The organism is Flavobacterium helocola (assembly GCF_038289885.1).
Taxonomy (GTDB): domain Bacteria; phylum Bacteroidota; class Bacteroidia; order Flavobacteriales; family Flavobacteriaceae; genus Flavobacterium; species Flavobacterium cheniae.
On sequence record NZ_JBBYHT010000003.1, the window covers coordinates 149,884 to 207,554 of the forward strand.

At 32.2% G+C, this 57,671-nt stretch carries 54 protein-coding genes and 1 tRNA gene (1 of these 55 running past the window's edge); 29 read left to right on the forward strand and 26 right to left on the reverse strand.

Annotated elements, in window-relative coordinates:
* The 5 genes from AAEO58_RS07895 to AAEO58_RS07915 all read left to right on the forward strand — a co-directional run.
* A partial coding sequence (locus tag AAEO58_RS07895) for a glycosyltransferase (protein WP_341682929.1) occupies window positions 1-1,099 on the forward strand: 1,099 nt, incomplete at its 5' end.
* Between the two features lie 273 nt (window positions 1,100-1,372).
* Entirely contained in the window at window positions 1,373-2,467 is a 1,095-nt protein-coding gene (locus AAEO58_RS07900) for a glycosyltransferase family 4 protein (RefSeq protein ID WP_341682930.1), read from the forward strand.
* Window positions 2,457-3,809 (forward strand): O-antigen ligase family protein, encoded by a 1,353-nt coding sequence (locus AAEO58_RS07905; RefSeq protein ID WP_341682931.1) that lies wholly within the window; start codon window positions 2,457-2,459, stop codon window positions 3,807-3,809. Before AAEO58_RS07900 ends, AAEO58_RS07905 begins: the two co-directional genes overlap by 11 nt.
* Window positions 3,775-4,782, forward strand: coding sequence for a glycosyltransferase family 4 protein (locus AAEO58_RS07910; RefSeq protein WP_341682932.1), 1,008 nt, complete (start codon window positions 3,775-3,777; stop codon window positions 4,780-4,782). Before AAEO58_RS07905 ends, AAEO58_RS07910 begins: the two co-directional genes overlap by 35 nt.
* A gap of 1,472 nt (window positions 4,783-6,254) precedes the next feature.
* Window positions 6,255-7,637: a sugar transferase gene (locus tag AAEO58_RS07915; RefSeq protein WP_341682933.1), complete on the forward strand. Its 1,383-nt coding sequence runs from the start codon at window positions 6,255-6,257 to the stop codon at window positions 7,635-7,637.
* A 129-nt stretch (window positions 7,638-7,766) separates the two neighbouring features.
* Here the strand turns inward: AAEO58_RS07915 and AAEO58_RS07920 are convergent, their stop codons facing one another.
* Both AAEO58_RS07920 and AAEO58_RS07925 read right to left on the reverse strand, forming a co-directional pair.
* Window positions 7,767-8,888 (reverse strand): lipoprotein N-acyltransferase Lnb domain-containing protein, encoded by a 1,122-nt coding sequence (locus AAEO58_RS07920; RefSeq protein WP_341682934.1) that lies wholly within the window; start codon window positions 8,886-8,888, stop codon window positions 7,767-7,769.
* 299 nt (window positions 8,889-9,187) lie between these two features.
* Window positions 9,188-10,261 (reverse strand): putative type IX sorting system protein PorV2, encoded by a 1,074-nt coding sequence (locus tag AAEO58_RS07925; RefSeq protein ID WP_481129025.1) that lies wholly within the window; start codon window positions 10,259-10,261, stop codon window positions 9,188-9,190.
* A gap of 131 nt (window positions 10,262-10,392) precedes the next feature.
* Between AAEO58_RS07925 and AAEO58_RS07930 the strand changes: the two genes are divergently transcribed.
* The 4 genes from AAEO58_RS07930 to AAEO58_RS07945 all read left to right on the forward strand — a co-directional run bounded on the left by AAEO58_RS07930 (window position 10,393) and on the right by AAEO58_RS07945 (window position 12,826).
* Window positions 10,393-10,995, forward strand: coding sequence for an ATPase (locus tag AAEO58_RS07930; protein ID WP_341682936.1), 603 nt, complete (start codon window positions 10,393-10,395; stop codon window positions 10,993-10,995).
* A 63-nt stretch (window positions 10,996-11,058) separates the two neighbouring features.
* The gene (locus AAEO58_RS07935; RefSeq protein ID WP_341682937.1) at window positions 11,059-11,211 is read left to right on the forward strand and encodes a hypothetical protein; all 153 of its coding nucleotides are present in this window, start codon (window positions 11,059-11,061) and stop codon (window positions 11,209-11,211) included.
* A 20-nt stretch (window positions 11,212-11,231) separates the two neighbouring features.
* Window positions 11,232-11,975 (forward strand): CDP-alcohol phosphatidyltransferase family protein, encoded by a 744-nt coding sequence (locus AAEO58_RS07940; RefSeq protein ID WP_341682938.1) that lies wholly within the window; start codon window positions 11,232-11,234, stop codon window positions 11,973-11,975.
* Complete coding sequence (locus tag AAEO58_RS07945) at window positions 11,975-12,826, forward strand: glycoside hydrolase family 25 protein (RefSeq protein WP_341682939.1); 852 nt, start codon at window positions 11,975-11,977, stop codon at window positions 12,824-12,826. Before AAEO58_RS07940 ends, AAEO58_RS07945 begins: the two co-directional genes overlap by 1 nt.
* Window positions 12,827-13,316: 490 nt before the next feature.
* Here AAEO58_RS07945 and lptB read toward each other — a convergent pair whose 3' ends face one another.
* From lptB to AAEO58_RS07965, 4 genes are all read right to left on the reverse strand, one after another.
* Window positions 13,317-14,114 (reverse strand): LPS export ABC transporter ATP-binding protein, encoded by a 798-nt coding sequence (gene lptB, locus AAEO58_RS07950; RefSeq protein WP_341682940.1) that lies wholly within the window; start codon window positions 14,112-14,114, stop codon window positions 13,317-13,319.
* Window positions 14,115-14,200: 86 nt separating this feature from the next.
* The gene (locus AAEO58_RS07955) at window positions 14,201-14,551 is read right to left on the reverse strand and encodes a carboxymuconolactone decarboxylase family protein (protein WP_341682941.1); all 351 of its coding nucleotides are present in this window, start codon (window positions 14,549-14,551) and stop codon (window positions 14,201-14,203) included.
* Between the two features lie 3 nt (window positions 14,552-14,554).
* Complete coding sequence (gene tatC, locus AAEO58_RS07960) at window positions 14,555-15,376, reverse strand: twin-arginine translocase subunit TatC (RefSeq protein WP_341682942.1); 822 nt, start codon at window positions 15,374-15,376, stop codon at window positions 14,555-14,557.
* Window positions 15,376-16,341 carry a KpsF/GutQ family sugar-phosphate isomerase gene (locus AAEO58_RS07965; protein WP_133609757.1) on the reverse strand — a complete coding sequence of 322 codons (966 nt, stop codon included), beginning with the start codon at window positions 16,339-16,341 and terminating at the stop codon, window positions 15,376-15,378. The genes tatC and AAEO58_RS07965 overlap by 1 nt, the downstream gene beginning before the upstream one ends.
* 85 nt (window positions 16,342-16,426) lie before the next feature.
* Here AAEO58_RS07965 and recQ point away from each other — a divergent pair, with 85 nt between their 5' ends.
* Entirely contained in the window at window positions 16,427-18,622 is a 2,196-nt protein-coding gene (gene recQ, locus AAEO58_RS07970; RefSeq protein ID WP_341682943.1) for a DNA helicase RecQ, read from the forward strand.
* 60 nt (window positions 18,623-18,682) lie between these two features.
* On the opposite strand, the gene AAEO58_RS07975 is transcribed toward recQ, so the two are convergent.
* Complete coding sequence (locus AAEO58_RS07975; RefSeq protein ID WP_341682944.1) at window positions 18,683-19,045, reverse strand: DUF983 domain-containing protein; 363 nt, start codon at window positions 19,043-19,045, stop codon at window positions 18,683-18,685.
* Window positions 19,046-19,134: 89 nt separating this feature from the next.
* On the opposite strand from AAEO58_RS07975, the gene AAEO58_RS07980 reads away from it, so the two are divergent.
* On the forward strand, window positions 19,135-20,001 hold the full coding sequence (locus AAEO58_RS07980) for an AraC family transcriptional regulator (RefSeq protein ID WP_341682945.1): 867 nt from the start codon (window positions 19,135-19,137) through the stop codon (window positions 19,999-20,001).
* On the opposite strand, the gene AAEO58_RS07985 is transcribed toward AAEO58_RS07980, so the two are convergent.
* Window positions 19,998-20,237 carry a hypothetical protein gene (locus AAEO58_RS07985; RefSeq protein ID WP_341682946.1) on the reverse strand — a complete coding sequence of 80 codons (240 nt, stop codon included), beginning with the start codon at window positions 20,235-20,237 and terminating at the stop codon, window positions 19,998-20,000. The two genes, AAEO58_RS07980 and AAEO58_RS07985, sit on opposite strands and share 4 nt — an antisense overlap.
* Before the next feature lie 57 nt (window positions 20,238-20,294).
* Between AAEO58_RS07985 and AAEO58_RS07990 the strand changes: the two genes are divergently transcribed.
* Window positions 20,295-21,341 carry a DUF2891 domain-containing protein gene (locus AAEO58_RS07990; RefSeq protein ID WP_341682947.1) on the forward strand — a complete coding sequence of 349 codons (1,047 nt, stop codon included), beginning with the start codon at window positions 20,295-20,297 and terminating at the stop codon, window positions 21,339-21,341.
* A gap of 48 nt (window positions 21,342-21,389) precedes the next feature.
* Window positions 21,390-22,952 (forward strand): NAD(P)/FAD-dependent oxidoreductase, encoded by a 1,563-nt coding sequence (locus tag AAEO58_RS07995; protein WP_341682948.1) that lies wholly within the window; start codon window positions 21,390-21,392, stop codon window positions 22,950-22,952.
* 4 nt (window positions 22,953-22,956) lie between these two features.
* On the opposite strand, the gene AAEO58_RS08000 is transcribed toward AAEO58_RS07995, so the two are convergent.
* The 5 genes from AAEO58_RS08000 to AAEO58_RS08020 all read right to left on the reverse strand — a co-directional run bounded on the left by AAEO58_RS08000 (window position 22,957) and on the right by AAEO58_RS08020 (window position 28,229).
* Complete coding sequence (locus tag AAEO58_RS08000) at window positions 22,957-23,835, reverse strand: phospholipase A (protein WP_341682949.1); 879 nt, start codon at window positions 23,833-23,835, stop codon at window positions 22,957-22,959.
* A gap of 103 nt (window positions 23,836-23,938) precedes the next feature.
* Window positions 23,939-24,565, reverse strand: coding sequence for an HmuY family protein (locus tag AAEO58_RS08005; protein WP_341682950.1), 627 nt, complete (start codon window positions 24,563-24,565; stop codon window positions 23,939-23,941).
* 27 nt (window positions 24,566-24,592) lie between these two features.
* Entirely contained in the window at window positions 24,593-26,665 is a 2,073-nt protein-coding gene (locus AAEO58_RS08010; protein ID WP_341682951.1) for a TonB-dependent receptor plug domain-containing protein, read from the reverse strand.
* Window positions 26,665-27,558: a DUF6607 family protein gene (locus AAEO58_RS08015; protein WP_341682952.1), complete on the reverse strand. Its 894-nt coding sequence runs from the start codon at window positions 27,556-27,558 to the stop codon at window positions 26,665-26,667. Before AAEO58_RS08015 ends, AAEO58_RS08010 begins: the two co-directional genes overlap by 1 nt.
* A gap of 224 nt (window positions 27,559-27,782) precedes the next feature.
* The gene (locus AAEO58_RS08020; RefSeq protein WP_133609769.1) at window positions 27,783-28,229 is read right to left on the reverse strand and encodes a cold-shock protein; all 447 of its coding nucleotides are present in this window, start codon (window positions 28,227-28,229) and stop codon (window positions 27,783-27,785) included.
* 299 nt (window positions 28,230-28,528) lie between these two features.
* On the opposite strand from AAEO58_RS08020, the gene idi reads away from it, so the two are divergent.
* The 6 genes from idi to AAEO58_RS08050 all read left to right on the forward strand — a co-directional run bounded on the left by idi (window position 28,529) and on the right by AAEO58_RS08050 (window position 31,471).
* Window positions 28,529-29,056, forward strand: coding sequence for an isopentenyl-diphosphate Delta-isomerase (idi, locus tag AAEO58_RS08025; protein ID WP_341682953.1), 528 nt, complete (start codon window positions 28,529-28,531; stop codon window positions 29,054-29,056).
* A 31-nt stretch (window positions 29,057-29,087) separates the two neighbouring features.
* The gene (locus AAEO58_RS08030; RefSeq protein WP_262318779.1) at window positions 29,088-29,498 is read left to right on the forward strand and encodes a 6-pyruvoyl trahydropterin synthase family protein; all 411 of its coding nucleotides are present in this window, start codon (window positions 29,088-29,090) and stop codon (window positions 29,496-29,498) included.
* A 2-nt stretch (window positions 29,499-29,500) separates the two neighbouring features.
* On the forward strand, window positions 29,501-29,953 hold the full coding sequence (locus tag AAEO58_RS08035; RefSeq protein WP_341682954.1) for a peroxiredoxin: 453 nt from the start codon (window positions 29,501-29,503) through the stop codon (window positions 29,951-29,953).
* A gap of 74 nt (window positions 29,954-30,027) precedes the next feature.
* Window positions 30,028-30,993 (forward strand): type I phosphomannose isomerase catalytic subunit, encoded by a 966-nt coding sequence (locus AAEO58_RS08040; protein WP_423972058.1) that lies wholly within the window; start codon window positions 30,028-30,030, stop codon window positions 30,991-30,993.
* Between the two features lie 57 nt (window positions 30,994-31,050).
* The gene (locus AAEO58_RS08045) at window positions 31,051-31,320 is read left to right on the forward strand and encodes a hypothetical protein (RefSeq protein WP_133609779.1); all 270 of its coding nucleotides are present in this window, start codon (window positions 31,051-31,053) and stop codon (window positions 31,318-31,320) included.
* Between the two features lie 77 nt (window positions 31,321-31,397).
* Window positions 31,398-31,471: transfer RNA gene (locus tag AAEO58_RS08050), tRNA-Thr, on the forward strand.
* 717 nt (window positions 31,472-32,188) lie between these two features.
* On the opposite strand, the gene AAEO58_RS08055 is transcribed toward AAEO58_RS08050, so the two are convergent.
* From AAEO58_RS08055 to AAEO58_RS08080, 6 genes are all read right to left on the reverse strand, one after another.
* A complete protein-coding gene (locus AAEO58_RS08055; RefSeq protein WP_341682956.1) occupies window positions 32,189-32,755 on the reverse strand; it encodes an REP-associated tyrosine transposase in 567 nt (188 codons plus the stop codon).
* 183 nt (window positions 32,756-32,938) lie between these two features.
* Window positions 32,939-33,664, reverse strand: coding sequence for a DUF4369 domain-containing protein (locus AAEO58_RS08060; RefSeq protein ID WP_341682957.1), 726 nt, complete (start codon window positions 33,662-33,664; stop codon window positions 32,939-32,941).
* Window positions 33,665-33,819: 155 nt separating this feature from the next.
* Complete coding sequence (locus AAEO58_RS08065; RefSeq protein WP_341682958.1) at window positions 33,820-35,679, reverse strand: M61 family metallopeptidase; 1,860 nt, start codon at window positions 35,677-35,679, stop codon at window positions 33,820-33,822.
* A gap of 126 nt (window positions 35,680-35,805) precedes the next feature.
* A complete protein-coding gene (locus AAEO58_RS08070) occupies window positions 35,806-36,087 on the reverse strand; it encodes a TIGR03643 family protein (RefSeq protein ID WP_194094952.1) in 282 nt (93 codons plus the stop codon).
* 228 nt (window positions 36,088-36,315) lie between these two features.
* Entirely contained in the window at window positions 36,316-36,918 is a 603-nt protein-coding gene (locus tag AAEO58_RS08075; RefSeq protein WP_341682959.1) for an alpha-ketoglutarate-dependent dioxygenase AlkB family protein, read from the reverse strand.
* Window positions 36,919-36,951: 33 nt separating this feature from the next.
* Window positions 36,952-37,857 carry an EamA family transporter gene (locus AAEO58_RS08080; RefSeq protein ID WP_341682960.1) on the reverse strand — a complete coding sequence of 302 codons (906 nt, stop codon included), beginning with the start codon at window positions 37,855-37,857 and terminating at the stop codon, window positions 36,952-36,954.
* Window positions 37,858-38,015: 158 nt separating this feature from the next.
* On the opposite strand from AAEO58_RS08080, the gene AAEO58_RS08085 reads away from it, so the two are divergent.
* Both AAEO58_RS08085 and AAEO58_RS08090 read left to right on the forward strand, forming a co-directional pair.
* A complete protein-coding gene (locus AAEO58_RS08085) occupies window positions 38,016-38,612 on the forward strand; it encodes a murein L,D-transpeptidase catalytic domain-containing protein (protein ID WP_341682961.1) in 597 nt (198 codons plus the stop codon).
* Between the two features lie 58 nt (window positions 38,613-38,670).
* Complete coding sequence (locus AAEO58_RS08090; protein ID WP_341682962.1) at window positions 38,671-40,770, forward strand: TonB-dependent receptor domain-containing protein; 2,100 nt, start codon at window positions 38,671-38,673, stop codon at window positions 40,768-40,770.
* Here AAEO58_RS08090 and AAEO58_RS08095 read toward each other — a convergent pair whose 3' ends face one another.
* From AAEO58_RS08095 to htpG, 5 genes are all read right to left on the reverse strand, one after another.
* Window positions 40,771-41,169, reverse strand: coding sequence for a DUF2721 domain-containing protein (locus AAEO58_RS08095; protein WP_341682963.1), 399 nt, complete (start codon window positions 41,167-41,169; stop codon window positions 40,771-40,773).
* Between the two features lie 93 nt (window positions 41,170-41,262).
* A complete protein-coding gene (locus AAEO58_RS08100; protein WP_341682964.1) occupies window positions 41,263-42,228 on the reverse strand; it encodes a transglutaminase domain-containing protein in 966 nt (321 codons plus the stop codon).
* Window positions 42,229-42,258: 30 nt separating this feature from the next.
* Entirely contained in the window at window positions 42,259-42,696 is a 438-nt protein-coding gene (locus tag AAEO58_RS08105; protein WP_341682965.1) for an SRPBCC family protein, read from the reverse strand.
* 87 nt (window positions 42,697-42,783) lie between these two features.
* Window positions 42,784-42,984, reverse strand: coding sequence for a hypothetical protein (locus tag AAEO58_RS08110; protein WP_341682966.1), 201 nt, complete (start codon window positions 42,982-42,984; stop codon window positions 42,784-42,786).
* Between the two features lie 81 nt (window positions 42,985-43,065).
* Window positions 43,066-44,949 (reverse strand): molecular chaperone HtpG, encoded by a 1,884-nt coding sequence (htpG, locus tag AAEO58_RS08115; RefSeq protein ID WP_341682967.1) that lies wholly within the window; start codon window positions 44,947-44,949, stop codon window positions 43,066-43,068.
* 167 nt (window positions 44,950-45,116) lie between these two features.
* Between htpG and AAEO58_RS08120 the strand changes: the two genes are divergently transcribed.
* The 3 genes from AAEO58_RS08120 to AAEO58_RS08130 all read left to right on the forward strand — a co-directional run bounded on the left by AAEO58_RS08120 (window position 45,117) and on the right by AAEO58_RS08130 (window position 47,294).
* A complete protein-coding gene (locus AAEO58_RS08120) occupies window positions 45,117-45,584 on the forward strand; it encodes a lipocalin family protein (RefSeq protein WP_133609812.1) in 468 nt (155 codons plus the stop codon).
* 12 nt (window positions 45,585-45,596) lie between these two features.
* Window positions 45,597-46,295: a YiaD family glycine zipper/OmpA-like lipoprotein gene (locus AAEO58_RS08125; protein ID WP_341682968.1), complete on the forward strand. Its 699-nt coding sequence runs from the start codon at window positions 45,597-45,599 to the stop codon at window positions 46,293-46,295.
* A 78-nt stretch (window positions 46,296-46,373) separates the two neighbouring features.
* Entirely contained in the window at window positions 46,374-47,294 is a 921-nt protein-coding gene (locus AAEO58_RS08130) for an ABC transporter ATP-binding protein (RefSeq protein ID WP_341682969.1), read from the forward strand.
* A gap of 51 nt (window positions 47,295-47,345) precedes the next feature.
* Here AAEO58_RS08130 and AAEO58_RS08135 read toward each other — a convergent pair whose 3' ends face one another.
* Complete coding sequence (locus tag AAEO58_RS08135) at window positions 47,346-49,760, reverse strand: S9 family peptidase (protein ID WP_341682970.1); 2,415 nt, start codon at window positions 49,758-49,760, stop codon at window positions 47,346-47,348.
* A gap of 131 nt (window positions 49,761-49,891) precedes the next feature.
* On the opposite strand from AAEO58_RS08135, the gene AAEO58_RS08140 reads away from it, so the two are divergent.
* Together AAEO58_RS08140 and AAEO58_RS08145 are read left to right on the forward strand one after the other, a co-directional pair.
* Entirely contained in the window at window positions 49,892-50,224 is a 333-nt protein-coding gene (locus tag AAEO58_RS08140; RefSeq protein WP_341682971.1) for a YegP family protein, read from the forward strand.
* Between the two features lie 110 nt (window positions 50,225-50,334).
* Window positions 50,335-51,342 (forward strand): 3-oxoacyl-ACP synthase III family protein, encoded by a 1,008-nt coding sequence (locus AAEO58_RS08145; protein ID WP_133609825.1) that lies wholly within the window; start codon window positions 50,335-50,337, stop codon window positions 51,340-51,342.
* A 167-nt stretch (window positions 51,343-51,509) separates the two neighbouring features.
* On the opposite strand, the gene AAEO58_RS08150 is transcribed toward AAEO58_RS08145, so the two are convergent.
* Window positions 51,510-53,924, reverse strand: a complete 2,415-nt coding sequence (locus AAEO58_RS08150; protein ID WP_341682972.1) for a TonB-dependent receptor — start codon at window positions 53,922-53,924, stop codon at window positions 51,510-51,512.
* A 169-nt stretch (window positions 53,925-54,093) separates the two neighbouring features.
* Here AAEO58_RS08150 and argS point away from each other — a divergent pair, with 169 nt between their 5' ends.
* The 3 genes from argS to AAEO58_RS08165 form a co-directional block, all read left to right on the forward strand.
* The gene (gene argS, locus AAEO58_RS08155) at window positions 54,094-55,875 is read left to right on the forward strand and encodes an arginine--tRNA ligase (RefSeq protein ID WP_341682973.1); all 1,782 of its coding nucleotides are present in this window, start codon (window positions 54,094-54,096) and stop codon (window positions 55,873-55,875) included.
* A 113-nt stretch (window positions 55,876-55,988) separates the two neighbouring features.
* Window positions 55,989-57,440, forward strand: coding sequence for an SGNH/GDSL hydrolase family protein (locus AAEO58_RS08160; RefSeq protein WP_341682974.1), 1,452 nt, complete (start codon window positions 55,989-55,991; stop codon window positions 57,438-57,440).
* Window positions 57,430-57,671 carry the 5' end (the start) of a GDSL-type esterase/lipase family protein gene (locus tag AAEO58_RS08165; protein WP_341682975.1) on the forward strand. 1,183 nt of this gene lie beyond the right edge of the window, so the window shows 242 of its 1,425 coding nt (coding positions 1-242); it begins with the start codon at window positions 57,430-57,432; its stop codon lies off the right edge, out of view. The genes AAEO58_RS08160 and AAEO58_RS08165 overlap by 11 nt, the downstream gene beginning before the upstream one ends.

The following is a 57,671-nucleotide window of genomic DNA, read 5'->3' on the forward strand; positions in this document are numbered from 1 at the left end:
AGCAGAGTCTGGAACTAATGAAGACAATTTCGACTTCGCTCAGTCTGACAAAGAAGATAACACCTCATTGTCACTTCGAGCAGAGTCGAGAACTAATGAAAACAACTCAGATTTTTCTCAGTCCGACAAAGAAGAAAACAACTCATTGTCACTTCGAGCGGAGTCGAGAACTAATGAAAATAACTCAGATTTTTCTCAGTCTGACAAAGAAGATAACACCTCATTGTCACTTCGAGCGGAGTCGAGAACTAATGAAAATAACTCAGATTTTTCTCAGTTTGACAAAGAAGATAACACCTCATTGTCACTTCGAGCAGAGTCTGGAACTAATGAAGACAATTTCGACTTCGCTCAGTCTGACAAAGAAGATAACACCTCATTGTCACTTCGAGCAGAGTCGAGAACTAATGAAAACAACTCAGATTTTTCTCAGTCTGACAAAGAAGATAACACCTCATTGTCACTTCGAGCAGATTCTGGTACTAATGAAAACAACTTCGGCTTCGCTCAGTCTGACAAAAAGGATAACAACTCATTGTCACTTCGAGCGGAGTCGAGAACTAATGAAAACCAATTCAAGTTTCTGTTTATAGGGACACTTTCTAAGGGAAAGCAACCTTTATATGTTATTCAACTTGTGGAAGAATTGTATAAAAGAGGCAAAAATGTAATTCTTGAACTTTATGGTGAAGGTTCTTTAAGAAAGGAATTAGAGCTTTATATAACTCAAAATAACTTAGAATCCATAATCTCTTTGAAGGGGAATCATTCCAGAGAAACCGTTCTAAAAGCCTATCAATCGAGTCATTTTTTAATTTTACCATCCAAAAGTGAAGGTTGGCCAAAAGTAGTAGCAGAGGCCATGTTTTGGGGTTGTGTGCCAATAGCTTCTCCAGTTTCTTGTGTTTCCTATATGATGGGAAATGGAAGTAGAGGTGTTATTTTACAGGAAGAATTAAATCAAGATGTAGACCAAATAGAAGCGGTTATAAGTAAACAAGAAGTATATCAAAAAATGGCATCAGAAGGACAAACTTGGTCCAGACAATTCACAACAGATAAGTTTGAAGCAGAGATTAAGAAGTTGTTAAGAGGATGATTTGGAGACGAGTAGACGAGTAGATTTTCTCTTCCTAATTTTTTTTAAAATCTTAGTGGGCTTAGTGTGAAACTTTGTGTCCTTTGTGGTTAAATAATCTATGTTTGCTATGTTAAGTGAAACGTCCTAAGCCTCGTGCTAAAATCAGTGAAAAACTAATCTATTGTATCCATGTGTTTAAAAACAGAACTTACCTTGATTTTGTCTTTGAACTTGTCTTTGTTTGTTTGATTTTTTCTATTTTTACATCCTTAACTAAATAAGTAATTATCCTTGGCTTTTTCAAAAGAAATACGGATCCTACAATTAATTGATAGCCTTGAAGCAGGAGGTGCTGAACGTATGGCGGTAAGTTATGCTAATGCATTGAATCGTAATATTGGGTTTGGGGCTTTAGTAGCCACACGAACAGAAGGAGCTTTGAAAAATCAGTTAGATAAAAATGTAGTGTATGGCTATTTGAATCGGAAATCTACATTTGATTTTAAAGCATTATTTTTACTTAGACGTTTTGTAGTTCAAAATAATATTACTCATATACATGCTCATAGCAGTTCTGTTTTTTTTGGGGTTCTTCTAAAAATGGTTCAACCGAAATTACAGCTTATCTGGCATGATCATTATGGGAATAGTGAGATGCTAACACAACGCCCTACTATTGCATTGCAAATAGCGAGTTTGTTCGTTTCACAGATAATTGCAGTAAATAACAAATTAAAAAATTGGTCACAAGAAAAGCTGTGGTGTGAGAAAGTGACTTATTTGCCTAATTTTACTGGAGTTTCCTCTGGTGGAATTGTTGATGCTACCCTTCTGAAAGGAGAAGAAGGAAAACGAATCATATGCTTAGCTAATTTACGTCCGCAAAAAAATCATAAAATGCTATTAGAAGTAGCAAAAAAAATTAATGAAACAAACCCCACATGGACGTTTCATCTAATTGGAAAAGATTTTAACGATGCCTATTCACAAGGGATCAAGGACGATATTAAAGCGTTTGGATTAACCAATTGCGTTTTTATCTATGGTTCAAAACAAGATATATCAGAAATTTTGGAACAGTCGAGCATAGGTATTTTAACATCTTTATCAGAAGGATTGCCTATTGCAATATTAGAATATGGGTTTCATAAATTACCTATAGTAGCAACAAGTGTAGGAGAAATTCCATTAGTGGTTGATAATGAGAAAGAAGGGCTATTAGTAAAGAGCGATAATGTAAGTGAATTTGTTATTGCATTAAAGAAAATAATAGGGAGTGAAATTTTACAAAATAATTTTGCTAATAGTTTACACCAGAAAATCGTAGAGAATTACAGTGAAGAGGCGGTCATTCAACAGTATTTAAAATGCATTAATGAAAAATAATAAACCTACATATCTCTTGATTTTAGTAATACATGTATTGCTAGCATTTGCAATTTACACCATTCCTTTTATTTCTAAAATTTATGGTTTGTTAATACCTTTTTTTGGAACAATATTAATAATAAACACAAAAAACAGAAATAATGAAGCGCTTTTGGTAGCGGCTTACGTAATCAGTTCAGAAGTTTTGTTGCGCATGACTGAAGGAAATATTGCTCATGAAATCGCCAAGTATGAAGTCATTTATTTTCTAATTTTAGGAATGTTGTATTCTGGAACTTCTAAGAACTCTTTAATATATACACTGTTTATTTTATTGTTAATTCCAGGAATTTACATAGGCGCAAATGTACTTGGGCATGATGTAAATGTGAGGAAGGCAATATTGTTCAATATTTTAGGGGAAGTTACTTTGTTTGTGAGTGCTATTTATTGCTATCAAAGAAGAGTAAATATGCTTCAATTGGAATATATAATTAAAGCTCTAGCATTACCCTTGGTTTCTATTTTAACTTATTTGTTTTTGTATACTCCGTCTATCAAAGATGTTGTAACTGGAACTCAATCAAATTTTGAAACTTCGGGGGGGTTTGGACCTAATCAAGTATCTACTATTTTAGGTTTAGGGATGTTTTGTTTTTTTAGCTTATTAGTTTTATTTTCTAAAACTAGAAAGCTACAACTAATTCATGCGGCTTTATTGATTGTAGTCTCTTTTCGAGCGATTGTCACTTTTTCTAGAGGGGGAGTTTTTACTGGTCTAGCAATGATTGCCGTTTTTATTTTTGTAATGTATTGGTTCGCTAATGCTAAAACAAAAAGTTTTATTCTAGTTTTGTTGTTTAGCTCTGTTCTAGCAGGAGGTATGGTTTGGACATATACTGTTACGCAAACTGGAGGAATGATTGAAAATCGCTATGCAAACAAAGATGGAAGAGGAAGAGTAAAAGAAGACAAACTTGGGGGTAGAGAACAAATCGCTGAAACAGAATTGAAGATGTTTATGGAAAATCCAATTTGGGGAATTGGGGTTGGTAAAAATAAAGAATATAGAGAAGAGATGACCGGTATAGTAGCCGCTTCTCATAATGAAATAACAAGGTTATTAGCGGAACATGGTGCTTTTGGTATAGGAGCTTTAATTATTTTATTATTTACGCCTTTAGTTTTATATTTCAATAACCGAGAACATTTATTTTTATTGTCATTTTTCTTATTCTGGCTACTCACCATCAACCATGCCGCCATGCGTTTGGCTGCACCTGCCTTTATCTATGCCTTAACCCTTTTAAAAGTCCAATTTGTAGATGAAACTGCTGTATCTCGGGAATCGGTTAAGTAAGCATGGTTTTAATAAAACTACAATAGAAACTTTAGGTCTTCATCTAGAGCAAGAAGGCTTTGGCGTTTATTATGCCTCCAATAAAAAGTCTTTTCTATTTCGTATGTTGGATATGATGTGGTCTGTTGTTTTGTATCGCAAACAAGTATCTTATATTTTAATCGATACCTATAGTACTAAAGCGTTTTGGTATGCCTTTTTTTGTAGTCAGTTAGCACGATTATTAAATATAAAATACATTCCCATTTTACATGGTGGTGATTTACCAAATCGGCTTAAAAACAATCCCAAGTCATGCCGAATGGTTTTTGGTAATGCGTATCAAAACGTTGCGCCTTCCGGTTATTTAAAACAGGCGTTTGAAAGTGCTGAATTTACAAATGTAATTCACATTCCCAATTCGATTGAAATAGATAAATACGAGTTCAAAACAAGAGCTGAGTTAACACCAAAATTACTTTGGGTACGCGCTTTTGCATCTATTTATAATCCCGAAATGGCAGTTAAAGTGTTACAACAATTGCAAGAAAAATATCCTTCAGCAACTTTAACTATGGTTGGACCCGACAAAGATGGAAGTTTACAAACCACAAAAGCATTTGCTGAATCTGTTGAGGTTGCAGTAAATTTTACAGGACAATTAGCAAAAGAAGATTGGTGGCAATTAGCCTCAGAACATGATATTTTTATCAATACTACTCATTTTGATAATACACCAATTAGCGTAATGGAAGCGATGGCTTTAGGTTTGCCAGTAGTGAGTACTAATGTAGGTGGTATTCCTTATTTATTGGCCGATAAAGAAAATGCTTTGTTGGTTTCGGATAATGATGTTTCTAAGATGACTGATGCGATTTGTAGTCTGCTGGAAGATCAACAAAAAGCTAGTGATTTAACCTTGAACGCTCGTCATTTTATCGAACAGATGGATTGGAATGTGGTAAAGGAGGAGTGGAAACGGGTTTTGAGTTGAGAGGGAGATGAAGTGGTGATAGGGAGACGAGGTGACGAGGCGACTGGGCGACTGTGAGATCGGGTGATGAAATGAGTCAATTTTTTGGAGCACAGATGTTAACGGATTTGTGTATGAAACACATAGCCACAATAGTAATCCTTTGTCTGTATTTTAGGCGTTACACTTAACATAGCTCACATTAGATTTATGATTCTTATATCCTATTTTTATTTCTTTTATGGACTTTTAAACGTTATCTTTTTTAACTTTAAAAAACTTATATGCCTTATATAGTTTGAAATTTAGTTTCAAGTTTTTTATAATGAGAAACACCGAGTTTTTTTGAAGTGGATGGTGTTGAGAGAGCTGCACAGAAGAAGCTTTGCACTTTTGCGAGTTTCTTGTTTCGAGTTTTTGAATGTTGAATGGGGAATAACGAATGTTGAATGTTGAAATTTTTACACAGAGCTACACCGAGGTTTTTTTTGGAAGTGGATATTTTTGAGAGAGTTGCACAGAGGAAGCGTTGCGCTTTTGCGAGTTTCTTGTTTCGAGTTTTTGAATTTTGAATGGGGAATAACGAATGTTGAATGTTGAAATTTTTACACAGAGCTACACCGAGGTTTTTTTTGGAAGTGGATGGTGTTGAGAGAGCTGCATAGAAGAAGCGTTGCACTTTTGCGAGTTTATTGTTTCTAGTTTTTGAATTTTGAATGGGGAATAACGAATGTTGAATGTTGAAATTTTTACACAGAGCTACACCGAGGTTTTTTTGAAGTGGATGGTGTTGAGAGAGCTGCACAGAGGAGGCCGTTGCACTTTTGCGAGTTTCTTGTTTCGAGTTTTTGAATTTTGAATGGGGAATAACGAATGTTGAATGTTGAAATTTTTACACAGAGCTACACCGAGGTTTTTTTTGGAAGTGGATGGTTTTGAGATAGTTGCACAGAGGAAGCGTTGCACTTTTGCGAGTTTCTTGTTTCTAGTTTTTGAATTTTGAATGGGGAATAACGAATGTTGAATGTTGAAATTTTTACACAGAGCTACACCGAGGTTTTTTTGAAGTGGATGGTGTTGAGAGAGCTGCACAGAGGAGGCGTTGCACTTTTGCGAGTTTATTGTTTCTAGTTTTTGAATTTTGAATGGGGAATAACGAATGTTGAATGTTGAAATTTTTACACAGAGCTACACCGAGGTTTTTTTGGAAGTGGATGGTGTTGAGAGAGTTACACAGAGGCGCTGCGCTTGTTTGATTGAAATGTAGATGTAGTACTATTTCTTAGAAGGAATTGTCTACATGAGGGGACTTTATGGGTGAAGTGGTTGTCTTGAATTTTGAAAATTTTAATTATAGGTTTTTATTTTTTTGGAACACAGATTTTAGTAATTTAAGAAATCTTTAAAAAGCCATATTACTATTTCAATAAATTTTCATTGATGATTTCATGGTTTCCTTTAAATTACTTACTTTGCATTAGAATTATAAAAAAATGAGTGCCTCCCAAAAAATACATTTTGAAATTTCCGAACGCAAAATCTTATTGCGTGTTATGGATGTTGTATTTACTGTGCTTACATTGGCATTAATTGGACATTATACTCAATTCGATTATTTCAGAGTTTCGCAAACAAGTTTTTATTGGACTATTGTACTAGCACTTTATATTGTTTTCTTTGGAACCATATTTGAAATGTACAATTTGCAAACCGCAAGTAATCGTTTTCAAATTTCTAAAAGTATCATATTAACTACTTCGGTTACAGTATTATTTTATTTATTAACCCCTTTTTATACGCCTGTATTGCCTTCTAATCGTTTGCAAATTATCCTGTTTTTCTTTTCAATTTTAATTTCATTGTCGGTTTGGCGCTACTTTTATATAGTTTTCTTAGCTTCGAATCGTTTTATGAAAAAGGTGTTATTCGTTGGAAACAGTAAAGATGTAGATAGTTTGGTTACTGAATTAGCCAAGTTTAATCCGCATTATAAAGTGGTTGGTTATATTGCAATTGATGAAAATCCTAATGGGGCTAACGTGACACGTGTTTCTGCAGAAGAATTAGATGATTTTGTGTACCAAAATTACGTTTCCGAAATCGTGGTTGCTAATGTTAAAAACAAACTTGCATCGGTTGAATTGTATAATAAATTATTACGATTATTAGAGAAAGGAATAGTTATCAGAAAATACAATCAGGTATACGAGAACAGTACTTATCGTTTGCCTATTCAATTTGAAGATAGAGAATTGTACAAGTTTTTCCCATTTAGTAGAAGCAATCAAAACAAGTTGTATATGTATTATACTCGTTTTTTTGATCTTGTTTTTGCTGTTGTTGGATTGTTAGGATTCTTTTTGATTGCGCCTCTTTTATGGATTATTAATCTTTTTGTAAACAAAGGAAGTTTCTTTTATACACAAGAGCGTGTAGGTAAAAACGGAATTCCATTTACCATTTACAAGATGCGAACTATGGTGCAAAATGCCGAACAAAACGGTGCTGTTTTTGCTACAACAAATGATAGTCGAATTACTCCTTTCGGGAAATTTCTACGCAAAACAAGATTAGATGAATTGCCACAATTTATTAATGTGTTAAAAGGCGAAATGGCTATTATCGGTCCAAGACCAGAGCGACCATTTTTTGTGGATCAAATAGCTGCTTCTATTCCGTTATATCAAACGCGACATGTAATTAAACCGGGTCTTACTGGTTGGGCACAAGTGAATTATCCTTACGGTTCTAACCTAGAAGATAGTTTGATGAAACTCCGATACGATTTGTACTACATCAAACACAGAAGTTTGTTTTTAGATGTTAATATCGTCGTGAAAACGTTGAGTACGGTGTTGTTTTTTAGAGGACAGTAATTAGTGTTCAGTATTCAGTTATCAGTGTTCAGTGTTCAGTTGTCTGTTGTTGGAGTTTGAGAGTATGTAAAGAAAAAATTAATTGATAAAAATCTGTGTATTTCAGCGTTTCGCAACAGCGAATCAGTTTTATCCGCGTGCTTTGCTTGATTTCTTAATCTGTAAAACAATTTTCCCAATCCAATAAAAATGTAAGACAATAAAAGGCCAAACAATTCCTAAATGAATTTTTGTAGTCATATAAGCTAAATACACCAATAACATTGCCAAAATTATTTTTCCTAAAAGCAGTATTTTATCTTTAATTCCTTTTTTAATGTACCAAGCAAATACCAATAAAAGAGGATTGAATAATAAAATGTTATAATTCCATAGTATCTCTTCATGTAAAGAGTATAATCCTACCAAAGAGAAGAAAAGACCTAATAATCCAGCAAATATAAAGTAGCTAATTTTTATCCATTTCTTATTTAAAAGTGCTAAAATTAAAAGCACTGTAATTAAAGAATAAATCGAGTTTAACCAATTAAATGGCACTTCTGGTTTAGTAACTTGAAGGATTTTTGAATCACTCTTTTCAATTTTATTTCCATTTAGTTTAGTGGCTGAAATAGCCTCTTTGAATTCATAAGGTAAAAATAGGCGAGTGGCTGGTTCATCAACTTTTGCTCCAAAAATCAATTGAATTCCCAATTTCATGTAAAAGTCGCTCATGTACGGATATAAAATTTCGCGATACGACATCTTTGAACTATCCGATTTTATGTATTCCTTTCCTAAAATTCCATTGATTTTGTCCACTACCATCGTTGTACAATTTCTATCAATGAATTTATAGGTGTAATAACGTTCATCACTATAAACGGAATTATTTAATTGTTGGAACAGCGTATTAATTTGTGCTGGAGTTAGTGCTAATTCTTGTTCAATGATTTCACGATTTTCCGCTTGATAATTGTAATAGAAATCGATAAAACTACCATTGGTAACAAAATATTGTAAATCGCCTTTTATAAATCTGCCAATGAAATTAGGCGTACTAAAGTCAAAAGCTCCGTAATTGTAAACTACATCAATAGCATGAATACTATCTTGAATTCGAATACCAGTGTGACCATACATAGCATACGATTCTGGTCCTAAACCACAAGTTAAAATACTAACTTTTGCTTTTTCAGAAAGAGAGATGTTTTGGGAATAAGCGATTGTACTTAGTAGAGTGAAAATTGTGAAAAGTAGTTTTTTTGTCATGCTGTATTTTGTTTCAAGTTTCAGGTTTCAAGTTTTTGGCACGCGGATGATATAGGTTCTCCTAGGCGCATTGAAGTTTACTGTTTTTTAAACACATAGGCACATTAGAAATACTTTGTCTTTATTATTAGGCGTTTCACTTGACATAGCTCACATTAGATGTGCGATTTGTTTGTTATGCTATTCAATTTCTTTTTTATGTACTTTTTCAACGCTATTCAATTCTATTTTTAAAAACTTTTATGACTTATATGTTTAGTTTCAGCATTCACCATCCATCTTCCATCATCAAACACCCATCATCTAAACAATTCCCAGTCTACTTTTATGGAAAAAATGTTGGAATATAAAGCCGCACTTTGGTCACCTAAATCAGTTAAAGCATAGTCAACTTGAATGCCTTTGTATTTGAATCCTAATCCAATATTCGGTTGAAAACTTAATTTGCTTGAATCATCAATTTGAGTGATTTGCTGAAAATTTCCAACACCAGCTCTCAAATAAACTAAATCGATATAACCAAATTCCAAACCAAGTGCAGGATCAATACTTATAGTGTTGGTTGAAATAATATCATTAGTTCGAGTAAATTGCATGTTTAAATTGGTTGCAGCTAAAAGGCTATAATCATAACGAATAATCCATTTTTTTGACATTCCTAATTGCGCTTTTGGCAGCGTAATCTCACTAGTTTCAGGTAATTCTTGATTTTCACCTGGAATGGCATTTGCAATTTCTTGAAACTTCTCTTCGTCTATGGTCCAAGTATTATAAGTAGTAGTAATGTCACGAATCATTAAACCAAATTTCCAATCTTCGTCATCACTGATATACTGAATTCCTAAATCCAATCCAAATCCCCAAGAATTAGCAAAATCACCAATAACTCTTCGGATTACTTTTGCATTTACTCCGTAATTTAATCCTTCAATAGGTAAACTTCTAGCATAAGAAACAGTTAAGCCATAATCGGCAGTAGAAAAAAGAGAAATTCTGTTGTAGTCGATGTTTCCTTCACTATCAATTAATTGTGTAGTGTTTAAAATATCATCAACTCCAAAACGAATTAACGAAATTCCAACTGCACTTCGATCGTCAATTGGCATTGCAAAACCTGCATAATCGTATTGGGCAATATTGGCAAAATAATTAGCATGCATCAATGAAAACTGTTTGTCTTCTAATTTCAATAATCCAGCAGGATTCCAATAGCCAGAATTTACATCGCCAGTATGAGACACAACAGCATTAGACATTCCTAAAGCAGCAGCGTCAACTCCAATATTCATAAACTCATTTGAATATTTTCGTACGGTTTGCCCATAGGTTGTCCCACAAAAACAAATTAAAAGTAGTAAAATGGTCTTTTTCAATGCCAATTTTTTTACAAAGATGAAATAAATTTCTCAAATAGTAAACTCTAAAAGTATTAACTTATTGTATTACATTTGCTGTAAATTAGGGAAGGGTAGTTTTTATTCCTGAAAATGGTATATTTGTTGTAATGAAAAATAAAAATCTTTACATAATTGCAGGGTGCAATGGAGCAGGTAAGACTACAGCTTCCTTTACAATTTTACCTGAAATATTAGATTGTAAAGAATTTGTAAATGCAGATGAAATTGCTAAAGGATTATCACCATTTCAACCTGAAAAAGTTGCATTGGAGTCTGGAAGAATAATGATTAATCGTATTAATGATTTATTGAAGGAGGATTTAAGTTTTGCATTTGAAACTACTTTAGCCACCAAAAGTTATAAAAGTAAAATTCTATCAGCTAAAAATGAAGGTTTTACGGTAACCTTATTATTTTTTTGGTTGCAAACTATTGAGCTTGCTAAAGAAAGGGTAGCAACAAGAGTTTTGGAGGGAGGGCATAATATTCCATCAGATATTATTGAAAGACGATATCTAAATGGTATTAAAAATTTGTTTTCTATATATATTCCTATTGTTGATGAGTTAATGATTTTTGATAATTCTCAAATGAAATCAGAATTAATAGCATCAAAGTCAGAAGATTCATTACTTGAAATTCGTAATGTTCAGAAATTTAATTATTTAAAAAGTTATTATGAAATCGCCATTAACAACAAGTTTTCCTAAGCAAACACCTATGATTAAAAAGGCGATACTATATGTTACCGCTAAAAAATAAAATTTAAACATATGAAAAAAAATAAAAAAATATCGAAACAACAAGTTAAGATTCTGGAAGGAATGGATTTAGTATATGAGAAATTGATTGCATTTAAAAAGCGCATGAATAGTGATATAGTGGTTATCCAAGATAAAAAAGTAGTACATATTAAACCTGAATAAAAAAACTTTACATTTCTGATATGAATATCAAAAAACACATTCCCAATCTAATCACTTTGCTAAATTTAGCAGCAGGATTGTTAGCCATCATCGCTATTTTTAAAGGCTATTATGATGAAGCGTTTATTTTTGTTTGTCTGGGTATTTTCTTTGATTTTTGGGACGGATTTTTAGCTAGAAAATTCAATGTTGCTGGACCTCTAGGCGTACAATTAGATTCTTTGGCAGATATGGTGACTTGTGGCGTAGTGCCAGGATTAATGATGTTTGTATTGTTTCAAAATATTCAAGAAGATTCTACTTCGGTTTATTATTTAACGGAAGAGTATTTTTATATGGGATTTGTACCTTATTTAGGCTTCTTAATTACGTTAGCTTCTTGTTATCGTTTGGCAAATTTTAATATCGATACACGCCAAACAGATTCTTTTATTGGATTGCCAACGCCTGCAAACGCTTTGGTAATTATGAGTATTCCGATGATTCAATATGCTAATGATTTTGAAGGATTGACTACAGTGTTGTATAATCCTTTTGTATTGTTATTCATCACAATTTTGAGTTCGTATATCTTAAATGCTGAAATTCCGTTGTTTTCATTGAAAATTAAAGAATTTACTTGGGCGAAATATAAAATGCAAATTTTGTTTTTAATTGGTTCGTTATTGTCCTTTTTTATTTTAGGATTTGTGGCTATTCCATTGATTATCATTAGTTATGTGCTGGTTTCTGTAATCAGTAATAAAATGATGGCTAAGGTGTAATGGCGTCCAAAAGTTACAGACGAAAACCTATTGCAAAACGAAAATCCAATGCTAAAAGTAAATGGATTTTCTACTTATTTTCTTTTGTTTTATTGCTATTTGTTGCAATTGGAATTTATAAATTTCGAGATGGCTTCTTGTATTATTTAGGTTTTAAAACCGATAAGAATGTTGAAACCTTATCCAAAGAAGAGCGAAAATTAGCCGATATCCGAATTTACGAAGTATTACACAAACACGATGACAAAGCCATAGGTTTTGATGTGTCGGAATACCAAAGTGAAATCGATTGGGAAAAAACCTATCATATTGATGAATCATTTGAATTGTCTTTTGTTTTTATTCGCGCTACCGCTGGAAAAAATAAAACAGATAAAAGATTCAAAGAGAATTGGAAAGCTTCAAAAGAACGAGAACTTATTAGAGGCGCTTACCATTATTATCGTCCTAATGAAAATTCGATTGCTCAAGCTGAAAATTTCATCAAAAATGTAAAACTAGAAAAAGGCGATTTGCCACCTGTTTTGGATATCGAAAAATTACCAAAATCACAATCAATAGATAGTTTAAAAGTAGGATTACGTCGTTGGTTGAAAAAGGTAGAAAAGCATTATAAAGTCAAGCCAATTATTTATTCAGGTGAAAGTTATTATACCGATTTTTTAAAAGAAGAATTTTCAGATTATCCGCTTTGGATTGCTAATTACAATTTTTGGCGCAACCATTTAGAAGACGATTGGCTATTTTGGCAATTCACTGAAAAAGCTCAAATTCAAGGTATAGAAGGAATGGTGGATGTGAATATTTTTAATGGTAATAAAAATAAGCTGTTGTTAAAGTGTATTCGATGATTTTTAACCACTAAGGTCACAAAGAATGCACAATGCACACTATTTATTTAAACACATAGTCGCAATAGTTTTACTTTGTGTTTATTAAGTCAGAAGGGTCGGACGTTACACTTTGCATAGTTCATATTTGACTATACGTATAGTTTGTCAAGCTGTTAAGCATCTTTTGAACGAATGATATTCTTTTTAGCACACGGATGAAACTGATTTGCTTGAGCAAAACGCTGATGGTGGCGGATTTTTAAACACATAGGGACATGCTTTTTTACACCGAGATGCACCGAGTTTTTTTTGATATTGTTTGCGTTGAAAGAGACACACAGAGACCGAGGTTTCTGGCGTTACACTTTGCATAGTTCACATTATGCTTTACTTATAGTTTGTCATGCTGCCAAGCATCTCTAGAACGACAAAGAATACTATTAATAAAAAAAGAAATCTTAGTGGAACTTCGTGCTAAACATCGTGAAACTTTGTGCTATAAAAAAAACTACTCTTTATTCAAATTTAAGTCTCCTTTACCATGAACGATAGTGGTTTTCGGAGCATCAAAATCAATTTTTGTTTTACGTAATTCGAAATTTTGTCCAAGGTAAACACGTCTTACCATTTCGTCTGCTACTAATTCTTCTGGTTTTCCGGCTTTTAGAATTCCTCCTTCAAACATTAAGTAGGTTTTGTCTGTAATCGCCAAAGTTTCTTGTACGTTATGGTCAGTAATTAGAATTCCGATGTTCTTGTTTTTTAATTGGGCAACAATTCGTTGAATATCTTCTACCGCCACTGGGTCAACTCCAGCAAAAGGTTCATCTAAAAGAATGAATTTTGGATCAGTTGCTAAAGCACGAGCAATTTCTGTACGACGACGTTCTCCACCAGAAAGTAAATCACCTCTATTGGTACGAATATGTTCTAATGCAAATTCTGCAATTAATTCTTCCATTTTAGCTTCTTGTTCCGCTTTTGAAAGTGTGGTTAATTGCAATACACTCAAAATGTTATCTTCGATACTTAATTTTCTAAAAACAGAAGCTTCTTGTGCCAAATAACCAATGCCGTTTTGTGCACGTTTGTACATTGGGAAGTTGGTAATATCCATATCGTCAAGATAGATATTCCCACTATTTGGTTTTACTAAACCTACAATCATGTAGAACGAAGTGGTTTTTCCGGCACCATTTGGACCTAATAAACCTACGATTTCCCCTTGATTTACTTCAACGGAAATTCCTTTTACAACACTTCTTTTTTTATAGGTTTTAACTAAATTTTCTGCTCTTAATTTCATTCTAAGGTTTACATGTTTAGAAGTTTGATTGTTTAATCGATTTACAAATAAACGAATAAACAATTTAACAATTTATCTTTTAACAATTATTTAGTTTGCTCCTCTAAAGCTTCCCAAAATTCGTAAGCCCTTCTTAAGTGAGGAATTACAATGGTTCCACCTACTAAAGTGGCAATCCCCATGCTTTCCATCATTTCTTCTTTAGTAACGCCGTTTTTGTAAGCAGTTTCTAAATGGTATTTGATGCAATCATCGCAACGTAAAACCGCTGACGCTACTAAGCCTAAAAGTTCTTTAGTTTTTACATCTAAAGCACCTTCCATGTAAGCATTAGTGTCTACATTAAATATTCTTTTGATAACTTTATTGTTATCTGCTAATAATTTTTCGTTCATTTTCGAACGATAATCGTTGAATTCTTTTACTAAATCTGTCATTTTTTATGCTTTTAATTTTTCTCTTTCTTGACTTTTTACAACTAAAACACTAATCAAAATACTTGCTTCGTATAAAATCATAATTGGAATTGTAACGATAATTTGGCTCAAAACATCTGGTGGTGTAATAACTGCTGCTACAATTAACACGATGACTAAAGTGTATTTTCGGTATTTTCTTAAAAATTCTGGTGTTACCAATCCAATCTTTGTTAAGAAGAAAATGATAATTGGTAATTCAAATAACAATCCGCTTGCAATGGCGGATGTTTTCATCAAACTCATGTAGGAGTCAATATCAATCGAATTGCTAATTTCTGGACTCACAATATAACTCGCAAAGAATTGTACTGATAACGGCGCAATTAAATAGTAGCCAAACAATACACCAATAAAAAATAGAATTGAAGAAACAATGATGAACGAAGCGGCATATTTTTTCTCTTTTTCATATAAAGCCGGGCTAATAAATTTCCAAATTTCCCATAAAATAAAGGGGAATGCAAAAATAAATCCTACCGTAATCGAAGTCCACATGTGCATCGAAAATTGCCCGCCCATTTCCCTGTTTTGGATAGGGAGATTGATTTCGTTGATACACATTGTGTCTGCCATGTCAAATTGTTTTCCTAAATCGCAAAAGAATTGATAGGTGACAAAGTCGGGACTTTTTGGTCCAAAAATAATTTCATTGAAAATAAAATCGCTAAAAAAGAAAGCAACTATTCCGCAAATTAAAATTGCTGCTGAACTTCTAACTAATAACCAACGTAATTCTTCAAGATGGTCTAAAAACGACATCTCTTTTATGTTTTTTTCTGCCATTATACGATTCCTTCTTTTAAAATATCGTGTAGGTGAAGTATTCCTTTGTATTCGTTGTTGTCAACCACTACTAATTGTGTGATTGAATTGTTTTCCAAAATATCCAACGCTTCTGAAACTAAAATACCAGAATTAATATTTTTTGGATTTTTAGTCATAATATCTTGCGCTGTTAAATCGGTAAAAGTATCACGGTTGTTCAACATACGACGAATATCACCATCAGTTACAATTCCTACCACTTGATTGTTTTCAATAACAGCTGTTACACCCAAACGTTTTTCTGAAATTTCCATGATTACTTTTTTGATAGAAGCATCCGGAGTAACCATTGGTTTGTGAGTAGTATCTAACATGTCTTTCACACGAAGTAATAATTTTTTTCCTAAAGCTCCTCCTGGATGATATACGGCAAAATCTTCACTTTTAAAGTTGCGCATTTCCATTAAGCAAACAGCTAAAGCATCTCCTAATACTAATTGAGCTGTAGTACTATTTGTCGGTGCTAAGTTGTTTGGACAAGCTTCACTTTCAACATAAGCATGTAAAATATAGTGTGATTCTTTTCCTAAGTACGAATTTTTATCTGCTGTCATTCCAATTAAGGTATTGCCAAAACGTTTTAATAACGGAGCCAATACTTTAATTTCAGGACTATTGCCGCTTTTTGAAATACAAATGATAATATCTTCTGGTTGTACCATTCCTAAATCGCCATGAACGGCTTCTGCTGCATGTAAAAACATAGAAGGTGTTCCCGTAGAATTTAAAGTGGCTACAATCTTTTGAGCGATTAAAGCGCTTTTGCCAATTCCAGTTACTACCAATCTTCCTTTGGTGTTATAAATTTCGGTAACACTTTTGGCAAAGTCTTCATCTAAGTAATTTACAAGATCTGCGATGCTTTTACTTTCGGAAAGTAAAGTTCGTTTTGCGGTAGCTAAAATCGTTTCAGTTGTGCTCAAAATAGAAAAATTAAAAAATTTGTATGTGTAAAAGAAAGTCGTATCTTTATGTTTGCAAATTTAGGTAAAATCATATTAATAGAGAATGAATCCACACGAAATTGATTTACATAAAGAATTAAAGAAATATTTTGGTTTTAACCAATTCAAAGGACTTCAAGAACAAGTAGTTAAAAGTATCATTACAGGGAATAATACCTTTGTGATTATGCCTACTGGTGGAGGAAAGTCACTTTGTTATCAGTTGCCAGCATTGGTATTAGATGGAACTGCTATTGTTGTTTCTCCGCTGATTGCCTTAATGAAAAACCAAGTAGATGCCATTCGAAGCTTAAGTTCTGAACAAGGAATAGCGCACGTATTAAACTCTTCTTTAAATAAAACTGAGATTGCTAAAGTAAAAAAAGATATTACTTCGGGCATCACTAAACTATTATATGTAGCACCAGAATCCTTAACTAAGGAAGAATATATCGAATTTTTAAACAGCGTTCCAATTTCTTTCGTAGCGATTGATGAGGCGCATTGTATTTCGGAATGGGGACATGATTTCCGTCCTGAATATCGTAATTTGAGAAATATTGTTCGTCTTTTAGGCGATGTTCCGATGATTGGTTTAACCGCAACAGCAACTCCAAAAGTACAAGAGGATATCTTGAAAAACTTGGATATGCCTGATGCGAATACGTTTAAAGCATCGTTCAACCGACCTAATTTATATTACGAAGTACGTACTAAAACTAAAAATATCGAATCGGATATTATTCGATTCATCAAACAACATAAAGGAAAATCAGGTGTTATTTACTGTTTGAGTCGTAAAAAAGTGGAAGAAATTGCACAAGTTTTACAAGTCAATGGTGTAAGTGCTGTTCCCTATCATGCGGGCTTAGATGCTAAAACTCGTGCCAAACATCAAGACATGTTCTTAATGGAAGATGTGGAAGTCGTAGTAGCAACCATCGCTTTTGGTATGGGAATCGACAAACCAGATGTTCGTTTTGTAATTCACCACGATATTCCAAAGTCATTAGAAAGTTACTATCAAGAAACAGGTCGTGCTGGTCGTGATGGTGGCGAAGGACATTGTTTGGCGTATTATTCGTATAAAGACATTGAAAAATTAGAAAAATTCCTTTCTGGAAAACCAGTTGCCGAACAAGAAATTGGTTTTGCGTTGTTGCAAGAAGTGGTGGCGTATGCCGAAACATCGATGTCACGTCGTAAATTCTTATTGCATTATTTCGGTGAAGAATTCGATGATGTTAATGGAGATGGCGCTGATATGGATGACAATGTTCGTAATCCGAAAAAGAAAGTCGAAGCACAAGACCAAGTGGTTACTTTGTTAAAAGTAGTTCGCGATACCAAACAATTGTTCAAATCAAAAGAAGTGGTTTTAGCGCTTGTAGGTAAAGTCAATGCGATTATTAAAGCACAAAAAATTGATACGCAACCTTATTTTGGAAGTGGTGCTGATTTTGATGAAAAATATTGGATGGCGTTAATTCGTCAGGTTTTAGTGGATGGATTATTGACAAAAGATATTGAAACCTATGGTGTGTTGAAAATGTCAGAAAAAGGAGAAGCGTTTATTAAAAAACCAGTTTCTTTTATGATGTCGGAAGACCATGAATATAATGAAGAAGAAGATGAAGCAATTGTAACGGCAGCAAAATCTACAGGAACAGCTGATGAAGCGTTAATGAGTATGTTGCGCGATTTACGCAAGAAAGAAGCTAAAAAGTTAGGTGTTCCACCATTTGTTATTTTCCAAGATCCTTCTTTGGAAGATATGGCATTAAAATATCCTATTTCAATTGATGAATTGAGTAATGTTCATGGAGTAGGAGAAGGAAAAGCTAAAAAATACGGAAAACCATTCGTTGATTTAATCAATAGATATGTAGAAGATAACGATATTATTCGTCCTGATGATTTGGTGGTAAAATCTACTGGAGCCAATTCAGGTTTGAAGTTGTATATTATTCAAAACGTAGACAGAAAGCTAGCTTTAGACGATATTGCCAAGGCAAAAGGTTTGGATATGGATGGTTTGCTGAAAGAAATGGAGCAAATTGTTTATTCGGGAACCAAATTAAATATCCGCTATTGGATTGACGAAATCTTAGACGAAGACCAACAAGAAGAGATTCACGATTATTTCATGGATTCCGAATCCGATAATATTAAAGACGCTTTAAAAGAATTTGATGGCGATTACGATATTGAAGAACTTCGTTTAATGCGAATTAAGTTTATTAGTGAAGTAGCGAATTAGTATTAGATTCCAAAAATAAAAATCCAAACTCCATTTAAAAAAGAGTTTGGATTTTCTTTTTTACACTGAATAATCCTTGAACATATAAATCCAAATAATTCGCGATAGTTTGATATTGACTAAGGTTAAACTTAAAATCACAACTCCAATTATTGGAATGATTCGTAAATCGAAGGTTTCTTCAAAAAACGGCATGCAGATAAAATAAGTTATTAAGGCTTCTGCCACTCCAAGTCCGTAACTAACAAACATAGCGCCAAAGAAAAAGCCAGGTTCTTTTTCAAATTTCGTACCGCAATTAGAGCAATTTTCATGCATTTTTGGGAAACTAAAACTAAAATGCAACAATCCTTTTTCAAAAATATTTCCTTTGTTGCAATTTGGACATTTGTTTCCAAATGCATTTATAATGGTTTTTAACATTTGTTTTTATTTTCAGCAAATTTAGAAGATTATAATTTAAAATTGGTTTCGTATTTTCGCTTATTATAACACAAAAAGGACATTTGCTTATGGAAAGAGATGAAGTTTACGAAATTAAGAAGTTCAAGCGTAATTTCTTTCATCATAATTTATACGTCAATACGTTTCAAAATCACTTGAAAGAACATCGTTTTATAGAGTCGTTGCACCGACACGATTTTTATGTTTTGGTTTTATTCACAAATGGAACTGGATTGCATAAAATTGATTTCGACACTTTTGATATAACTAAAGGAAGTCTTTTTTTGATGCAACCCGGACAAATTCACTTGTGGGAACTTTCGTCTGATATTGATGGTTATATTGTTTTCTTTTCTAAAGAGATTTATAATTTGCATTTTAGAGATAAGAAAATTGAGGAATATTTGTTTTTTCAATCGTCTAAAAATAAACCAGAATTGGTTTTGAATATTGATGAAATGAAACAAATTCAACCTTATTTTGAATTAATGGTAAATGAAAATCAAGAAGATCAACTTCAAAAGAAAGATAAAATGCTTAATTTATTGGATTGTATCTTAGTTGAAATTTTAAGGATTTACAATATAGAATCCAATCATTTAACTTCAAGATACAATCATAAGTTAAAAGAATTTGAAATACTATTGGAGCAATTTTATAAAACCGAAAAATCACCTTCGTTTTATGCGGATAAAATGGCTATTACATTAAAACATCTCAATAGAATATCAAAAAACATATTGAATATAACTATTACGGAGTTAATTACGAGAAGAGTAATTTTAGAAAGTAAGCGAATCATGGTTGATAAAAACAGAAATATTGCTCAAATTGCTGATGAATTAGGCTATTCCAATTATTCTTATTTTTCAAAATTGTTTAAAAAGAATGTTGGGATGACTCCAACAGAATTCGTTAATCAATTAAAAAATTAATCTTGGTAAACTTCTCCTCGGTGTGGTTTTAAAATGTCTCTAAAGGTAATCATGTTTTTTTCTTCTACCACAATGAAAGCAATTGCGTGCATTTCATTAATGATTTCAAATCCCGTTTTTTCTAACGTTATTTTTTCCTCAACTAAATATTCTTTTAAATGAATATCGTGATGTTCTGCTGTTTTAGCAGCTGCTTCTCCTCTAAAATCCCAAATTAGTTTTATTTTTCTAGACATTGTAATTTACTATTTTTCAAAGGTAAGTTTTTACTAAATTTGAAAAAACTATTTGTTATGAAAAGTGTACTTTTTTTTCTGGTTAGTAGTGTTGCCCTCTCGCAAAATTTGACAATTGAGCAAGCCAATCATTTGGCGAGTTTGCCTGTAAAATGCTTACAACAAGAATATCCCAATAAATTAAATCAACTTTTACTGAATGAAACTGAATTACTTTCTCCAAAAACGTTACATCCTGCTTTTTATGGTTGTTTTGATTGGCATTCTTCGGTACATGGGCATTGGAGTTTAGTGTATTTGTTATCTAATTTCAAAGATATTAAAGATGCAGCACTCATTATAGAGAAGCTTAAAATTAATCTTTCCAAAGAAAATATTGATAAGGAAATTGCCTATTTTGAAAAAACGCATGAAAAATCTTTTGAAAGAACCTATGGATGGAATTGGCTATTAAAATTACAACACGAATTAGAAATTTCAAATGATTCGTATGCAAAAGAATTGGCTGATAATCTGCGTCCTTTGACGGATTTAATTATCAAACGTTATATCGAATTTTTGCCAAAACTTTTATACCCTATTCGTGTTGGAACCCATTCTAATACTGCTTTTGGACTAACAAATGCTTGGGATTATGCTGTTTTTTCTGGTAATATTGCTTTGCAAAACAGTATTAAAGAAAATGCTAAACGTATGTTTTTAAAAGATGAAAATTGTCCTTTTAATTGGGAGCCAAGCGGTACTGATTTTCTTTCTCCATGCATGGAAGAAGTAGCCATAATGCAACGAATTCTTCCTCAAAATGAGTTTATTCCATGGATTAAAAAATTTGCGCCTCAATTATTCTCTAAAAAATGGAAATGGGATGTCGCAAAAGTGTCAGATAGAACCGATGGACATTTAGTACATTTAGATGGACTTAATTTTAGTAGAGCTTGGAATTTGTATGATTTGATTCAACAATATCCAAAACAATTTTCTCACTTGAAACCAATGGCAGATGCTCATTTGTCTTTTTCATTACCTTCAATTGTAGATGGAAATTACGAAGGCGAACATTGGTTGGCTTCATTTGCTTTACGTGCATTTGACGCTAAAAAATAGTTTCAAATGATTACTTTTGCAAAATAATTCATTTTTTAAAACCAATTTATGCCACGCGAATTTCAATTTCAAGTTTCACCCGAAGTAGCGGCAAACGAAAGTTTGTTAGCCCAACATGTTGCTAAGTTATTTCAGGTAAGTCCGAAGGAAATTCAAAAAGTGGATGTTTTAAAACGTTCTATCGATGCGCGTCAGAAAGCCATTAAAATGAATATTAAGGCGAATGTTTTTTTGGTTGGAGAAGAATATAAAGCGCAAAAAATAGAATTACCTGATTACCCAAATGTTGCCAATAAACAAGAAGTAATTGTAGTAGGAGCAGGTCCTGCTGGATTATTTGCTGCTTTGCAATTAATTGAATTAGGTTTAAAACCTATCGTTTTAGAACGAGGAAAAGATGTTCGTGGTCGTCGTCGCGATTTAAAAGCGATTAATGTGGATCATATTGTAAATGAAGATTCCAATTATTGTTTTGGCGAAGGTGGTGCTGGAACATATTCGGATGGAAAATTATATACACGTTCTAAAAAACGTGGCGATATTGATAGAATTTTAGCTCTTTTAGTTGGTTTTGGAGCTACGCCAGATATTATGGTAGAAGCACATCCACACATTGGAACCAATAAATTACCTCAAATTATTCAAGATATTCGAGAGAAAATCATCGAATGTGGTGGGCAAGTATTGTTTGAAACTCGTGTGACTGATTTTGTAATCAAAAACAACGAAATGCAAGGTGTTGTGGTTCAAAATGGTGATGTGATTTCGGCTAATAAAGTCATTTTAGCAACCGGACATTCGGCTCGTGATATTTTTGAATTGTTACATAAAAAAGGTGTTCATATTGAAGCGAAGCCTTTCGCATTAGGTGTTCGAGCAGAACATCCACAGGAATTAATTGACCAAATTCAATATTCATGTGATTTTAGAGGTGATTATTTGCCTCCAGCGCCTTATTCGATTGTTAAACAAGTGAATGGCCGTGGTATGTATTCGTTTTGTATGTGTCCGGGTGGTGTTATTGCGCCTTGTGCTACAGCTCCTGGAGAAGTAGTTACGAATGGTTGGTCGCCTTCAAAACGTGACCAAGCAACAGCAAATTCTGGAATTGTAGTGGAATTAAAATTAGAAGATTTCAAACCTTATGAAAAATTCGGGCCTTTAGCCGGAATGGAATTTCAAAAAGCCATTGAGCAAAAAGCATGGTATTTGGCTGGGCAAACTCAAAAAGTGCCTGCACAAAGAATGGTTGATTTTACTCAAAATAAAGTTTCAAAAGATATTCCAAAAACGTCTTATGTTCCCGGTACAACTTCGGTGGAAATGGGACAAGTTTTTCCTGGATTTTTATCGCAAATCATGCGCGAAGGTTTTGTGCAATTTGGAAAAGCAATGAAAGGTTACATGACTAACGATGCTATTTTACATGCGCCAGAAAGTAGAACATCATCACCGGTACGAATTCCAAGAGATAATTATTCATTGGAACACGTTCAAATCAAAGGGTTGTATCCTTGTGGAGAAGGAGCTGGTTACGCTGGTGGCATTATTTCAGCAGCAATTGATGGTGAAAAATGCGCGTTGAAAATTGCGGAGAGTTTACAAGATTAAATTTCTACCAATCGGCAAAAGAAATTCCTATTCCTAAAGTAGTTTGTCTGTGGTTGTAATCAATCATGGTTTCTCCATATCCGTCAAACAATTGTACTTGACCACGTAAATGTCCTTTTATTGGGAACACATAATTCAATTGAATACTTCCGCCTTCCCAACTAGAAAATGGGTGTGTAATGATGGTGTAAAATTGATGTCTGTTGTAGGTATAGGCCACATTTAGTTCTCCATCTCCAATATATTTGGTAATTTTTGGATTTTCATCTTCATCATCCGATAGTCGAATCCAAGGATTTAATGTAATAATCCAATTGTCTATTTCGTATCCGGTGTGAAAAATAACTCGGTTCCAGCTTCTAGAAGTAGGTAAGTTTTTTCCGTTCGATTGATGATTTAGAGTAACGCCAACCGATTTGAATTGTCCACCTAAAAAATTAAATCGCAAAGGATATTTAAAAATGATTTCGGGTTCGTAATTTAATTCTCTAAATGCTCTCGAAATATCGCTATTGTAAATTTGCCAATGTGCTTTTTGAGTGTATCCTATCCAAATGTCTCCTTTTCCCCACAATAAGTCTTGAACCACTTTTGTTTTAAAACTCAATTGAAATTTTGCTTCAACATTATTATAAGGCGAACTTTCGGTTGCAGAGTAATCCAGATTTTCGCTTTTAGGTTGTTTATTTGGATAACTAGAAATTCTTCCTGCCGTAATGTAAATAGGTTTGTACGACATTAATCGAAAAGTTCCATTTTTGTCAGCCACATCTAATTCCCATCGTTGCGAATATGTTTTGGTAATTATAGCGGTGTCTTTGCTAATATCTTGACTAAATGTTGCTAAAGAAATAAGAAATACAAGCAAAGTTAATTTGTACATAAGTTTTTGTATTAAATTCTAATTTGCAAAGTAAAAGGTTTTTAAATAAAAAAATCACAGCTTTCACTGCGATTTTAATTTTGATACGAAAAGAAATTTATTTTTAGAAATTTGTTCCGTTCGGTTGGTAAACATATTTAAATGTAAAATATCTTGTCAACGAAGTCGCATCTGGATTTGCGGGAGCATCTTTGTAATAGCTAATGATTTCCATTTTGGCATATTTTCCGTCGTGCGTTTTTACAACAAATACTTTTCCTGCAATTGGAGTTACTAAATTTGTTGCTCCATCATAATTGTACCAGCCATTACCACTTCCGGTTGGAATCGCATAAGTGCTTGCACCATCTTGATTAAAAGTTGAAACATTTGGAATTGTAGTAACAGCATCTAAAGTATTTGAAATAATACTTACAGCTCCATTTCCTGTACGAGTAGGCTCATCTGTAATTCCAATTGCAGTTCCACCATTTACAATAATTGTTGTACCACGAAATGCAATATCCCATGAATCGTTTGTTACAATTGCGTTTTGCGAAAAACTAAATTTTGTAAATTCACCACCAACTGGAGCACCCATTCCGCCGGTTTGTGGAGCATATAGATTAGAGAATGTTTTAGTTTCTAAATTTGCTGTTCCAGATGAGTTATCATCGTCATTAGAACAAGAGGTAAAGAAACTAAATACTGAAAGTAGTAAAACTGATTTGAAAAAATTTGATTTGATCATAATTATAAAATTTATTGATTAATTGTTTTAAAATTGATATTGAATTCTTGTAAATAATTGTCTTCCAGATAAATTTGGAATATTGCTTTCATCTTTATAATTAAACAAGTTGTTCACTCCAAATTGAGCTGAAAAGCGATATTTAAAATCTTTATTTATGGTCAGATTTGTTAAAAAATAGCCTTTGACAAATTCATCATATTTATCTAAAATGGCATTGTTGTTTGAGTCGAAAATTCCGTATTTACTTCTATAAAAGACACGTGCATTAATTGATGTTTCAATTGATGGAATAAGATAATTTAGCTTGATATTTGCTGTATGTTTTGAACGATTGTATAGTCCGAAATAGTCACTAGCTTTCAGCCTGAATGAGGATAATGTTATTGGATCTCTTGCGAAAATTTCGCCTCGTTCAATTTTATCTACTATGGTTTGGTCTTTAGCAATTAAATACTGGTAACCTGAACTGATTGAAAAATTGGAATTCATTTTATATGTTCCGTTTAATTCTAAACCATAAGTGAAAATTTTGTCAATATTGAAATAAGAAAAAACATTTTGACCATTTGTCCTTTGTGCAATAGCTCTCGTGTCAATTAAATTTTCGATAGTATTATAGAATAAATTATAATCAAATGATAGTTTATTCTTTTTATAATATCCTCCAAAATTGATGTTTATAGAACTTTCTGGTTTAAGCGGATTTGAAAAATCGTAACCATTGGTAAATAATATTTGCCCTTGACTTTGTAATTCAGCAAGCTTTTCGGCTGCTACATTATAACCTAAAACAGTGTAACCCACAGATGAATTGGTAAAATCAAAATATAGTTGTCTTAAATCGGGTGCTTTGTAACCATATCCAATAGAAGTTTTTAAAGAAAAGTGTTCATTCCATTTATAATTTAACCCAATTTTTGGGCTAAATTGTGATTGATATTGATGATGGTTGTCATAACGAAAACCAACCAATACATTCCATTTTTCTTTTAAGAACCATTCGAATTGACCAAATAAATACTCAGAATTTAAGGTTACTTTCTCTTCAAAATAGGTTCTTTCTAGAGTTTCATAATTCACACCAATTCCGGTTGTTAGTGTATTTTTACCTATTTTATAATGAGAACGAATTTCAGGTCTATAAAACCATTGGTTAAAATTACTTTTATCAAACAATTCATTGTTTTCATCGTTTAAGTACTCATCTGCTTTATAGTTTGTGGCATATAAATCGTAAACTAATTTAAAGTTGTCAGAAACCGCTTGATTTAATAGAACTGAGTTATTCCATTCATTAATTTTACTCTCTCCTTTATATTTTTCAGTCCCAATTTCGGAGTTATAATCTTGATTCTGATTGTAAATCCTTGAATTAAATAAAAGATTTACTTTGTCAGATAAATTAATTTTTATTTTAGGTTGAATGGTAAAATTTGAATAGGGTTCTACTGTTTGAACAAAGTTACTTTCCGAAAGATTATAACCGTCTGTTTTAAAATAATTCCCAAACAATTCGAATCCGATTTTCTTCTTGCCATATTCAAGCGATTTTGAAATATCATGAGTGTTAAATGTAGCCAGTTTGTAATTGATATTGCCTTTAAATTGTTCTGTAGTTGTGGTTTTTTTAGTGATAATATTTACAACTCCAGCTAAAGCTTCAGAACCATATAAACTTGACGAGGCTCCTTTTACAATTTCAATTTTTTCAATATTGTTAACCGAAATTCTGCTTAAATCTAAAGTCCCTGCACTTCTTCCAAAAAGCGGTTGACCATCAATTAAAACCATAACATAGGCAGCATCTAAACCTTGCATTTGAATACCTTCGCCACCACCAAAATCAGGTACAGTAATTAAACCTGTTTGCTCTTGAATAATTTCATTTAAACGGCTTAAACCTGACTTGCGAATACTTTCGCCAGTTATAATTTGTGTTGGCAAAGGTAGTGTTGCAACGTTTCTTTCGGTTCTTGTTCCTGTTATAATAACTTCTTTAAGATGACTCGTTTTAATAGAATCATTCTCAACTTGAGCTATTAAAAATTGACTACAAGAAATGAAAAATAGTATACCTATGTTTTTTTTGAATTGCATTATTTTGAAACTATAAAACTGTCAATTACTGTATTGATTTCCTCTTGGCTTGCGTCTCTTTTTAATTTACTTAAGTGTATGTATAATGGTTTTCCATCAATATCACTTTTTAGTTTTATATCTTTATTTTTCGCGAATTCAGCATTCCATTTTGTGCGAACTTTTTTCCAAAACTCTTGGTTTTCAACCCACCATTTTTGAGCTACTTCACATTTTGAATCATCTACTTTTGTGTAAGTATTATGGCCTTTTTCTTGAGCTAAAACATAGTCATTACCTTTTTCGTCTCTAATAATTTTATCGTTGTCCTGGTCGTGAATCCAACCATTCTTGATAATTTCGTGTACATTAGTTCTTTTTGTAATGTTGTAATCACTTCTTTGCGTATACTCTCTTCTTGGAAGTGGTGCGTTTGTAATGTTTTCCCAATAGTGGCGTCCATCTGCATGAATCCATGAAGCACTTCCTTCATATCTAGGTTTATCGTCAACTTCATATACTTTTTGTGTCCATTGACCTTTTACTTTATCTTTTGGAAGTGTTTTAAATTTCCAATCTTCAAAGCCGTTGTAGTCATACAATTTTGTGTTTTCAAACAACCAATCTTGTCTCCAGTGCTTTACAATGTTACCTTTTCCAACAATTAATAAATGCTGAATTGAAATTTTGTTAGATTCATCTTCAATTAATTGTGCCCATTCTAAAGCAGTTTCATGCTTTACTTTTGACGCTTTGTAATTTGCAGAATCCTTTGGGTAGTTGAAAGTTTCAGCAAAATTGAATTTGATTTCATAACAACCACACATTGCTTTAATCGATTTAACATCTTCAGTTTTTTGAGCATAAGTTGAAACTGATAAAAACAAAATTGCAAGTAATAAATAGTTCTTCATTTTTAGTATTTTAAATTAGACTAATTCTAAACAATGCAAATTTAAAAGATTATTTAGAACAAATCCAAATAATAATCAGATTATTTTTAATAATTCTAAATAGTGCTTGATTAACAAGTTTTTGCTTTTATAAAATGGAAACAGGAAACCCTTTACATTCAATTTGATGCAAAAAAAAATCACAGCTTGCACTGTGATTTTAATTTTTGGGATAAAAAGGGGAATTATATTTTTTTAACGTTTACAGCATTCATGCCTTTAGCGCCTTTTTCTAAATCGTAAGTTACTAAGTTACCTTCTTTTACATCATCAAGTAAACCACTAATGTGTACAAAGTATTTTTCTCCTGTTTCAACAGCTTTAATGAAACCAAAACCTTTAGAATCGTTGAAAAAATCGATTGTTCCTCTGCGTTCCGTTGGTGCTTCATCTTCCTCAGTTCTTCTTGAAGTACCAATTTCAATGCTTTCTACATCAACAATAATCTTTTTAGATGGATCTGGAGGTGTGCTGGTTAAGTGACCATTCTCGTCTACATACACATATAAATCTTCTCCCGATAATTTAGGGTTTGATTTACGTGCTTCTTTTTTCTCTTGTTTCTCTTTTCGTTTTTTAGCACGAAGTTTTTCTTGTTCTTTTTTGTTAAAGGTTTCCTGCGGTCTAGCCATTAAATTTTAAATAATTTAAATTAATATTTGTTTTAAAGTAAAAGGATAAAAACACACAAGCGAAATAAACAAGAAATTTATAAAGTACTTTTATTCAAAGTATTGCGAGAAGAAATTATTATCATTACCAATGTGACAAAGGTAGTGAAAAAAACGTTCACTTCTATAAAACCCGCCAATTTTAAGTTTCGATTGCTCTTTTTACTTTGGAATTCAACACAAGTTAAACTTATCACAAACTCAAAAACTAGTTTCCAATCCCTTCTTTTTTTGTATTTTTGACAAGCATTACAAATCCTATGATAGAAGAACAAGTAATATTAGTCAACGAACAAGATGAGCCTATTGGGCTGATGAACAAAATGGAAGCCCATGAAAAAGCGGTTTTACACAGAGCTTTTTCTGTGTTTATTTTGAATGATAAAAACGAAGTGATGTTGCAACAACGCGCACATCACAAATATCATTCACCACTTTTGTGGACCAATACTTGTTGCAGTCATCAACGCGCTGGCGAAACCAATATTGAAGCTGGAAAACGCCGTTTGTATGAAGAAATGGGTTTTAAAGTGGAGTTGAAAGAACTATTTCATTTCATATACAAAGCACCTTTTGATAACGGTTTAACCGAACACGAATTAGATCATGTGATGATTGGCTATTACAACGGAGAACCTGTAATTAATGATGATGAAGTTGAAAGCTGGAAATGGATGACCATTGAAGCCATAAAAGACGATATGATAGTAAATCCAGATGTTTATACCGTTTGGTTTAAGATTATTTTTGATGAGTTTTATCATTATCTGGAAGATCATAAATTATAAAACCCAAAACCTATTACCTAAAGCCTAGAATATGAGAGTAACTGTTTCAAGAAAAGCCCATTTTAATGCTGCGCATCGTTTGTATCGCAAGGATTGGTCAATGGAAAAAAATCAGGAAGTGTTTGGAAAATGTAATAATCCCAACTTTCATGGTCATAATTACGAGTTGATTGTTTCGGTAACTGGTGAAGTGGATAAGGAAACAGGTTATGTAATTGATACTAAAATTTTATCCGATTTAATCAAAGAACATATCGAAGAAGCATTTGATCATAAAAACTTGAATGAAGATGTTCCTGAGTTCAAGGATTTGAATCCGACAGCCGAGCACATTGCTTATATTATTTGGAACAAACTTCGTGTTTTGATAGCTTCTGATAAAGAATTAGAAATTACCTTGTACGAAACTCCGAGAAACTTTGTAACTTATAAAGGAAACTAATTATGGCAATTCAATTTGGAGATAAATTACCAAGTTTTAAAGCGGCTAAACAAGATGGAACTGCTTTTGAAAGTGCTTGTATTCAACATAAACCAGTTGTAATTTACTTTTACCCAAAAGATTTTACGCCAGGATGTACTACTCAAGCGTGTAGTTTTAGAGATGCGTATCAAGATTTTCAAGATTTGGGTGCCGAAGTTATTGGTGTAAGTGGTGATTCGGCTACTTCACATCAGAACTTTCAACAAAAATATAAGCTTCCGTTTATTTTACTTTCCGATGCTGATAGAAAATTACGTCGTTTATTTGGTGTTCCAAACGCGCTTTTCGGATTGTTACCGGGACGTGTAACTTATGTTTTTGACGCTAAAGGAAATTGTATTTATATTTTTGATAGCATTAGTGCTAAAAATCATATTACAAAGGCTTTAGAAGCTATTAAAAAGTCGAAATAAAATAATTTTTTACAAAGTAAGACTTCCAATTTCTGTAATTCGTTAGATTTTTTTGCATCTTTGTACTTCACTATTTGACTATGAAGTTTTATCCTTTAACCTTTACACCGATACTTAAAGACCGCATTTGGGGCGGTACGAAGTTGAAAACTTATCTCAACAAACCTATAGTTTCAGAAACTACTGGCGAGAGTTGGGAAATTTCAACCGTGCCTGGCGATATTAGTGTGGTTAATAATGGTGTGCTTAAAGGAAAAAACATCAACGAAATTATCGATTTGTTTCCAGAAGAAATTTTAGGAAAATCAGTTATTAGTCGTTTTGGAAAACAATTTCCATTGCTTTTTAAATTCATTGATGCTAAAGAAGATTTATCCATTCAATTGCATCCGAATGACACATTAGCGAAAGAACGTCATAATTCTTACGGGAAAACCGAAATGTGGTATGTGATGCAAGCAGATGAATCGGCACGTTTGGTGGTTGGTTTTAAGAAAGATTCTAATCAGGAAGAATACTTATCACATTTAGAAAATAAAAATCTAGTGGCTTTATTGAATGAATCTTCAGTAAAAAAAGGCGATGTTTTTTTTTTAGAAACCGGAACCATTCATGCCATTGGAGCAGGAGTTGTCGTAGCAGAAATTCAACAAACAAGCGATGTTACTTACCGAATTTACGATTGGGATAGGGTAGATGCTAACGGTCAAGGTAGAGAATTGCATACCGAATTAGCTCTAGATGCGATTAATTATAACGCAACTGATTCTAAAATAACATATAAGGAAGAGGCTAATCAAAGTACTTTGGTGGTAGATTGTCCTTATTTTATCACTAATATTATAGCGTTGCAAGATCGTTTTATTTGGAAACGAAAGAAACAAGCTTTCACCGTTTTTATGTGTACAAACGGACAATTTGAAATGGTAATGAATGGAGAAATCTTGCGATACCGAATGGGAGATACGATTTTGATTCCGGCTTGTATTGAGAATTTAACCATTAAAGGAAAGGCTACATTGTTAGAAATTTCCATATAATGTATTGAGAACAAAATATATTATGTAATTTTGCTTCAAATTTTAAATTTATACAAAATGGCAAGCGTTAAAAACTTGAAAAAAGAAATCAACTACGTTTTAGGTGATATTGTAAACATCGTTTACATTTGGGAAATGTCTACAACAGGAAAACCAACTGAAGCATCTGATAAATTAATTGATGAAGTGTACGAAACTTTCGATGCTTTAATGACAAAAGCTAACGTAAAAGACGTTGAGAATAAAAAAGCACATTTTAAACAAATTCGTAAAGAATACGAAGCGGCTGCTAATCAATTTGTTGCGAAAATAAACGAATTAAAATAAAAAAATCAATAAAAAAAGTGCAAAAAATATTTGGAAATTAAAAATTCACCCTTATATTTGCACTCGAAATTTGAGTTGCCAGCGTAGCTCAGCTGGCTAGAGCAGCTGATTTGTAATCAGCAGGTCGTGGGTTCGAGTCCCTCCGCCGGCTCAAATTAAAAACCATCACAGCAATGTGGTGGTTTTTTTATTTCAAGTCGTTCTGAACTTAATTAACTTCGTTGAATCTTCGATTTCAGAATCTTTTAAAACGCATCCGCAAGCGTCAAGCTGTGTACACAAAGTATAAAAAAAGGTTTTTAATGTTTGAAATATGCAGTTACGAGCAAGATGCTCGCGCTAGCGTGGGGAACTAGTTTCAAAAATTCTATTTTTTTTACATTCCACGCGAAGGGATTCGCGCGGTAGCGGTGTACACAAAGTATAAAAAAGGTTTTTAATGTTTGAAATAAGTAGTCACGAGCAAGATGCTCGCGCTAGCGTGGGGAAGGGATTCGCGCGGTAGCAGTGTGATAAATCTATTTTTAAGAATTTAGATAAAAAATAAACATGATTACCGATAAAATTAGAAATACTATTCCAAAAAAAATCAATCCTAAAGTGCGATTATATGTCATTAACTTTATCGAGTCACTAATATATTCAGAAAAGCTTTCTCTTTTAATGCCAAATTGTGGACTATAGTTCTTTTTCTTATATTGTCTATATAAAACAAAACCTATTAAAAATAAGATTATACCTATAACCAATGAAATTTGGGCTCTTTCTAAAAATCCTTCTTTTGTTATTGTAATTAAAGTCATAATAGTTATTGTTTATTTGATTTTGGTTTAGGCCCCCGCTACCGCGCGAATCCTTTCGCGTGGAATTATAATTTGAAATTCTGAAAAACACAAACACCATCTAGCATTCCTTTTTCTCCTGAATAGTCTGGACCACTACTGTATTTATAATCTTCGGGTCTAAAAACAATTCCTTCTTCAACAGGATTATTGTGTACGTAATCTATTTTTTGTTGAATTACTTCATTACTCCATAATTCGATCGGATTATTATCATGTCTCCAAAACTGGAAATTGGTAGTATTGGAACTTTTTTCTGCTTCTTTTTTAAAATAATCTAATAAAAACTCTTTTCTGCTTTCCTTCGGATTTTCTTGTATGGCTTTTATAATACTTCGGCTTGTAAATCTTTTAAAATCGCCTAATAAAAGTTCAGGCTTTTGATTTTCAATACTTCTAAAAATTAAATGAACATGATTTGTCATTATGCACCAAGCATGAATTTCCATTCCTTTTTTTAGCTGACAAAATTCTAAACTTTCTACAACTAAATCTTTATACTCATTTCTTGTAAAAACATCCAGCCATCCCACAACTGCAAAACTCACAAAGTAAAGTCCCTCTGAATTATGAAATTTATAATTTCTGCTCATTCTTGCTTTTTTTCAAAAATAATAAAATTATTTGTTTTTATGAACCACGCGAAAGGATTCGCGCGGGAGCGGAGGGGGAAAGGATTCGCGCGGAAGCGTTGAGAATGATGATAAAAACAAATTTCCCATCAACAAATAAGTTATAATAATAAAAAAAAGCGGCCAATTACTGACCGCTTTACTTTACTTCTGAACTTCTAAAGTTTTTCTTTCCTTAATATGTTCGTTAAGCATTTTTCCGTATTTTGATTTGGCAACTTCAGGTGTCAAACTTTTTTGAATTGTGTCTAAATACGTTGTGTTGATATCAGCAATTTCTGAAAGCGCTAAATAAGGCGCAATTTCTTTATTTCCGTTTGTAGCGGCAAAATGTGCTGTGTAACGATATTTTCTCGTTAATAAGCTTTTATATGCCTTCTCAATGCTATCTGTAGTGGTTGCATTAGGTTTTAATTCGTTTTTTAAACGTTTTTCCATCAAAGCTAAGTTTTGATCTCTGAATTTACTATTAATGCTATCAAACTTTTTCCATAAATCATGATTTTTAGAACCTGATATTTTCGCATCAGCAAAAAAATGTTTTAAGGTAGTTTCAATTTTAATATTTCCAGGCTCAGCAAAAAACGGTAAGCTGTTATCAATAGAATTGGTTTGTCCTCTATCTAAAAATAAATATAGCATTTCTGGACTATCAAGTTTAATGTGACTTTCAAATTTTGAATCTCCGTTAACTATAATACTATCTAAAATTACTAAAGCCGAATCTTGTATTTTTTGTAAGTACAATTTTCCTTGGCTTAAGCCTTTTACATCTCCAGAGATATGAACGTTAGCATCTGAATTTTCTTCGTTTTTATTACATGAAATTAATGTGAAAACGGCAATAGCAACTAAAAATATCTTCTTCATCCTTTTGTTTTATTTTATGTTCGCAAAGTAAATAAAAAAATCCTCAAAATACTAAGTACTTTGAGGATTTTCAAGTGCGATATCAAATGCAAATTTCAAGTTCAAATTCAAGTTCAAATTCAAAAATCAAGATTTGTTACTCTTTAAACTTAAATTTAACCTCTTAACCAAGCTTCTCTAACTGTTTTTTTAGTGTCATCAGTTGCTTGATATCCGTCTTGTTTTTCTTTTGGCATTACAACTTTTCCTTTTACAGTTTGTTCTTTACCATCTCTTTTGAATTTTACGGTCATAGCATCTCCATCTTTCCAGTTCATACTTGCCATGATTAAATCGTAGATATTATCTAAATTATAGTCTTTACCGTTAAAAGCTAAAAGTGTATCATTGTTTTTTAAACCTAAAGTAGTCATGAATACATTTAATTCTGTATCAGGTAAAATCATGATTTCTTTTGTAGCAGGATTTACCGTGATATAAGGTTGTGTTTGTCCTTTTAAGAATGGATTTCCAGCAATTTCGATAGTTGCTTCTGTAACTCCCATTTTAGCAAAATATTGCTCGTAAGGAATTGGAGTTTCACCAGCTACGTGGTTTTTTAAGAATTCGCCTACAGCTGGATAGGTCAATGCCGTAATTTTATCAAATAACTCTTCGTCTTTAAATGCTTTTGTTGTTCCGTATTCTTTAGATAATTCTTGCATTAGGCTTAAAATTCCTTTTTGACCATTGCTATTTTCTCTAATTAAAATATCCATACACATAGCAATCAAAGCTCCTTTTTGGTATACGTTTAAATATTGTTCTTTGTAAGGAGGATTCAATACGTTTTTACTCATTTTAGTAAAACTCATATTGTCGTTCATTTGGCGCGATTGTGCAATTTTGCCTGCCATTCTTTCAAAGAATTCTTTTTCGTCAATTAAACCTTGATTTACTTGGAATAAGTTAGCGAAATATTCAGTTACTCCTTCATACATCCATAAATGTTCTGACATTTGAGGATTATTGAAATCAAAATATTGAATTTCGTTTGAATGAATAGTCAATGGTGTTACAATGTGGAAGAATTCGTGAGAAACTACGTCTTTTAATTGTTCTTGTAACATTTCTAATCCCATCATTTCTGGCATAACTACTACAGTTGATGTTGGGTGCTCTAATGCTCCAAATCCTTTTGCATCTTTAGCTGCCATATCAGACAAGTACAATAAGATGGCGTATTTTTTTGTAGAGTTAATTGGTCCTAAGAAACGTTTTTGTGCCTTCATCATGTTTTCCATGTGAGGTGTAATTTGTTTAGCTGTATATTTTCCTGTTGGAGAATACACACTGATGATAATTTCCATATCATCTACCATGAAAGAAGTAAAATCAGGTTTTGAATACATGATTGGCATTTCAACCAAACTTGCATATTTAGACATTAAAAACACATCTGAAGTAGCACTTGCATCTGTATCTATCATTGCCGAAACACCTAATAAGCTTTCTGGATGCGTAACGGTTAATTTGTATGGTGTTTCTTCTTTTCCTTTGAAGTATCCAATGAATCCATGCGTATTTAACATGAAGTTTGTTCCAGCATTAATATTTGTTCCTGAAGGTGAGAAAATATCTTCGCTTTCACCAAAACCTGCACCACCTTCTGTATCAAATGAATCATTAACTAAGTATGTGATTTTTGATAGTTTTTTGGCATCGGAAATAGTATATGAATTTTCGTCAATTTTAGCTACTTTAAGTGTATTTCCTTTAGCATCAAATGCTTTTACATTTTCAATAAAGCGACCGTAATCGTCTTCAGAATAAGTACCAGGAACGGTTTTAGGAAAATGAAAAGTTACAGTTTCACTTGTAAAAGTTGGAGGTGTAACGGTAACCATTACTTTATCGTCTTTAACATTAATTAAATCGATTGTTACTGCTACATCATTTTGTTTAGCAGTTGTTTGAGTTGGGCTACAACTCCATAAAAATCCCACTAAAGAAAGGGAAAGAATTATTTTTTTCATTTTATCAAAATTGAATTAGATATAAGTAGAAAAAAAGAGATGTTTGTTACAAATTCTCTTTGGAAATTTTATTAATCAAATTAATGTCAATAAAAAAGCTCTTATTTTATTTAAGAGCTTTAGTTTTTAGTCGAATTTATTTTTGAAGTAATATTTACTATCTAAATCTTCATCTTCTAATTCGTTGTACTTTATGGGTTTTGGTTTAGGCTTACTTGCCGTTACTTTCTTTTTCCAAAGTTCAAAATTGTCTTTGGATAGTCGTTTGCGCATTAATTCGGTGACTTCGTTTTCAGTCACTCCAAATTCCTCTTTTAAAACTTCAAAAGGTTTTTTTTCCTCTTGAGCCATAGCAACAACTCTATCTAGTGTTTCGTTGTCGAATTCTGAAATTTTCTTCTTTTTCATTTGTTTAAACAAAATTTTTCATCGGTAACAAATGGAATCGCATTCTGATTGTTTGTTTTGCTTACGCAACTGTTTTTGTGGCGATTTCATCAGATGAATACTAATTCTAACTTTTTTATTGGTTTGTAATTCAATATTAATAAAAAAATAAATTCAAAAAATATGCCAATTGTTTTTTTAGGATTTTTTAAAATTATTAGAAAGTTGCTATGTGTTTTTAGAGAATATTTACAAAATTGTTCGAAACGTTAAATTTATTCTCGCATTTTTGGATTGAGTAGCTTTTGGGATTTGATGTTTATAATGAATTTGGCTACCTTCTTTCATTACTAATAAACTACCGTGGTTTAAATTAAGCGATAATTTTACGTTGTTATCTGAAATGTGTTTCAATTGAAATTTACGTTCTTCCCCAAAACTTACAGAGGCAATTATGGGATTTCTGCCCAATTCTTTTTCATTATCGGCATGCCAACCGTTGCTATCTTTTTCGTTTCGGTATAAATTAGCTAAAACGGTGGTGAAATTTTGTTCGGAAATTTTGTCTACTTTCTCTTTTATAAACATCATAGTAGGATTCCAAGCATGAGGTTGCATTGTTAAACCCGAATAGGAATACGGTTTGCCTTCGTTTCCAAAAAGACAAGTTAATCTGGGTTGGGCAATTTTCTTTCCAAAAATAGTGATATCGTCTTGTTGCCAAGGGGTTTCATTCATGAGTTTCTCAAATAACATATCCGCTTCTTCCTGATTGAAGAAATTGGGATAAAATTCAAAAACCGCATCTGGTAGTGGTAAAATTATTTTCTCTTTTGGGAATAAATCGAGCATAAAAAAAGCGATGATTAACATCGCTAATTTACTTTATTTTTTCTTGATTTGTATGTTCATGATTACAATTGCAGTAATTATTAACACAATTCCAATCCATTGAATTAATAAAACTTGTTCGTTCAATAAGAAATAAGCCATCATAACCGAAACCGGTAACTCAAGCGAAGAAACAATACTTCCTAATCCAATCCCAGTATGAGGAAATCCTGCGTTTAATAACATAGGAGGAATGATGGTTCCAAATAAAGCCAAAACAATTCCCCATTTGGTGAAAATTTCAAAGTTAAAAGGTGTTACTTGCGTGTATAAGCTGAAACCAAATACGATAACTGCTCCGCCTAACAACATATACAAACTTCTTTGAGCAGACGAAATGCCTAATGCGACTTTGTTTGCTGTAAACATAGTTGTAGTAAAAGAAGCAGCTGCTAATAATCCCCAGAATAATCCGTTTGACCAATCAATTGTTGGGTCGTTGAAATCTATTTTAAAGATGTTTATCGCTAAAGCTGTTCCAATTAAAACAATAATTACAGAAATTATTTTTTGAGCCGATGGTGCTTTTTTATCCAAAAACCATTCTAATAGAACGCCCATCCAAACGGTTTGCATTAATAATACAATTCCAATAGAAACCGGAATGTATTTTACCGCTAAATAATAGAAAACACTGGTCATTCCTAACGAAGTTCCAGCTAACATTAAGTGCATGATATTTTTTGGAGTAGCCTTTACAGCTGTGTTTTTGTTTTTGGTTCTTTGGAATAAATTGATAATTAAAATTCCAATAATTCCTAAAATAAATTGTGAAGACGTTACTTCGGCAGTTGTAAAATTTTCTTTGTATGCTAGTTTTACGAAAGTGGCTAACATTCCGTAACTCGTTGCTCCTAATGCTACAAGAAAAACTCCTTTTATGATATTGTTATTTGACATTTCCTAAATTTTTAAGGGGCGCAAAGATAGGGTAAAAAGAAAAAAGAGAATAGATAAAAGAAAAAAGATTTTTGATGGTTTAATTTTAGTAAGAATTTAACAACATACACTTAAATAAAAATCAAAAAAAAGAGTTATCATAATTTAACCCCATTTCTATGAAACACTTTTTACTATTGATTGCAGTTTGTTTTTTATGTTGTAATAATTCGGAAGTTGAAACTTTACCAGTTAAAGATTACAGTTCATTTCATAAAGAAGCAAATGAATTTTGTGCGGAAAATGAATATAACGAGGACTACTATTTTTTAGTTGATTTGAGTATTCATTCGGGTAAAAACCGATTTTTTATTTATGATTTTAAAACTAAGAAAGTATTGGATAAAAATTTGGCTACTCACGGAAGTTGCGACCAATTTGAAGAAAACCCAGATAAATGGAAAAAGGTAAAATTTGATCATCGAGTAGATAGTCATTGTTCCATGAAAGGAAAATATAAAATTGGCAATCGCGACTATAGTTCGTGGGGAATCAACGTAAAATATTGGCTTCATGGACTAGAATCAACTAATAAAAGCGCTGAAAAAAGGGTTGTGGTTTTACATTCTTGGAGTGCTGTTAAAAATAAAGAAGTATATCCAAAATACTCACCATTGAGTTGGGGTTGTCCTGCAGTTTCTGATGCATTTATGGAAAAATTAGACGTTCGTTTGCAACAATCGGAAAAACCAGTTTTGTTGTGGATTGTGGAATAAATAATTTTATTTGTAACAAAACAGGAAAAAGCCTACTAATTGCAAATAAATTACTACAATGAGAAATTTTTTGATTTTCCTTTCAGTCTTAGCTTTTCAATTTTCAGTTGCTCAAGAAGAAACATTTAAAGATAGTATTAAAACCACCGAATTAAATGAAGTTGTGGTGCAATCTAAAAAGAAAAGTATTGAACAAAAAGCCGACAGGACCATATTTGATTTTTCTGAACAAAGTCATTTGAATTCAGGCTCTGTGATGGAAGGATTAAAAAAACTACCCGGATTAATAGTTTCTGATGTGGCCGGAATGATGTATCAAGGAAAGCAATTAGAAGTGTTTATGGATGCCAGACCATTAAATATTTTTTCGAATGAACTTACTTCATATTTAGAAAGTATGCCTGCAAATTCAATTGAAAAAGTTGAAATTATTACGCAACCAGGTGCCGAATTTCCTGCAACTTCTGGTGGAGCAATTATAAATATTGTAACTTCAAAAAACGCTAAAAAATATCTTTCGGCAACGTATTCAAACGGATATAGTTATACAAAATACGACAAATCACGTCATCGATTTAATAATAGTTTATTAGTCAATGCTAAAAACAAATGGTTTGGTTGGCAAGTACAATTGGGGCAAAACTTTAACCAAGGTTATCAACGTACAAATTTTGAAAATGAAACAACTGTACTTTCTAAAAATACGACCGACAGAGAAAATCGTTTTTACTTTTTTAAAACCGGTTTAAAGTTCGATTTAAAAAAAGATAGATTTTTGGTCAATTACGATTTCACCACTTCAAATAATAATGCTTTAATTGATGCTAGTGGTTTTGGATTTGTAACCAGCGATAAAAGTAAAAACAAACTTAATAGAAATGATGTTGCTTTAAACTATCAGAAGCGATTTGATGATGCAACTAAAAAATTAGATTTTAGATTTAATGTAAATTCGGTTGACAATAATTTCGATTTGAATAATAGAGTTTCTGGAAATTCGGTCTTGGATAATGGTTATAATCAATTGTTTTATCAATTTAAAACCGATTACTCACAAGAGTTTTCATTTTTAGAGAAAACTAAATTTTCAACTGGAGTTTTAGCAGATAAATTAGAATTTGAAGCCCTAAATTTAGGTGTAACTAATTTAGATTATCAACGAACCACTTTAGCAGCTTATTCTGAATTTCAATCTACCTATAAAAAGTTTGATTTTATTTTAGGAGGAAGATTAGAGTCGTACTCTATTGAAGGAAATACAGATACTGATGAATTAATTCCGTTTAATCAAACCCGATTTTTCCCAAATGCAAGTATTCAATACAATATAATTCCACAAGTTTTTGTGAATGCAAATTATAACAAAAAGATTAGTTTGCCCAATACTTCTGCTTTAAATCCGAACAATACCAATTATCAAAATCCCAATGTTTCCTTTTTTGGAAATCCAAATTTAGAACCTACCATTTTTGATAATTATGAGTTTAAAATAAGTGCTTTTGAATATTTTTTTATTGGTTATTCTCGTAGCGATGCTAATAATCAGGTGATGAATAGAATAATTACTGATGGTGATGGAGCTGCAAGTATTTCAGAAAATATTCCACAAATAACTATTCATAATTTTAATTTTGGTTTACCAGTTCCTTACATGTTGTTTACCAAAGGATTAAAGGAAACGTTGAAATTTGATTTTAATCCAGATGAGATTAATTTTTTATACTTGTATGTTGGGCATCAAAAGCACATTTTGCCAGAGGTTAGTGGAAAAGGCTTGTGGTTTTTTAATGCTATGTCGCAAATTGTTTTACCAAGTAAAATTAAGTTTACAGCAACTTATAATACTTCATCAACGGGTGGAAATTATTTCTATTATGAAAACAGAGTTCCGTTTAGCCAACAATTTGATGTTACATTTGCTAAGAAATTTTTAGACAATAATTTGTCAGTTTCGGTTTATTGTAATGATGTTTTTAATACCAATAAACAAGGATTTAATGCTCTAGGAACTAATTTAATTTATGAAAGTCGAAATGATTCAAGAAGAGTAGGAATCACATTAAATTATAAAATTCCGACTAAAAATAAATTAGCAAAAGAAGAAGGTAATATTTTAAATAATGATAAAAAAGAAGATCAGCCAGCTATTGGTAATTAATTATTCAACATCTTCTGATAAATCTTTTAAATGAACTCTCAAAGCATTAACGGAAATACTGATTTCCCAAAACGAAATGCCTAACGAAATCAATAAACAAAGCAAACTAGCTCCAAAAAAGTAAATCCCAAGATTTTCTTGACTTACATAAAGTAATAACATAGCAAAAACCGATAAGAACAAACACATTACCCCAAAAAGTTGCATGTAACGAATTAATGTTAATCTTAAATTCAAATTTTTGATTTCTAGAAGAATGTTTTTGTTATGATTGTCGTCGTAGTTTTTCTTTAGGTTTCGAATGATTTGAGCGATTGTTAAAAATCGATTTGTGTAAGCTAAAAGAATCAACGAAGTCGCTGAGAATAATAAAGCCGGAGTTTCTATAGATAGTGTCATTGGATTTCCTAATTAAATTTTAGTTTTAAACATTCTAAAGGATTTATAAGAAGTAAAGATTAGTTGTTATTGATAAAACTAATAAGTACTTGTTTAATTTAATTTTAGTCTTTTTTCAATAATACTTATGCCATTAATGCAGAGACTTTCTAATTCTTTAATGTCATTTTCATTTGACAATTTTATGAGTAATCTAGCTTCGTTAAAATGGTTTTTAGCCTTATTTAATTCTGCTTTATTTGAAAGTTTATTATTTACAATTTCTACACTAGAATTGTATAACTCTTCAATCAATAAATTTGGATTGTCTTTATTGTATTTAAATGTGTTTCTTGCAATCTTTAACCTAAAATCCTTGTTATTTAATTTAAGCAAATTTTCAATTTCTGTATTGTAATTTATAGAATCTTCTTTCATAAAACCTTTATTGTATCCTTCGATTAGATTTGTAAAAGCCTCTATTTTAATTGGATTATCTAAAAGTTGAAAAATTGGGTCGCAAGGTAAATGGTCCTCAATAAAATAATCGCCTGTTGAAAGAAAATATTTTTTATTCACTTTATTGACAAAAACATTATCATTATTTAATGATGTTGTAGCCCAAAAGAGGTCACATAAAAACCATTTTTGATCAATATAAACAGCATTCCATGCATGATTTTCTCTTTCTAATTTGTCGTTTTCTTGGAAATTGAATGGCTTTACATATCCATCTATTTTTAGTGATTTTAAATTTAAAAGTTTACAATATTCATTGAAAATAAGTGTGTACTCTAAACAAAGACCTTTCTTTTTTTTAATTGTTTCTTCTAAATTTTGGGGTTCACCTCCGTTAAAAAATCTATCAGAGTCACCAGAGATATTGTAATATGTCCAGTTTAATAAAATTTCAAGTTGCTCTTGTTTATTATTTGAATTTTTTAGTGCAATTCCGGCTAATTCTTTTAAATTTTTAGCATTTATAATTTGACTTGAACTAAGGTTTAATTCATTTTTGCTCTCTTGTGAATAACCAAAAATGCTTAATAGAAATATAATTTTAACGAATATGTTTTTCATTCTTATTAATTGTAGTTTTTTATAATTGATTTATTTCTCAGCGATTTCTTTTATGGTTGCTAATCCTTTTGGAAAAGATTCTAAAAAGAAATTAGCATATTCATCTACGATGTCTAGTGTTACTAAAACTTTTGAAGTTGCTCCATTAGAAATTATTGTATAATTTTCTTGAGCGCCCGACCAAGCTTTTGTAGTTTCGTCTAAAGGTTGTTCTTCGAAATCTTTAATGTTACCAATATGAGTAAAATACATTTTTTCATTCGGAACTAAAGTTGAGATTTCACTGTACATTCCATTTCCGTTTGGATCTAAAAAATGAATCCTTTCGCCTTGTTTCCAAGAAGATTTTGCATATGAACCTTCGCAAAAAGCGGATGTCCATTTTTTGTAATTTTCTTCATTCCACATGGCGTTCCAAACTTTATCAGCAGGAGCGTTTATTTCGATTTCGAATGTTAGATTTTTCATCGTTCTCAGTTTGGTAATCAAAGTTAACAAAAAATCCTGACAGGTTTGGAAAACCTGTCAGGATTAGTTATAGATTTAAATTTATTTTTAGGCTTTCAGAATATTCTTTTTAGCAAAAGCATAACTAAAATAAATTATAGAAATTAAGGTAAAAACAATTCCGGTCATCATAAAAAATTCAAAAAATTGCATTAAAACGTTCGGTTCTTTAACATCGCCATCTGCAATAAAACCAATAGTGGTAATTACAAATGCAATAGTTAAAAGGGTTAAAATATTTTTTTTCATATTGGTGTGTTTAATACCTTGTTAACGATATAAAATTAACTTTAGTATGTTTTTTTGAAAATAATATTTCTGAAAATCATATTACTTCAAAGTCTCAAAACTTCTCTTAACAAAAGCAGTCAACTCTTCGCCTTTTAATAAACCTTGTGAAAGTTTCGCTAAATCTAAAGCTTGTTTTACTAAGTCTTTTTGTGCGTCTTCTTGACTGTTCAAAATAGTAGTGGCTAATTCTGAATTCGTGTTTACCACTAAATTATACATATCTGGGAAGTTGCCCATGCCAAACATGCCACCACCGCCAGACGCACTCATTTCTTTCATTCTACGCATGAATTCAGGTTGGGTAATGATAAATGGTGAAGCATTACTATCTAAATTCTCTAATTGAACCGTATAGTTTTCTTTTGGGACAACCGTTTCAATAGACGTTTTTAATTTCTCTTTTTCGTCATCTGATAATTTAGAAATCGTTTCTTCTTCTTTCTGAATTAATTTATCGATATGATCTGCATCCACACGAGCAAAAGTCAAATTCTCATTATCTGCTTCTAATTTTTGGATTAAATGCGATACAATTGGCGAATCTAATAATAACACTTGATAGCCTTTTTCTTTTGCGATATCAATGTAACTGTGTTGCGCATCTTTGTTTGAAGCATATAAAACAACTAACTTTCCGTTTTTGTCGGTTTGATTGTCTTTTAAGTTTTCTTTTAATTCTGCTAACGTGTAATATTTGTCTTCAGTTGTTGGATATAATACGAAATCGCCCGCTTTTTCATAAAATTTTGGTTCCGAAAGCATTCCGTATTCCAATACAATTTTAATATCGTTCCATTTTTGCTCAAAATCTTCACGGTTTTCGTTGAATAACGATTTTAATTTATCGGCAACTTTACGAGTGATGTAGTTCGAAATTTTCTTCACATTTCCATCCGCTTGTAAATACGAACGAGAAACATTTAACGGAATATCTGGTGAATCAATCACACCTTTTAACATCCCTAAAAACTCAGGTACAATTCCTTCTACATTATCGGTTACATAAACCTGATTTTGGTACAATTGAATTTTATCTTTTTGCAATTGCAAATCAGCACCCATTTTAGGGAAATATAAAATCCCTGTCAAATTGAACGGATAATCTACATTTAAGTGAATGTTGAATAATGGTTCTTCAAATTGCATTGGATACAATTCGTGATAGAATTTTTTATAATCTTCATCAGTTAGATCCACTGGTTGTTTTGTCCAAGCCGGATTTGGATTGTTGATGATGTTGTCAACCTCAATTTCTTCTGGTTTTACATCTTCTGCTGCGCCTTCTGGAACTGGAATTATTTCTTTACGAGTTCCAAATTTAATTGGCACTGGCATGAATTTATTATACTTGGTTAACAATTCACGAATTTTGTATTCTTCTAAAAATTCTAATGAATCTTCTGCAATGTGTAAGATGATTTCAGAACCTCTTTCGGTTTTGTCATGAGGTACTAAAGTAAATTCCGGACTTCCATCACATGTCCAATGTGCTGCCGGTTCGTCTTTGAATGATTTAGTGATGATTTCTACCTTTTCAGCTACCATGAATGCTGAGTAGAATCCTAATCCAAAATGACCAATAATTCCAGAATCTTTAGCCGAATCTTTATATTTTTCTAAGAATTCTTCTGCTCCAGAAAAAGCTACTTGATTGATGTATTTTTCTACTTCATCCGCAGTCATTCCTAAACCTTGATCAATGATGTGTAGTTTTTTACCTTCTTTGTCAATTTTAACCTCGATTATTGGATTGCCATATTCTACTTTAGCTTCGCCAATGCTAGTTAAATGTTTTAATTTTAAAGTAGCGTCTGTCGCATTCGATACTAATTCACGAAGAAAAATTTCGTGGTCACTGTACAAAAACTTTTTAATTAAGGGAAAGATGTTTTCTACTGAAACATTAATTTTTCCTGATGCCATATTTTAAAATTTTTAGTTAAACAATTGAATGGTTTTTATCATTCAAAATAAGTACCATTTTTGAATTTATGACAAATTGTCGGATATGAGAATTGGGTTTTAATTAACAGTTGACGGTAATATAAGGGTTAGCTTTGTAAGTATAATCTTTTGTAAAACAATTTATTATGAAAAATATAATTATTTTCGGTTTGTTTTTTTTAATGGTCTCATGTAAATCCAATCCAGTTACAAAATTAGACAATAAGACAGAGGTAGGCTTAAAAGGAAATTGGGAATTGACTTCAGTTTCTTATCCAAACTCGTCTTATATTAAAATTAATTCCTTTGGTATAGCGGATTCACAATGTTTTGAAACCAGTTCTTGGCGCTTCATTTCAAACAACAATCAGGGAGAAATGGCTTTGCGTAAAGCAGGTTGTCCGACGTTTTCAAGTGATATTACTTGGTATGTTAATCAGGAAGGAAATCTTGTTTTGAAATTTGTAGGTGCAGATGTGAAAGCTAAAACAGTAAAAGAAGGTTATGTATTAAAAGTAGCTAATTTGACAGAAAATGCTTTTCAGCTATTCGATACAGTTGATGTTGCAGGAAAAACCATCACTTTGGTTTATCAATTTAACAGAATAAAATAAAAAATAAAGAGTATGAAAAATAAGTATATCGTTTTGAGCTTGATTTTGGTTGTGTTGTTCTCTGGTACTTTTGTAAGTTGTGAAGCTACTAAAAACGCTAATAACACTCAGAAAGGGGCTGTAATTGGTGCTGGTTCAGGAGCTATTATTGGAGGAATTCTAGGAAATAATTTGGGTAAAGGAGGCAATACGGCTTTAGGAGCTGTAATTGGTGGCGTAGTTGGTGGAACCGTTGGAGGTTTAATAGGAAATAAAATGGATAAACAAGCTCGTGAAATTGAAACAGCTTTACCCGGAACTCAAGTGCAAAGAGTAGGAGAAGGAATTCATTTGGTTTTAGGAGAAAATTCCGTAAATTTTGAATTTAATAAAGCTACTTTAACCATTACAGCAAAACAAAATTTAGATAAATTAGTTCCAGTTTTTAAAGAGTATGCAGATACTGATATTAAAATTTATGGGTATACCGATAGTAAAGGTTCTGAAAGTTACAATTTAGATTTATCTACTCAACGAGCAGCAGCAGTAAAATCGTATCTTTCTGGAAAAGGATTGAGTTCAGGTCGATTTGCAGTAATTGGAATGGGAGAAGCAGAACCAATTGAAACTAATGATACCGATGCAGGTAGAAGTTTAAACCGAAGAGTTGAGTTTGCTATTTTAGCTAATGATAAAATGATTGACGATGCTAAAAAAGAAGCAGGGAAATAATATCAATTGATTTAAAATATAATTAAGCTACTCTTTTGAGTGGCTTTTTTTATTTGTAATTTTGAAAAAAAATCAGACATGCTTTCAGTTAGAGAAATTTCCTTTTCTTATATCGATAAAACCATTGTTAAAAAGGTTACGTTTAGTTTAACTAAAGGGAAAAATTTAGCTATTATTGGAGAAAGTGGTTGTGGAAAAAGCACTTTACTAAAATTGATTTATGGTTTGCATGACTTAGATGAAGGGCAGATTTTTTGGAATGATATTGAAGTTTTAGGACCCAAATTTCATTTGATTCCAGGTATGCCTTTTATGAAGTATTTGGCTCAAGATTTTGATTTAATGCCATTTATTACTGTTGCTGAAAACGTAGGAAAATATCTTTCTAATTTTTTCCCAGAAGATAAACAAGCACGTATTTCGGAATTATTAGAAATTGTAGAAATGACAGAATATGCCAATGTAAAAGCTAAGTTTTTAAGTGGCGGTCAAATGCAACGAGTTGCTATTGCTAGAGTTTTAGCTTTAGAACCGGAGGTTTTGTTGTTAGACGAACCTTTTAGTCACATCGATAATTTTAGAAAGAATAGCTTAAGGAGAAAACTTTTTGGCTATTTAAAAGAACAACAAATTACCTGTATTGTTGCCACTCATGATAGCACCGATGTTTTAGCTTTTGCCGATGAGGTTGCGATTATTAAAGATGGAGAAATTATAGAAAGTGGAATTCCAAAATTCATTTATGATTACCCAAAAAATCGATATGTAGCTTCTTTATTTGGAGATGTAAACGAAATTAAAATTGATGGAGAATTGAAATTTGTTTATCCACATCAATTGAAAGTTACCATAAATTCTGATTTTAAAGTAGAAGTTATAAATTCTTATTTTAGAGGAAGCCATTATTTGATTGAAGCGAAATTTGAAAATCAAACGGTTTTTTTCGAAAATGATGATTTGATTGAAAATGGAGAAGTTGTTTGTTTGAAAATAAAATAGCCCTTCAAATCTTTCAATTCAAAGGGCTAACTTCTTTATACTATGTTTTTTCTAATTCTTTAAATATTTTTCTAAGAATTGATCTTGTTCCCATAACAAATGTAAAATATTTTCTTTGGCAACATAACCGTGACTTTCTTTTGGTAAAATCACTAATCTTGCTGGTCCACCTAATCCTTTTAACGCTTGGAAATAACGTTCCGATTGAAGTGTAAAAGTTCCAGGGTTATTATCAGCTTCACCGTGAACTAACAATAATGGTGTTTTCATTTTTTCTGCATTCATAAATGGCGACATTCCGTTGTAAACTCCTGGAACATCCCAGTAATTACGTTGCTCACTTTGGAATCCGAAAGGAGTTAATGTTCTGTTGTAAGCTCCACTTCTGGCAATGCCACAAGCAAATAAATTCGAATGTGTTAATAAATTAGCAGTCATAAAAGCACCATACGAGTGACCTCCAATAGCTACTTTTTTACGATTTATATAGCCTAATTTGTCTACAGCATCAATGGCAGCTTCAGCATTAGCAACTAATTGTGGAATAAAGGTATCGTTAGGTTCAGTTGTTCCTTCACCAATAATTGGGAAAGCAGCATCATCTAAAACCGCATAACCTTTGGTTACCCAATATACAAACGAGCCATAGTTAGGGAATGTAAATTCGTTAGGGTTTTTATCACTTTGTCCAGCTGAGTTTTTGTCTTTGTATTCCGCTGGATAGGCCCAAATTAACAAAGGTAATTTCTCTTTTTTCGTTTTATCATAACCCACAGGTAAATACAAAGTTCCCGATAGCTCAACTCCATCTTTTCTCTTGTATTTGATAACTTCTTTATGAACGTTTTTAATACTTTCGAATGGGTTTTTGAAAGCGGTAATTGGTGTTAATTTGTTTTTCGATTTGATGTTTCTGAAATAGTAATTTGGATATTCATTTTTAGACTGAATCATCACTAAAACTTCTCCTTTTTTGAAATCTTCAATAGACATCAAGTCTTCTTTTTTGTCTTTCATGTTAGAAGTATACAATCTCGTTTTTTTCAAAGTAGAGAAATCGTATTCATCAATAAAAGGAAATTGTCCGTCTTTAGTATTTCCAGCACCAATTAAGTAGCCTTTGTTGTTTTCTATTGCAATTACATATCTTCCAAATTCGTTCTTTTTCATCTCGAAATTTCCAGGATCCGAGTAAATATCTTGCGAATTTCTATCTTCAATAATTTTTGGAGCAATAGCTAAATTTGAAGGGTTGAATAAATACGCTTTTGTGTTTCTTGTATCGTACCATGAATCCGCTACAATTGCAATGTTGTCATTCGCCCACATGATACCGCCATAACGTTGTTGTGTTTTGATTAAACTTGTTGGATTTGATGTAAAAGGAGCTTCCCATAAGAACACTTCGTCTCTGAAATCTACTTTTACAGCTTGGTCTCCACCATCTAAAGCTTCTACAAAATATAAAGTTGCTGCTTTGTCAGATCTCCATCCCATGCTTCTTTTTCCTTTTCTTACTGAAGAAAATCCTTTAGGCATGATTTCGGTTAACGGTACTTCATTTACCACTTTTACTTCATTTCCGTTGGCATCATAAACTGTAGTTTTTTGTGGAAAACGGCTCATTGGAACAATATAAGAATAAGGTTTTTGAATCGTAGTCAACATTAAATAATTACCATCTGGAGAAAAACTTTCACCCGCATAAATGTCAGCTGTTTTAAATAAAGTAGTATTTCCAGAAATAGAAACTTTATATAATTCAGATGTTACTAAAGCATCAAAATTAGCTTCGTCTGTTTTATTTTTTAATAAATCTTGATACGTTCTGTTTTGCGATTTAGATCCATCACTTAAAGAAACGGTTGGTCCTTTTGGTAAATCTTTACCGCTATTAATTAATGCTGGACGGTCTTTTGGAAGAACCTTTACTAATAACGTTTCGTTGTCTTTCATCCAGTTGAATGGACTTCCTAAATTGGCATTCAAATTATCAGCAGTTAATTTTTTGGCTGTTGCTGTTGCTACATCAATTACCCAAAGTTCAACTCCTTTATTAGTAGTATTTGTAAAAGCAATTTTCTTTTCGTTTGGCGACCAAGAAACATTGGTAATTCGAGCGTTTTCTGGTAAGCCTTTTACTTGAATTTCCGCTTTGTCTTTTATTTTTCTAACTTTTAGATTATTAATATAAGTAACCGTACTTGAAATATTGGTTACTGGATTAATTCTTAAGCCGCCTAATTTCATTTCTTCTTGATTTAAATCATCAAGTGTTTTGTAAGTGTTTCGGTAACTTAAAAGCATGTATTCTTTCTTAGTGTCCATACTTACTGATGGCGCTCTTTCGTAATCAGCTAAGGCTAAAATCTCAGGTGAGGGTTTTTGATAGGTTACATTTTCTTGTGCCGATGTACTTAAAAAAGTACCCAAAAATGCCAAAAATGTTAATAATCTTAATTTCATGTTTGTTGGTTTGAATATTAAGCTCTAAAATTAATTTTTTAGAATTTAGAAATTTTAAATTATATGTTAATTTTTTTTGTAACTTTATAATTCGTTTGTAAATAAAATAGTTCAAAATAAAATTTTAAAACATGGGAAAATTTGTAATTTCTACAAGAAAAAACGGTGAATTTCAATTTAGCTTAAAAGCTGGCAATGGTCAAGAAATTCTAGGTAGTGAAGGTTACACTACAAAAGTAGCTTGTTTAAATGGTGTAGAATCTGTGAAAAAAAATTCGCAAGATGATGCTCGTTTTGATCGTTTGGAATCTAAAAATGGAAAGTATTATTTCAATTTAAAAGCGACTAATGGTCAAATTATTGGAACTAGTGAAATGTATGAAAGTACCGCTTCTAGAGACAACGGAATTGCCTCTGTAGCAAAAAATGCTCCTGACGCAGAAACGGATGATCAAACAGCATAAAGTATAAAAAAAGTCCAACTTAAAAATAAGTTGGACTTTTTTTTATATGCTCAATAAATACGCTTAAAGTTTGTATTTTTGCAGGCTAAATTTAATTAAAGATGAAAATTATGTTTCATTCCAAAATATCAGGATTAGGCTATTACGTGCCTGAAAATATTGTTACCAATGATGATTTGGCCAAAAAAATGGACACCAATGATGAGTGGATTCAGGAAAGAACCGGGATTCAAGAACGACGCCACATCATAAGAGGAGAAGATACAACCACATCAATGGGTGTAAAAGCTGCTAAGATTGCCATTGAGCGTGCAGGGATAGCTAAAGAAGATATTGATTTTGTCATATTTGCAACCTTAAGTCCCGATTATTATTTTCCAGGACCAGGTGTTTTAGTCCAACGTGATTTAGGTTTAAGAACCGTTGGTGCTTTAGATGTTCGTAATCAATGTTCTGGGTTTGTGTATGCAATTTCAATTGCGGATCAATACATCAAAACCGGAATGTATAAAAACGTTTTAGTAATTGGTTCTGAATTGCATTCAACAGGGTTGGATATGACCACTCGCGGAAGAGGAGTTTCTGTGATTTTTGGAGATGGAGCAGGAGCAGCAGTACTTTCAAGAGAAGAAGATTTATCTAAAGGAATTTTGTCTACGCATTTACATTCAGAAGGGCAACATGCCGAAGAATTATCATTAATTGCGCCAGGAATGGGAAAACGTTGGGTAACTGATATCATTGCTGATAACGATCCAAATGACGAAAGTTATTATCCTTACATGAACGGACAATTTGTATTTAAAAATGCAGTAGTTCGTTTTAGCGAAGTCATTAATGAAGGATTACAAGCTAATAATTTACAAGTTTCGGATATTAATATGTTGGTGCCACATCAGGCGAATTTGAGAATTTCGCAATTCATTCAGCAGAAATTCCGTTTAACAGATGACCAAGTATTCAACAATATTCAAAAATATGGTAACACCACTGCAGCTTCCATTCCAATTGCTTTAACCGAAGCTTGGGAACAAGGTAAAATTAAATCAGGTGATTTAGTAGTTTTAGCTGCTTTTGGTTCTGGATTTACTTGGGGAAGTGTGATTATTAGATGGTAATACGCTGTATGCAATAAGCGGTAAGCTTTATGCTAAAAATGAATAAATAAAAAGCGTTCTGAAAATTTCAGAACGCTTTTTTACTTCTTTATTGAAAATTCCAAGTTGAATATTCAACATTATATTAAATAACGAATATTGAATTTTGAACAACGAATATTGAGTTTTTAGAACATTCCGCCACCACCACTAGTTTCATTGGCATCTCTTTGTTTTCTTGCTAAAGCACGGTTTTTACCGCCGCCAAAAATATAATTGAATCCTACATAAAATGTTTGGCTTTCCCAGTAAAATGCACCTTGTTGTCTGAATGGAATATTACCATCAAAAGCAAAGTTCATATTTTCAAAAACGTCGTTGTAACGAGCTGTGATGGTTCCTTTTCCTTTTAAAACATTGTAGGTTGCTCCAATATCCATTTTGTACATTTCCATTCTGTCATATTGTAATCCTCTGTCTTTTCCTCTGTACATTCCAAATAATTGGAAACGCAAATCTTTTGTAGCCGTAAAACTATTGTTAATTCTTGCGTTAAAAGTAGTTACATCTACTTCTGCATTTTCTAAAGCATTTGTGCTAGCATTTTGTACCGTTCCTTTAGCCGTTTTAAAATACACATCGGCACTTGCATTAACTGACCACCATTTTGTGAATTTTAAATTCCCAGAAGTTTCAATTCCAAATGCATCATTATTATCAAAGTTGTCATACGATAAAATGTTACGATTTGGATTGTTTGGATCGTTGTAAACAGTTCTTGATATTTCATCTGAAATACTTCTGTAGAAAACACCACTTGTTATTGAACCAATTTTTGTAGTTCTAGTATAATTCACTTCAAATGAATTAGTAAATTGTGGTACTAATCTAGGATTTCCTCTCGATTCCATTAAAGGGGTTGTCCATTCTCTAATTGGGCTAATTTGTCCAATACTTGGTCGGTCAACTCGTCTTGAATAATTGAAATTGAAAGAGTTTTTGTCGTTTGCTGTGTATGTTAAAAATGCAGATGGATAAGCTGTAAATAAATCATCCGAAATGTTTTGAGCATCATTAAAACTAGGATTTGTTTCGTTAATTGCGAAATCAGCATCTAAGTCAAAATATTCTAAGCGAACCCCAAGTTGACCGCTCCATTTTCCAATTTGCTTGCCAACATTAGCATAAGCCGAATAAATATTTCTACCAAATTCAAACGAATTATTAGCGCTTGTAAAACTCGGATTAATATCGTTAAAACGATTGCCCGAATTTTGAATTCTCGTTTCAACTCCCAATTCTAATTTTGTAGTTTCAGTTATTGGATTTACATAATCGGCATTAAACTGAAAATAATCTGTTGTTCCTTTTACTAAATTGGTTCTATCAAAATTAAAAGTTGGATTCGAAATTGTTTCATCGTATACTGTGTTTTCATCATTCTCCGTGTGCGAATAATTAAATTGAAGTTCTAAATTTTCATCTTTTTTATCGAAATCATGTTTGTAAACAACATCATAGGTTTGATTTTTGTTGTCGCCATTACTTCCAAAAAGTTGTGTGGTGTTGCTATTTGCAATAGGATCATCATAAACTACTGTCGTTAAACCTGTCCCAGAACCATAAGTAAAACTTTGGTTGGTGTAAGCGGATAATGTGTTTTTGTCGTTTATATAATAATCCATTCCTAACTTTAATAGATGCGAATTGTTTTTGTTTCTAAAATTAAAATCTTGACGATTTTCTTGAGTAGGTCTTTCGCTATCTACAAAACCATTATTGGCATTGATTCCGTGATTAAAACCATAATTGGTATAAAAATTCACTTTTCCTACACGGTAATTCATATTCAGAGCCGAGTTTGTTTTTGGAGTAATTCCAAAAGTAACTCCTGTATTTATAGAACCATTAAAACCATCTTGAGAATTTTTATGCAAAATAATATTAATAATTCCACTCATTCCTTCAGGATTGTATTTTGCCGAAGGATTCGTAATCAACTCAATTTGTTTAATTGATGCAGAAGGAATTTGTTGTAACAATTGCTCCACCGAAACATTCGAAGGTTTTCCATCTATAAGTACACGTACATTACTGTTTCCTCTCATGCTGATTTCTTTCGTTTGAGGGTCGATACTAACTGTTGGGATGTTATTCATAATTTCAGAAGCAGTAGTTCCTGAAGCAATTAAATCTTTTCCAACATTAATTACTTTTCTATCAATTTTCTGCACCATGTTAGAACGTTCAGCCACAACTTCTACGTCTTTTAATTCTGATACATCTTCTAAAATAGCGATTGTTCCTAAGTTTTGATTTGCATCTGCAGTTAAATCAATGTTTTTAACAACTATTGTATAGCCAATGAATTGAATTTCAATAGTATATTTTTGTAATGCTAATTTGTTGATGGCGAAATTTCCATCTTCTGTGGTTACACCTCCTGTAACAATCTTGTCATTATCTTTAAGAATAATGTTTACGTAAGGTAAAGGCTCATTTGTTTTTTTGTCAACTACTTTACCTTTAATGCTTCCCGAGTTTTGTGCAAATCCAAAGGCAATTGAGCACAAAAAACAGGTGATAATTAATTTAAGTTTCATTTGTTTGTTTTTAATTAAAATGATTGATGATTGTGGTTAATAGACTTCAACAATTGTTAATTGTTACAGTATTTTTAAAATATTTTTTTAATCGAAAAAAAACTAATCACTATTTACTAATCACTAACTACTATTTATTACCTTTGCACGTTCAAAAAAATAAGGTAAAATGACATTACATCACACATTAACTACACACATCCAAAAAGCGGTTCTTGAATTGTTCAATATTTCTATCGAAAAAGTTGAATTTCAGGCTACTAGGAAAGAGTTTGAAGGTGATATTACTATGGTAGTTTTTCCTTTGGTAAAAGCATTAAAAGGTAACCCAGTTGAGATTGGAAATCAGATTGGAAATTACTTAGTGGCGAACGTAAATGAAGTGGCTAAGTTCAATGTCGTTGGAGGATTTTTAAATATCGTGATTTCGGATGCTTTTTATGTGGAATTTTTCAATACTATTAAGAACAACGAAACCTTTGGTTTTATAGCTCCAAAAGAAGGCGAGAAGGCAGTTATGGTGGAGTATTCTTCACCAAATACTAATAAACCGTTGCATTTAGGTCACATCAGAAACAATTTATTGGGTTATTCAGTTGCCGAAATCATTAAAGCTTCTGGAAAAAAAGTATATAAAACACAAATCATCAACGATAGAGGAATTCATATCTGTAAATCGATGTTGGCTTGGCAGAAATTCGGAAACGGACAAACGCCAGAATCAACAGGATTGAAAGGTGATAAATTGGTTGGGAATTTCTACGTTGAATTCGACAAACAATACAAAAAAGAAATTTCAGAATTAATTGCTCAAGGTAAAACTGAAGACGAAGCAAAAAAACTAGCACCATCCATTTTGGAAGCACAACAAATGCTTTTAGATTGGGAAAATGGAAAACCAGAAGTTATCGAACTTTGGAAAACCATGAACCAATGGGTGTATGATGGATTTGAGCAAACGTATAAAAATTTAGGTGTTAATTTCAATATTCCTAATTATTATGAATCGAATACGTATTTACTTGGGAAAGAAGTAGTGCAATTTGGTTTAGAAAAAGGCATTTTCGAGAAAGACCCAGATGGTTCCGTTTGGATTGATTTAACGGCGGATGGTTTAGATAGAAAAATCGTGCTTCGTTCAGACGGAACTGCGGTTTACATGACGCAAGATATTGGAACAGCTATTCAACGTGTGAAAGATTTTTCAGATGTTGGAGGAATGGTGTACACTGTAGGAAACGAGCAAGATTATCACTTTAAAGTGTTATTCTTAATCTTGAAAAAATTAGGATTTGATTGGGCGGATAGCTTATATCATTTATCTTACGGAATGGTGGAATTACCTTCTGGGAAAATGAAATCACGTGAAGGAACAGTTGTAGATGCTGATGATTTAATGGCAGAAATGACTACGACAGCACAAACTATTTCGGAAGAATTAGGAAAATTAGACGGTTACTCTGAAGATGAAAAAGCGGTTTTGTTTAAAACTATCGGTTTAGGAGCGTTGAAATATTATATGTTGAAGGTGGATCCTAAAAAACAAATGATGTTCAACCCAGAAGAATCAGTTGATTTCGCAGGAAATACTGGACCATTTATTCAATATACTTACGCTCGTATTCAGTCAATTTTGAGAAAAGCAGATTTTGATACTTCAATTTCCATTTCGGGATTAGAATTACATGAAAAAGAAAAAGAATTAATCAAGCAAGTGCAATTGTTTCCTGAAGTAATTCAAAATGCGGCAGAGAATCATAGTCCGGCTTTGATTGCAAATTATACGTATGATTTGGTAAAAGAATTCAATTCGTTCTACCAACAGGTTTCGATTTTAGGAGAAGAAAATCACGATAAAAAAGTGTTTAGAGTACAATTGTCAAAATCAGTTGGAAACACTATAAAAAATGCATTTCAGTTATTAGGAATTGAAGTTCCGGAGCGAATGTAAAAACATTTCAACATTCAAAATTCCATGTTGAATATTCTTTGTTTAAATATCGAACAACGAACTTGGAACAACGAATTTTGAAATAGTAAATCAGTTATAAGAGATAAAATTAAGTGAATACATCAAAATATTTTTTTCAAACTTTAATCGTGGTAATTGTTTCTGGATTGTCTTTTTTGGCATTCAAAACGTTTTTACCTAAAAAGTTATTTACCGAAAGTACTTTCAGTTCTAAAAATGTAGTTGTTGATAGTTTGCTTTTGGAAGCTATTGCTGAAGATGAAGGAGCAACCGTTGACGATTCAATGGCAAAAACCGTTATCGATTACAAAGTGGTAAACGGAATTCAATTTCCGCCAGAAACATTCGAAGAATATACCGGAAATCAGTATTTAGCAACATTTTTCGAAAAGCTTTTCCAACTAGAAACCAAAAAAGAAGGTAATGTTCGCATCGCTTATTTTGGTGATTCGATGACGGATGGTGATCTAATTGTAAAAGATTTTAGAACGTATTTGCAAGAAAAATTTGGAGGTCAAGGTGTTGGATTTGTTAACATTACTTCTGAATCGGCGAGTTCTCGTAGTTCAATTACTCACGAATTTTCTGGAAACTGGAAAACCCAATCGTATTTAAAAGTAAAGCGTCCATCCAATCCATTTGGTGTAAACGGACATGTGTTTTATGCGAATGATACTGCAAATGTAGCTTGGGTAAAATATAAAGCAAATAAAACAAGATTTGCTTCAGACTTACCTCGCCCAACCTTATTTTATGGAAGTTCGTCGAATAAAGAAGGAAAAGTATTTTATATGTCGGGTGCTGATACTATTGTAAAGAAATTGACACCTAATAAAGCGGTTAATACATTAGCTTTATCGGAAGGAAATTTAAAAAGTATCAAAGTGAATTTCAAAAAAGCCGATTCTATTCCAATTTACGGATTCAATTTTGATGATGGCAAAGGTGTTCACGTGGATAATTTCTCGAATAGAGGAAATTCTGGTTTGCCAATTGGAAGTTTTGATGTAGCTACGATGCGAGCGTTCCATTCGAAATTGGATTACGATTTAATCGTGTTGCAATATGGTGCTAATGTCTTGAACTATGGTTCGTTAAACTACGGATGGTACGAAAAACGAATGGCAAAAGTAGTAGCGCATTTGAAAGAATGTTTTCCAGGAGTGTCTATTTTGATTGTTTCAACTGCTGATAAATCTACCAAATACGATTTAGAAATGAAAACCGATTCTGCTGTTGTTCCCTTGAATACGGCACAAAAGCGATATGCAATTAAATCGGAATCGAGTTTTGTCAATATGTACACTTTAATGGGTGGCGATGGTTCTATGATTCAATGGGTAGAACAAGAGCCAGCCAGAGCTAATAAAGATTACACACACTTTAATCACAGAGGAGCCAAAGAAGCCGCAAATTTGATTTTTACGCAATTAAATCAAGGCTATGAAATGTATAAAGATTTGAGAAAGAAGCGTAAAAAACCAGCTGCTCCAGTGAAAAAAGATAGTGTCATCATTAATAAAGATTCCGTTTATGAAGAATAAATTTTTGATGCTTTTGTTGGGATTTTCTTTTGTTGGATTTTCTCAAGACACTTTATTAGTGCCAATGGACTCGGTTTATGTAGATATTCCCGTTGTTGATTCTATCGAAGTTACTTTCACAGGAAACGACATTCACAATCCGAATGCACTTTTGACGTTTTATGAAAAAATGTACCAATTAGAGCAAAGCAAATCGGGTAAAATTAATATTGTTCATATTGGCGATTCACA

What these genes read in the sequence shown, in the direction of transcription:
- AAEO58_RS07905 (WP_341682931.1), top strand. Translation starts at nt 2,457, where the DNA reads ATGAAAAATAATAAACCTACATATCTCTTGATTTTAGTAATACATGTA.
- AAEO58_RS07910 (WP_341682932.1), top strand. Translation starts at nt 3,775, where the DNA reads ATGAAACTGCTGTATCTCGGGAATCGGTTAAGTAAGCATGGTTTTAAT.
- AAEO58_RS07915 (WP_341682933.1), top strand. Translation starts at nt 6,255, where the DNA reads ATGAGTGCCTCCCAAAAAATACATTTTGAAATTTCCGAACGCAAAATC.
- AAEO58_RS07920 (WP_341682934.1), bottom strand. Translation starts at nt 8,888, where the DNA reads ATGACAAAAAAACTACTTTTCACAATTTTCACTCTACTAAGTACAATC.
- AAEO58_RS07930 (WP_341682936.1), top strand. Translation starts at nt 10,393, where the DNA reads ATGAAAAATAAAAATCTTTACATAATTGCAGGGTGCAATGGAGCAGGT.
- AAEO58_RS07935 (WP_341682937.1), top strand. Translation starts at nt 11,059, where the DNA reads ATGAAAAAAAATAAAAAAATATCGAAACAACAAGTTAAGATTCTGGAA.
- AAEO58_RS07940 (WP_341682938.1), top strand. Translation starts at nt 11,232, where the DNA reads ATGAATATCAAAAAACACATTCCCAATCTAATCACTTTGCTAAATTTA.
- AAEO58_RS07945 (WP_341682939.1), top strand. Translation starts at nt 11,975, where the DNA reads ATGGCGTCCAAAAGTTACAGACGAAAACCTATTGCAAAACGAAAATCC.
- lptB (WP_341682940.1), bottom strand. Translation starts at nt 14,114, where the DNA reads ATGAAATTAAGAGCAGAAAATTTAGTTAAAACCTATAAAAAAAGAAGT.
- AAEO58_RS07955 (WP_341682941.1), bottom strand. Translation starts at nt 14,551, where the DNA reads ATGACAGATTTAGTAAAAGAATTCAACGATTATCGTTCGAAAATGAAC.
- tatC (WP_341682942.1), bottom strand. Translation starts at nt 15,376, where the DNA reads ATGGCAGAAAAAAACATAAAAGAGATGTCGTTTTTAGACCATCTTGAA.
- recQ (WP_341682943.1), top strand. Translation starts at nt 16,427, where the DNA reads ATGAATCCACACGAAATTGATTTACATAAAGAATTAAAGAAATATTTT.
- AAEO58_RS07975 (WP_341682944.1), bottom strand. Translation starts at nt 19,045, where the DNA reads ATGTTAAAAACCATTATAAATGCATTTGGAAACAAATGTCCAAATTGC.
- AAEO58_RS07980 (WP_341682945.1), top strand. Translation starts at nt 19,135, where the DNA reads ATGGAAAGAGATGAAGTTTACGAAATTAAGAAGTTCAAGCGTAATTTC.
- AAEO58_RS07985 (WP_341682946.1), bottom strand. Translation starts at nt 20,237, where the DNA reads ATGTCTAGAAAAATAAAACTAATTTGGGATTTTAGAGGAGAAGCAGCT.
- AAEO58_RS07990 (WP_341682947.1), top strand. Translation starts at nt 20,295, where the DNA reads ATGAAAAGTGTACTTTTTTTTCTGGTTAGTAGTGTTGCCCTCTCGCAA.
- AAEO58_RS07995 (WP_341682948.1), top strand. Translation starts at nt 21,390, where the DNA reads ATGCCACGCGAATTTCAATTTCAAGTTTCACCCGAAGTAGCGGCAAAC.
- AAEO58_RS08000 (WP_341682949.1), bottom strand. Translation starts at nt 23,835, where the DNA reads ATGTACAAATTAACTTTGCTTGTATTTCTTATTTCTTTAGCAACATTT.
- AAEO58_RS08005 (WP_341682950.1), bottom strand. Translation starts at nt 24,565, where the DNA reads ATGATCAAATCAAATTTTTTCAAATCAGTTTTACTACTTTCAGTATTT.
- AAEO58_RS08010 (WP_341682951.1), bottom strand. Translation starts at nt 26,665, where the DNA reads ATGCAATTCAAAAAAAACATAGGTATACTATTTTTCATTTCTTGTAGT.
- AAEO58_RS08015 (WP_341682952.1), bottom strand. Translation starts at nt 27,558, where the DNA reads ATGAAGAACTATTTATTACTTGCAATTTTGTTTTTATCAGTTTCAACT.
- AAEO58_RS08020 (WP_133609769.1), bottom strand. Translation starts at nt 28,229, where the DNA reads ATGGCTAGACCGCAGGAAACCTTTAACAAAAAAGAACAAGAAAAACTT.
- idi (WP_341682953.1), top strand. Translation starts at nt 28,529, where the DNA reads ATGATAGAAGAACAAGTAATATTAGTCAACGAACAAGATGAGCCTATT.
- AAEO58_RS08030 (WP_262318779.1), top strand. Translation starts at nt 29,088, where the DNA reads ATGAGAGTAACTGTTTCAAGAAAAGCCCATTTTAATGCTGCGCATCGT.
- AAEO58_RS08035 (WP_341682954.1), top strand. Translation starts at nt 29,501, where the DNA reads ATGGCAATTCAATTTGGAGATAAATTACCAAGTTTTAAAGCGGCTAAA.
- AAEO58_RS08045 (WP_133609779.1), top strand. Translation starts at nt 31,051, where the DNA reads ATGGCAAGCGTTAAAAACTTGAAAAAAGAAATCAACTACGTTTTAGGT.
- AAEO58_RS08055 (WP_341682956.1), bottom strand. Translation starts at nt 32,755, where the DNA reads ATGAGCAGAAATTATAAATTTCATAATTCAGAGGGACTTTACTTTGTG.
- AAEO58_RS08060 (WP_341682957.1), bottom strand. Translation starts at nt 33,664, where the DNA reads ATGAAGAAGATATTTTTAGTTGCTATTGCCGTTTTCACATTAATTTCA.
- AAEO58_RS08065 (WP_341682958.1), bottom strand. Translation starts at nt 35,679, where the DNA reads ATGAAAAAAATAATTCTTTCCCTTTCTTTAGTGGGATTTTTATGGAGT.
- AAEO58_RS08070 (WP_194094952.1), bottom strand. Translation starts at nt 36,087, where the DNA reads ATGAAAAAGAAGAAAATTTCAGAATTCGACAACGAAACACTAGATAGA.
- AAEO58_RS08075 (WP_341682959.1), bottom strand. Translation starts at nt 36,918, where the DNA reads ATGCTCGATTTATTCCCAAAAGAGAAAATAATTTTACCACTACCAGAT.
- AAEO58_RS08080 (WP_341682960.1), bottom strand. Translation starts at nt 37,857, where the DNA reads ATGTCAAATAACAATATCATAAAAGGAGTTTTTCTTGTAGCATTAGGA.
- AAEO58_RS08085 (WP_341682961.1), top strand. Translation starts at nt 38,016, where the DNA reads ATGAAACACTTTTTACTATTGATTGCAGTTTGTTTTTTATGTTGTAAT.
- AAEO58_RS08090 (WP_341682962.1), top strand. Translation starts at nt 38,671, where the DNA reads ATGAGAAATTTTTTGATTTTCCTTTCAGTCTTAGCTTTTCAATTTTCA.
- AAEO58_RS08095 (WP_341682963.1), bottom strand. Translation starts at nt 41,169, where the DNA reads ATGACACTATCTATAGAAACTCCGGCTTTATTATTCTCAGCGACTTCG.
- AAEO58_RS08100 (WP_341682964.1), bottom strand. Translation starts at nt 42,228, where the DNA reads ATGAAAAACATATTCGTTAAAATTATATTTCTATTAAGCATTTTTGGT.
- AAEO58_RS08105 (WP_341682965.1), bottom strand. Translation starts at nt 42,696, where the DNA reads ATGAAAAATCTAACATTCGAAATCGAAATAAACGCTCCTGCTGATAAA.
- AAEO58_RS08110 (WP_341682966.1), bottom strand. Translation starts at nt 42,984, where the DNA reads ATGAAAAAAAATATTTTAACCCTTTTAACTATTGCATTTGTAATTACC.
- htpG (WP_341682967.1), bottom strand. Translation starts at nt 44,949, where the DNA reads ATGGCATCAGGAAAAATTAATGTTTCAGTAGAAAACATCTTTCCCTTA.
- AAEO58_RS08120 (WP_133609812.1), top strand. Translation starts at nt 45,117, where the DNA reads ATGAAAAATATAATTATTTTCGGTTTGTTTTTTTTAATGGTCTCATGT.
- AAEO58_RS08125 (WP_341682968.1), top strand. Translation starts at nt 45,597, where the DNA reads ATGAAAAATAAGTATATCGTTTTGAGCTTGATTTTGGTTGTGTTGTTC.
- AAEO58_RS08130 (WP_341682969.1), top strand. Translation starts at nt 46,374, where the DNA reads ATGCTTTCAGTTAGAGAAATTTCCTTTTCTTATATCGATAAAACCATT.
- AAEO58_RS08135 (WP_341682970.1), bottom strand. Translation starts at nt 49,760, where the DNA reads ATGAAATTAAGATTATTAACATTTTTGGCATTTTTGGGTACTTTTTTA.
- AAEO58_RS08140 (WP_341682971.1), top strand. Translation starts at nt 49,892, where the DNA reads ATGGGAAAATTTGTAATTTCTACAAGAAAAAACGGTGAATTTCAATTT.
- AAEO58_RS08145 (WP_133609825.1), top strand. Translation starts at nt 50,335, where the DNA reads ATGTTTCATTCCAAAATATCAGGATTAGGCTATTACGTGCCTGAAAAT.
- AAEO58_RS08150 (WP_341682972.1), bottom strand. Translation starts at nt 53,924, where the DNA reads ATGAAACTTAAATTAATTATCACCTGTTTTTTGTGCTCAATTGCCTTT.
- argS (WP_341682973.1), top strand. Translation starts at nt 54,094, where the DNA reads ATGACATTACATCACACATTAACTACACACATCCAAAAAGCGGTTCTT.